At 72.8% G+C, this 54,781-nt stretch carries 56 protein-coding genes (2 of these 56 running past the window's edge); 21 read left to right on the forward strand and 35 right to left on the reverse strand.

All coding sequences use genetic code 11. From position 1 onward, the window contains the following. A protein-coding gene (locus ABZ930_RS04775) for a carbohydrate ABC transporter permease (RefSeq protein WP_361541454.1) crosses the window boundary here: on the reverse strand, nt 1-416 show its 5' end (the start). It extends 472 nt beyond the left edge of the window; only the first 416 of its 888 coding nucleotides appear in the window; it begins with the start codon at nt 414-416; the stop codon falls past the left edge of the window. After that, on the reverse strand, nt 413-1,414 hold the full coding sequence (locus ABZ930_RS04780; RefSeq protein WP_361541457.1) for an ABC transporter permease subunit: 1,002 nt from the start codon (nt 1,412-1,414) through the stop codon (nt 413-415). The genes ABZ930_RS04775 and ABZ930_RS04780 overlap by 4 nt, the downstream gene beginning before the upstream one ends. Nucleotides 1,415-1,581: 167 nt before the next feature. Between ABZ930_RS04780 and ABZ930_RS04785 the strand changes: the two genes are divergently transcribed. Together ABZ930_RS04785 and ABZ930_RS04790 are read left to right on the forward strand one after the other, a co-directional pair. Further along, nucleotides 1,582-2,667, forward strand: coding sequence for a substrate-binding domain-containing protein (locus tag ABZ930_RS04785; protein WP_361541460.1), 1,086 nt, complete (start codon nt 1,582-1,584; stop codon nt 2,665-2,667). 154 nt (nt 2,668-2,821) lie between these two features. Then, nucleotides 2,822-3,874, forward strand: a complete 1,053-nt coding sequence (locus tag ABZ930_RS04790; RefSeq protein ID WP_361541463.1) for a hydroxyacid dehydrogenase — start codon at nt 2,822-2,824, stop codon at nt 3,872-3,874. A gap of 8 nt (nt 3,875-3,882) precedes the next feature. Here ABZ930_RS04790 and ABZ930_RS04795 read toward each other — a convergent pair whose 3' ends face one another. Next, nucleotides 3,883-4,434, reverse strand: coding sequence for a TetR/AcrR family transcriptional regulator (locus ABZ930_RS04795; protein ID WP_361541466.1), 552 nt, complete (start codon nt 4,432-4,434; stop codon nt 3,883-3,885). Between the two features lie 113 nt (nt 4,435-4,547). Here ABZ930_RS04795 and ABZ930_RS04800 point away from each other — a divergent pair, with 113 nt between their 5' ends. Together ABZ930_RS04800 and ABZ930_RS04805 are read left to right on the forward strand one after the other, a co-directional pair. After that, entirely contained in the window at nt 4,548-5,597 is a 1,050-nt protein-coding gene (locus ABZ930_RS04800) for an aldo/keto reductase (protein WP_361541469.1), read from the forward strand. A gap of 22 nt (nt 5,598-5,619) precedes the next feature. Next, complete coding sequence (locus ABZ930_RS04805) at nt 5,620-5,991, forward strand: VOC family protein (protein ID WP_361541472.1); 372 nt, start codon at nt 5,620-5,622, stop codon at nt 5,989-5,991. A gap of 7 nt (nt 5,992-5,998) precedes the next feature. On the opposite strand, the gene ABZ930_RS04810 is transcribed toward ABZ930_RS04805, so the two are convergent. After that, nucleotides 5,999-7,555: a DUF4832 domain-containing protein gene (locus tag ABZ930_RS04810; protein WP_361541475.1), complete on the reverse strand. Its 1,557-nt coding sequence runs from the start codon at nt 7,553-7,555 to the stop codon at nt 5,999-6,001. A gap of 347 nt (nt 7,556-7,902) precedes the next feature. Here ABZ930_RS04810 and ABZ930_RS04815 point away from each other — a divergent pair, with 347 nt between their 5' ends. The 3 genes from ABZ930_RS04815 (at nt 7,903) to ABZ930_RS04825 (ending at nt 11,879) form a co-directional block, all read left to right on the forward strand. Then, nucleotides 7,903-9,402 (forward strand): FUSC family protein, encoded by a 1,500-nt coding sequence (locus tag ABZ930_RS04815; protein WP_361541478.1) that lies wholly within the window; start codon nt 7,903-7,905, stop codon nt 9,400-9,402. 255 nt (nt 9,403-9,657) lie between these two features. Beyond that, entirely contained in the window at nt 9,658-10,785 is a 1,128-nt protein-coding gene (locus tag ABZ930_RS04820) for a nitric oxide synthase oxygenase (RefSeq protein ID WP_361541688.1), read from the forward strand. 56 nt (nt 10,786-10,841) lie between these two features. Continuing rightward, nucleotides 10,842-11,879 (forward strand): lactonase family protein, encoded by a 1,038-nt coding sequence (locus tag ABZ930_RS04825; protein WP_361541482.1) that lies wholly within the window; start codon nt 10,842-10,844, stop codon nt 11,877-11,879. A gap of 77 nt (nt 11,880-11,956) precedes the next feature. Here ABZ930_RS04825 and ABZ930_RS04830 read toward each other — a convergent pair whose 3' ends face one another. The 3 genes from ABZ930_RS04830 to ABZ930_RS04840 all read right to left on the reverse strand — a co-directional run bounded on the left by ABZ930_RS04830 (nt 11,957) and on the right by ABZ930_RS04840 (nt 14,818). Beyond that, entirely contained in the window at nt 11,957-12,619 is a 663-nt protein-coding gene (locus ABZ930_RS04830) for a class I SAM-dependent methyltransferase (protein ID WP_361541485.1), read from the reverse strand. Nucleotides 12,620-12,738: 119 nt separating this feature from the next. Further along, nucleotides 12,739-13,677 carry a hypothetical protein gene (locus tag ABZ930_RS04835; RefSeq protein ID WP_361541488.1) on the reverse strand — a complete coding sequence of 313 codons (939 nt, stop codon included), beginning with the start codon at nt 13,675-13,677 and terminating at the stop codon, nt 12,739-12,741. Between the two features lie 172 nt (nt 13,678-13,849). Next, entirely contained in the window at nt 13,850-14,818 is a 969-nt protein-coding gene (locus ABZ930_RS04840; RefSeq protein WP_361541491.1) for a BadF/BadG/BcrA/BcrD ATPase family protein, read from the reverse strand. Nucleotides 14,819-15,029: 211 nt separating this feature from the next. On the opposite strand from ABZ930_RS04840, the gene ABZ930_RS04845 reads away from it, so the two are divergent. Beyond that, nucleotides 15,030-15,707, forward strand: a complete 678-nt coding sequence (locus ABZ930_RS04845) for a uracil-DNA glycosylase (RefSeq protein ID WP_361541494.1) — start codon at nt 15,030-15,032, stop codon at nt 15,705-15,707. 19 nt (nt 15,708-15,726) lie between these two features. Here ABZ930_RS04845 and ABZ930_RS04850 read toward each other — a convergent pair whose 3' ends face one another. The 3 genes from ABZ930_RS04850 to ABZ930_RS04860 form a co-directional block, all read right to left on the reverse strand. Then, complete coding sequence (locus ABZ930_RS04850; RefSeq protein WP_361541497.1) at nt 15,727-16,830, reverse strand: exo-alpha-sialidase; 1,104 nt, start codon at nt 16,828-16,830, stop codon at nt 15,727-15,729. A 118-nt stretch (nt 16,831-16,948) separates the two neighbouring features. Continuing rightward, nucleotides 16,949-18,163, reverse strand: a complete 1,215-nt coding sequence (locus tag ABZ930_RS04855; protein ID WP_361541500.1) for a globin domain-containing protein — start codon at nt 18,161-18,163, stop codon at nt 16,949-16,951. Nucleotides 18,164-18,238: 75 nt separating this feature from the next. After that, on the reverse strand, nt 18,239-18,682 hold the full coding sequence (locus ABZ930_RS04860; protein ID WP_361541503.1) for an Rrf2 family transcriptional regulator: 444 nt from the start codon (nt 18,680-18,682) through the stop codon (nt 18,239-18,241). Between the two features lie 163 nt (nt 18,683-18,845). On the opposite strand from ABZ930_RS04860, the gene ABZ930_RS04865 reads away from it, so the two are divergent. Both ABZ930_RS04865 and ABZ930_RS04870 read left to right on the forward strand, forming a co-directional pair. Then, nucleotides 18,846-19,799, forward strand: coding sequence for an arabinan endo-1,5-alpha-L-arabinosidase (locus ABZ930_RS04865; RefSeq protein WP_361541691.1), 954 nt, complete (start codon nt 18,846-18,848; stop codon nt 19,797-19,799). Between the two features lie 104 nt (nt 19,800-19,903). Further along, nucleotides 19,904-21,487, forward strand: coding sequence for an SDR family oxidoreductase (locus tag ABZ930_RS04870; RefSeq protein ID WP_361541506.1), 1,584 nt, complete (start codon nt 19,904-19,906; stop codon nt 21,485-21,487). A gap of 22 nt (nt 21,488-21,509) precedes the next feature. Here ABZ930_RS04870 and ABZ930_RS04875 read toward each other — a convergent pair whose 3' ends face one another. Then, nucleotides 21,510-22,124 (reverse strand): sigma-70 family RNA polymerase sigma factor, encoded by a 615-nt coding sequence (locus ABZ930_RS04875; RefSeq protein ID WP_361541509.1) that lies wholly within the window; start codon nt 22,122-22,124, stop codon nt 21,510-21,512. A 210-nt stretch (nt 22,125-22,334) separates the two neighbouring features. On the opposite strand from ABZ930_RS04875, the gene ABZ930_RS04880 reads away from it, so the two are divergent. Continuing rightward, nucleotides 22,335-23,360, forward strand: coding sequence for a MerR family transcriptional regulator (locus ABZ930_RS04880; RefSeq protein WP_361541512.1), 1,026 nt, complete (start codon nt 22,335-22,337; stop codon nt 23,358-23,360). A 667-nt stretch (nt 23,361-24,027) separates the two neighbouring features. Here the strand turns inward: ABZ930_RS04880 and ABZ930_RS04885 are convergent. Next, on the reverse strand, nt 24,028-24,678 hold the full coding sequence (locus ABZ930_RS04885; RefSeq protein ID WP_361541515.1) for an alpha/beta fold hydrolase: 651 nt from the start codon (nt 24,676-24,678) through the stop codon (nt 24,028-24,030). Nucleotides 24,679-24,843: 165 nt separating this feature from the next. Between ABZ930_RS04885 and ABZ930_RS04890 the strand changes: the two genes are divergently transcribed. Both ABZ930_RS04890 and ABZ930_RS04895 read left to right on the forward strand, forming a co-directional pair. Further along, the gene (locus tag ABZ930_RS04890; protein ID WP_361541518.1) at nt 24,844-25,428 is read left to right on the forward strand and encodes a sigma-70 family RNA polymerase sigma factor; all 585 of its coding nucleotides are present in this window, start codon (nt 24,844-24,846) and stop codon (nt 25,426-25,428) included. After that, complete coding sequence (locus tag ABZ930_RS04895) at nt 25,425-26,180, forward strand: anti-sigma factor (protein WP_361541521.1); 756 nt, start codon at nt 25,425-25,427, stop codon at nt 26,178-26,180. The genes ABZ930_RS04890 and ABZ930_RS04895 overlap by 4 nt, the downstream gene beginning before the upstream one ends. A gap of 48 nt (nt 26,181-26,228) precedes the next feature. Here the strand turns inward: ABZ930_RS04895 and ABZ930_RS04900 are convergent, their stop codons facing one another. Genes ABZ930_RS04900 through ABZ930_RS04925 form a run of 6 tightly spaced genes read right to left on the reverse strand, consistent with a single transcriptional unit; the run spans nt 26,229 to nt 33,190 of the window. Continuing rightward, the gene (locus ABZ930_RS04900) at nt 26,229-27,743 is read right to left on the reverse strand and encodes a cryptochrome/photolyase family protein (protein WP_361541524.1); all 1,515 of its coding nucleotides are present in this window, start codon (nt 27,741-27,743) and stop codon (nt 26,229-26,231) included. Between the two features lie 36 nt (nt 27,744-27,779). Beyond that, a complete protein-coding gene (locus ABZ930_RS04905; protein WP_361541527.1) occupies nt 27,780-28,580 on the reverse strand; it encodes a DUF1295 domain-containing protein in 801 nt (266 codons plus the stop codon). Beyond that, complete coding sequence (locus tag ABZ930_RS04910; protein WP_361541530.1) at nt 28,577-29,887, reverse strand: cyclopropane-fatty-acyl-phospholipid synthase family protein; 1,311 nt, start codon at nt 29,885-29,887, stop codon at nt 28,577-28,579. Before ABZ930_RS04910 ends, ABZ930_RS04905 begins: the two co-directional genes overlap by 4 nt. After that, nucleotides 29,884-31,167, reverse strand: a complete 1,284-nt coding sequence (locus ABZ930_RS04915) for a cyclopropane-fatty-acyl-phospholipid synthase family protein (RefSeq protein WP_361541533.1) — start codon at nt 31,165-31,167, stop codon at nt 29,884-29,886. Before ABZ930_RS04915 ends, ABZ930_RS04910 begins: the two co-directional genes overlap by 4 nt. Then, the gene (locus ABZ930_RS04920; protein WP_361541535.1) at nt 31,164-31,898 is read right to left on the reverse strand and encodes a DUF1365 domain-containing protein; all 735 of its coding nucleotides are present in this window, start codon (nt 31,896-31,898) and stop codon (nt 31,164-31,166) included. Before ABZ930_RS04920 ends, ABZ930_RS04915 begins: the two co-directional genes overlap by 4 nt. Next, complete coding sequence (locus ABZ930_RS04925; protein ID WP_361541538.1) at nt 31,895-33,190, reverse strand: FAD-dependent oxidoreductase; 1,296 nt, start codon at nt 33,188-33,190, stop codon at nt 31,895-31,897. The genes ABZ930_RS04920 and ABZ930_RS04925 overlap by 4 nt, the downstream gene beginning before the upstream one ends. 216 nt (nt 33,191-33,406) lie before the next feature. Between ABZ930_RS04925 and ABZ930_RS04930 the strand changes: the two genes are divergently transcribed. The 3 genes from ABZ930_RS04930 to ABZ930_RS04940 all read left to right on the forward strand — a co-directional run bounded on the left by ABZ930_RS04930 (nt 33,407) and on the right by ABZ930_RS04940 (nt 36,697). After that, on the forward strand, nt 33,407-33,844 hold the full coding sequence (locus ABZ930_RS04930) for a MarR family winged helix-turn-helix transcriptional regulator (protein WP_361541694.1): 438 nt from the start codon (nt 33,407-33,409) through the stop codon (nt 33,842-33,844). 149 nt (nt 33,845-33,993) lie between these two features. Next, the gene (locus tag ABZ930_RS04935; RefSeq protein WP_361541541.1) at nt 33,994-36,072 is read left to right on the forward strand and encodes an MMPL family transporter; all 2,079 of its coding nucleotides are present in this window, start codon (nt 33,994-33,996) and stop codon (nt 36,070-36,072) included. A 94-nt stretch (nt 36,073-36,166) separates the two neighbouring features. Continuing rightward, nucleotides 36,167-36,697 carry a DUF4383 domain-containing protein gene (locus ABZ930_RS04940; RefSeq protein ID WP_361541544.1) on the forward strand — a complete coding sequence of 177 codons (531 nt, stop codon included), beginning with the start codon at nt 36,167-36,169 and terminating at the stop codon, nt 36,695-36,697. A gap of 3 nt (nt 36,698-36,700) precedes the next feature. On the opposite strand, the gene ABZ930_RS04945 is transcribed toward ABZ930_RS04940, so the two are convergent. The 6 genes from ABZ930_RS04945 to ABZ930_RS04970 all read right to left on the reverse strand — a co-directional run bounded on the left by ABZ930_RS04945 (nt 36,701) and on the right by ABZ930_RS04970 (nt 44,161). Further along, complete coding sequence (locus ABZ930_RS04945; protein ID WP_361541547.1) at nt 36,701-36,925, reverse strand: hypothetical protein; 225 nt, start codon at nt 36,923-36,925, stop codon at nt 36,701-36,703. A 155-nt stretch (nt 36,926-37,080) separates the two neighbouring features. After that, complete coding sequence (locus tag ABZ930_RS04950; protein ID WP_361541550.1) at nt 37,081-38,514, reverse strand: carboxylesterase family protein; 1,434 nt, start codon at nt 38,512-38,514, stop codon at nt 37,081-37,083. Next, nucleotides 38,511-40,016 (reverse strand): long-chain fatty acid--CoA ligase, encoded by a 1,506-nt coding sequence (locus tag ABZ930_RS04955; RefSeq protein WP_361541553.1) that lies wholly within the window; start codon nt 40,014-40,016, stop codon nt 38,511-38,513. The genes ABZ930_RS04950 and ABZ930_RS04955 overlap by 4 nt, the downstream gene beginning before the upstream one ends. A gap of 135 nt (nt 40,017-40,151) precedes the next feature. Continuing rightward, nucleotides 40,152-41,336, reverse strand: coding sequence for a helix-turn-helix domain-containing protein (locus ABZ930_RS04960; RefSeq protein WP_361541556.1), 1,185 nt, complete (start codon nt 41,334-41,336; stop codon nt 40,152-40,154). Nucleotides 41,337-41,445: 109 nt separating this feature from the next. Next, a complete protein-coding gene (locus ABZ930_RS04965) occupies nt 41,446-42,771 on the reverse strand; it encodes an MFS transporter (protein ID WP_361541559.1) in 1,326 nt (441 codons plus the stop codon). Nucleotides 42,772-43,078: 307 nt separating this feature from the next. After that, nucleotides 43,079-44,161, reverse strand: a complete 1,083-nt coding sequence (locus ABZ930_RS04970; protein WP_361541562.1) for an NADH:flavin oxidoreductase/NADH oxidase — start codon at nt 44,159-44,161, stop codon at nt 43,079-43,081. Nucleotides 44,162-44,296: 135 nt separating this feature from the next. Here ABZ930_RS04970 and ABZ930_RS04975 point away from each other — a divergent pair, with 135 nt between their 5' ends. Then, nucleotides 44,297-44,662 (forward strand): helix-turn-helix transcriptional regulator, encoded by a 366-nt coding sequence (locus ABZ930_RS04975; RefSeq protein WP_361541565.1) that lies wholly within the window; start codon nt 44,297-44,299, stop codon nt 44,660-44,662. Between the two features lie 18 nt (nt 44,663-44,680). Here the strand turns inward: ABZ930_RS04975 and ABZ930_RS04980 are convergent, their stop codons facing one another. Both ABZ930_RS04980 and ABZ930_RS04985 read right to left on the reverse strand, forming a co-directional pair. Then, nucleotides 44,681-46,063 (reverse strand): nucleobase:cation symporter-2 family protein, encoded by a 1,383-nt coding sequence (locus ABZ930_RS04980; protein WP_361541568.1) that lies wholly within the window; start codon nt 46,061-46,063, stop codon nt 44,681-44,683. A 136-nt stretch (nt 46,064-46,199) separates the two neighbouring features. Continuing rightward, a complete protein-coding gene (locus ABZ930_RS04985) occupies nt 46,200-47,543 on the reverse strand; it encodes an NADP oxidoreductase (RefSeq protein WP_361541571.1) in 1,344 nt (447 codons plus the stop codon). A gap of 230 nt (nt 47,544-47,773) precedes the next feature. Between ABZ930_RS04985 and ABZ930_RS04990 the strand changes: the two genes are divergently transcribed. Then, the gene (locus ABZ930_RS04990; protein ID WP_361541697.1) at nt 47,774-48,256 is read left to right on the forward strand and encodes a DUF6214 family protein; all 483 of its coding nucleotides are present in this window, start codon (nt 47,774-47,776) and stop codon (nt 48,254-48,256) included. A gap of 34 nt (nt 48,257-48,290) precedes the next feature. On the opposite strand, the gene ABZ930_RS04995 is transcribed toward ABZ930_RS04990, so the two are convergent. After that, nucleotides 48,291-48,959, reverse strand: coding sequence for a DUF305 domain-containing protein (locus ABZ930_RS04995; RefSeq protein WP_361541574.1), 669 nt, complete (start codon nt 48,957-48,959; stop codon nt 48,291-48,293). Between the two features lie 83 nt (nt 48,960-49,042). Between ABZ930_RS04995 and ABZ930_RS05000 the strand changes: the two genes are divergently transcribed. Further along, complete coding sequence (locus ABZ930_RS05000; protein WP_361541577.1) at nt 49,043-50,548, forward strand: hypothetical protein; 1,506 nt, start codon at nt 49,043-49,045, stop codon at nt 50,546-50,548. On the opposite strand, the gene ABZ930_RS05005 is transcribed toward ABZ930_RS05000, so the two are convergent. From ABZ930_RS05005 to ABZ930_RS05020, 4 genes are all read right to left on the reverse strand, one after another. Next, nucleotides 50,536-51,276, reverse strand: coding sequence for a helix-turn-helix domain-containing protein (locus ABZ930_RS05005; RefSeq protein WP_361541580.1), 741 nt, complete (start codon nt 51,274-51,276; stop codon nt 50,536-50,538). The two genes, ABZ930_RS05000 and ABZ930_RS05005, sit on opposite strands and share 13 nt — an antisense overlap. 326 nt (nt 51,277-51,602) lie before the next feature. Continuing rightward, nucleotides 51,603-51,731: a hypothetical protein gene (locus ABZ930_RS05010; protein ID WP_361541583.1), complete on the reverse strand. Its 129-nt coding sequence runs from the start codon at nt 51,729-51,731 to the stop codon at nt 51,603-51,605. After that, a complete protein-coding gene (locus ABZ930_RS05015; RefSeq protein WP_361541586.1) occupies nt 51,728-52,105 on the reverse strand; it encodes a DUF6221 family protein in 378 nt (125 codons plus the stop codon). Before ABZ930_RS05015 ends, ABZ930_RS05010 begins: the two co-directional genes overlap by 4 nt. Continuing rightward, on the reverse strand, nt 52,098-52,376 hold the full coding sequence (locus ABZ930_RS05020; RefSeq protein WP_361541589.1) for a hypothetical protein: 279 nt from the start codon (nt 52,374-52,376) through the stop codon (nt 52,098-52,100). The genes ABZ930_RS05015 and ABZ930_RS05020 overlap by 8 nt, the downstream gene beginning before the upstream one ends. Before the next feature lie 185 nt (nt 52,377-52,561). Between ABZ930_RS05020 and ABZ930_RS05025 the strand changes: the two genes are divergently transcribed. Next, the gene (locus tag ABZ930_RS05025; protein ID WP_361541592.1) at nt 52,562-52,759 is read left to right on the forward strand and encodes an antitoxin; all 198 of its coding nucleotides are present in this window, start codon (nt 52,562-52,564) and stop codon (nt 52,757-52,759) included. Between the two features lie 60 nt (nt 52,760-52,819). Here ABZ930_RS05025 and ABZ930_RS05030 read toward each other — a convergent pair whose 3' ends face one another. After that, nucleotides 52,820-53,032: a hypothetical protein gene (locus ABZ930_RS05030; RefSeq protein WP_361541595.1), complete on the reverse strand. Its 213-nt coding sequence runs from the start codon at nt 53,030-53,032 to the stop codon at nt 52,820-52,822. 214 nt (nt 53,033-53,246) lie between these two features. On the opposite strand from ABZ930_RS05030, the gene ABZ930_RS05035 reads away from it, so the two are divergent. Further along, on the forward strand, nt 53,247-53,429 hold the full coding sequence (locus ABZ930_RS05035) for a hypothetical protein (protein WP_361541598.1): 183 nt from the start codon (nt 53,247-53,249) through the stop codon (nt 53,427-53,429). A 153-nt stretch (nt 53,430-53,582) separates the two neighbouring features. Here the strand turns inward: ABZ930_RS05035 and ABZ930_RS05040 are convergent, their stop codons facing one another. The 3 genes from ABZ930_RS05040 to ABZ930_RS05050 all read right to left on the reverse strand — a co-directional run. Then, nucleotides 53,583-53,795: a hypothetical protein gene (locus ABZ930_RS05040; RefSeq protein WP_361541601.1), complete on the reverse strand. Its 213-nt coding sequence runs from the start codon at nt 53,793-53,795 to the stop codon at nt 53,583-53,585. Beyond that, nucleotides 53,792-54,373, reverse strand: coding sequence for a helix-turn-helix domain-containing protein (locus ABZ930_RS05045; protein WP_361541604.1), 582 nt, complete (start codon nt 54,371-54,373; stop codon nt 53,792-53,794). Before ABZ930_RS05045 ends, ABZ930_RS05040 begins: the two co-directional genes overlap by 4 nt. A 68-nt stretch (nt 54,374-54,441) precedes the next feature. Then, nucleotides 54,442-54,781 carry the 3' end of an HAD-IA family hydrolase gene (locus tag ABZ930_RS05050; RefSeq protein WP_361541607.1) on the reverse strand. The gene runs 356 nt beyond the window's last position, so only the last 340 of its 696 coding nucleotides appear in the window; its start codon lies beyond the right edge, outside the window; the stop codon is at nt 54,442-54,444.

Raw genomic sequence — 54,781 nt, forward strand, 5'->3', positions numbered from 1 at the left:
TTCACCACCAGATACAGCGGGATCAGGCCGGGGGCGAACAGGAACGTGACGAGGACGAAGGTCAGCAGCGAGCGCTGGAAGAGGGCGCCGCGCCGGCTCAGGGCATGGGCGGCGAGCACGGTCGCGGTCAGGCTGATCGCGGTGCCCACGAGCGTGACCAGCGTGGAGACGACGATGGCGCGGGTGACGACGCCGCCCTCGAAGATCTGGGTGTAGGCGTCGAGGCTGAACGACTTCGGCCACACGAGATAGCCGCCGGCCTCGGTGATGGCGTCGCCGTCGGAGACGCTGGTGGAGAACACGATCAGGAACGGGAAGAGGACCAGACCGAGGGCGAGCACGATCGCGAGCGCCTTGAGGGCGATGGCGACGGGCTTGGGCTTGCCTTGCCAGGCGGGGCGGAGGACGGTGCTCATGAGCGGGAATAGACTCCTTGCTCGCCGAGGCGGTGGGCGGTCTTGTTCGCCGCGAGGATGAGGAGGAATCCGACGGCGCCCTTGATCAGGCCGACGGCGATGCCGATGCTCCAGTTGCCGTCGATGACACCGTGGAAGTAGACGTAGGTGTCGAGGACTTCGGCCGCGTGCGCGCCCACGGCGCTGCGTTGCAGCAGGATCTGCTCGAACCCGACGTTGAGGGCCTCACCGAGCCGCAGGATCAGCAGCATGATGATGATGGGCCGGATGCCGGGCAGGGTGACGTGCCAGAAGCGCTGCCAGGGGCCCGCGCCGTCGATCGCGGACGCCTCGTAGAGCGAGTCGTCGATCGCGGCGAGCGCGGCGAGGAAGATGATCGCTCCCCAGCCCGCGTCCTTCCACACGACCTGCGTGGTGAGCAGGAGTTTGAACGTGCCCGGGTCCGACATCACGTTGACCGTGCCGACGTCGAGCTGACGCAGCGTCTGGTTGAGGATGCCGCCCGAGCCGAGGGTCTGCTGGAAGAAGCCGACCACGATGACCCAGGACAGGAAGTGCGGCAGATAGAGCACCGACTGGACGACGGTACGCAGCCAGGGCCAGGTCAGCGAGTGGATCAGCAGCGCCAGCGCGATGGGGACCGGGAAGTACAGGACCAGCTGCATGAAGGTGATCTCGAGCGTGTTCAGCGTCGCCTGCCAGAACGCCGGATCGGCGAACAGCACCCGGAAGTTGTCCAGGCCCACCCAGCGGCTCTGGCCGATCGGGATGTAGGGCTGGTAGTCCATGAACGCGACGACGTTGCCGACCAGCGGCAGGTACACGAACAGCAGCAGCAGGACGATCGCGGGCGCCACCATGAGCAGCAGCGGCCGGTCCCGGCGCAGCCGCACCCAGAACGAGGCCTTGAGCACGGCCGGTCGGCGCCCGCCCGGCGGTCCGCCGCCGCGGGCCGCCGCCCTCGTGACGGTCATCGGTTTCTCAAGCGTCGTGCCCATGCGGCTCCTTCGCGTCCGACAGACATGCCTCCGCGCACGGACTTCAGCGGCGGAGAAGGAGTGGATCGGACCGGACCGCCCGGACCCGCCCTGATCCTGAGTTGGGCCTACGATGACGGTCAAGTGTGAGCAACCATCCGAACATTAATCAAACATCGGGGGTAGTGATGCACCCGCATCCACGGCACGAACGCATCCTGGCGGAGCTGCGCATCCACGGCTCGCTGTCGGTCACGGACTTCGCGCGGCGCGAGGAGATCTCCGCGATGACGGTCCGCCGCGACCTCGCGGAGCTCTCCGAACTCGGCCTGCTGCGCCGGGTGCACGGCGGCGCGGTCACCGTCGAGACCGATCCCACCGGCGGCATGGCGGGCCGTCACGTGCCGCGTCCGGCGGCGCAGGACGGCAAGGCCCTGTTCACCTTCGGCCTCGTCGTGCCGGACCCCGGCTACTACTACCCGAACATCGTGGCCGGGGCCGTCGAGCGCGCCACCGCGCTCGGCGGACGGGTGGTGCTCCGGGTGTCCCGCTACGACCCGGACCACGAGCGCCGGCACATCGAACGGCTCATCGCCGACGGAGTCGACGGGCTGCTCGTCACCACGACCGTCACGGACGCGTATCCGACCTTCGAGCTGCTGGAGAGCGCCCCCATGCCGGTGGTGATGGTGGAGCGCGCCGTGGCCGAGGCGCCGGTCGGGTACGCGCTGGAGTCGGTGCGCAGCGACCACGCCGCCGGAGCCGCGATCGCCGTGCGCCACCTGGCCGGTCTCGGGCACCGGCGGATCGGCGTCGCGACCTTCGACACGCCCACCTCCGGACACATACTCGCCGGACACGGCCGCACGGTGCGGCAGTTGGGGCTCGCCGGCGACGCGGCGGTCGAGCACATCGACGAGACCGGGGACGTGGCCGGACAGACCGCCGCCTACCTGGAGCTGTGCAAGAAGACCGGCACCACCGCGGTGCTCGTGCACTCCGACCACTACGCGATCGACTTCGTCGCCACCGCGGTCGAACTCGGCGTCTCCATCCCGGGAGATCTCTCCGTCGTCGCCTACGACGACGAGGTGGCGCAGCTCGCCGCCGTGCCGCTGACCGCGGTGGCGCCGCCCAAGCACGACGTCGGCCGGTTCGCCGCCACCGCCTGCTTCGAGCGCATCTCGGCGGCGGGCCAGACGCCCTTCGCCCAGCGGCACATCACCCTCACCCCGACGCTCACCGTCCGCGAGTCCTCGGCGCCGCCGGGCTGACCGTCCCGCCACCGGGACGGGTGCATGTTCGTTTCATGATCGATCGCTCTTGGAATCTTGACATCGAACATGGCGCGGGGCTGGCATGGACGGACCGCACCCGACCGGCACCCGGCCCCGCCGGCGCCGTCAACTCCCCGAAAGGCAGGCCATCATGACGCCGCCCCCGAGGTCCGCGCCGCCCGCCGCCGGTCCCCGTCCGACCGTCCCCGTGGCGTTCGCGATGCCCGAGTCCACGTTCCGCCGCGTCTTCCGGCCCGACGACGTCGCCGCGCTGCACGCGTCCGGCTCGGTCAAGCTTCTCGCCGACCGCCCCCTCGACCCCGCCGACCCGACGGACCGGGGACTGCTCTCCCAGGCGGAGGTGCTGATCACCGGCTGGGGGACGGCGCCGCTCGACGCGGACCGGCTCGACCTGCTGCCGAGCCTGCGCGGCCTCGTGCACTCCGCGGGCACCGTCCGTCCCGTCGTCGACGACGAGGTGTGGGCCCGGGGCATCGCGGTCACCTCCAGCGCCGCGGCGAACGCCGTTCCCGTCGCCGAGTACACCGTGGCGATGATCGTGCTCGCCGCGAAACGCGCCTTCACCGCCGCCGACCGGCTGCGCGAGGGCGCGGGCTCCGTGGACCTGGAGGCGGACTGGCCCGATGTGGGCGCGCACGGCATCACGGTCGGTCTCGTCGGCGCCTCCCGGGTCGGCCGCGCCGTCATCGAGCGGCTGCGCGCCTACGACGTGCGGCTCGTCGTCGCGGATCCGCACCTCGACGACCTGGAGGCGGCCCGGCTCGGCGTGCGCCACGTCGAGCTGCCCGAGCTGTTCGAGACGAGCGGCGTCGTCTCCCTGCACGCCCCGCTGCTGGCCGGCACGCGCCAGATGATCGACCGCACGCTCCTCGAACTGCTGCGGCCCGGGGCCACGTTCATCAACACCGCGCGCGGTGCCCTCGTCGACCAGGAGGCGCTCGCCGACCGCCTCGACCGGGGCGACATCGCCGCCGTACTGGACGTCACCGAACCCGAACACCTGCCTGCCGACGCCCGGTTGCGCCGCACGCCGCACACCTTCATCACCCCGCACATCGCGGGCTCCGTCGGCAACGAACTGGGGCGTCTCGCGCACAACGCGGTCCGCGAGACGGTCGCGTTCACGACGACCGGTGCGTTCCTGGACCCCATCAGCCACCAGGAGTTCACGATCCAGGCCTGATCGTCCGATCAGGGGCGGAACCCGTCGACGGCGAGGTCCAGCAGACGCTGGGCCTGCGCGGTGCCCTCCGGGGTGTCGGGGGTCCGCCACAGACAGCTCAGCAGCATGATGACGTCGACCGGGTCGAGCCCGGGACGCACCTCGCCGGCCTCCACGCAGGCGTCGAGGAGCCGGCCGACGGCCGCGCTGACCGGGGGCCAGGAGGCGCTGATGACCTCTTGCGCCGCCGCCGAGTTCAGCGCCTCGCCGAGGCCGTGCTTGATCCGCACATAGGCCGTGAGCGTGGTGAACCAGCTGCGCAGGGCCTCCAGCGGCGGCTGCGCGGCCAGCGTCTCGTCGACCGCGTCGACGAGCCGGTCGATGCCCTGCCGGTGGACCTCCAGGATGAGCGCCTCACGCGTGGGGAAATGCCGGTAGAGGGTCCCGGGGCCCACGCCCGCGCGCTTGGCGATCGAGTTGAGCGAGGCGGCCGGCGACTCGGCGAGCACGTCGTGGGCGACCCGGAGGATCACCTCACGGTTCTTGAGGGCGTCAGCGCGCTGCCGCGCGGCCTCGGGCATGGGTCCTCCTGGTGAAGCACGTCTCCGGTTGCCAACCGGAGAGCTCTCCGTTACGGTCGAAGAGTCAATCGGAGACATCTCCGTTTACTGTTCGTTCCACACTAGGAGCCCTCGTGCGCTACATCAAGCTGGGCCGCACCGGCCTGGACGTCTCCCCGGTCGCCATCGGCGCCATGACCTACGGAGAGCCCGACCGCGGCCACCCCGTCTGGTCCCTCGACGAGGAGAGCAGCCGCCCCCTCATCAAGCACGCCCTGGAAGCGGGCATCAACTTCTTCGACACCGCCAACATGTACTCGTACGGCTCCAGCGAGGAGATCCTGGGCCGCGCCCTGAAGGACTACGCGAACCGCGACGACGTCGTCATCACCACCAAGGTCCGCCACAGCATGCGCCCCGGCAGCCCGAACGGCGGCGGTCTGTCCCGCAAGGCGATCATGGCCGAGATCGACGCCAGCCTGCGCCGCCTGGGCACCGACCACGTCGACGTCTACATGATCCACCGCTTCGACAACGCGACGCCGCTGGAGGAGACCCTGGAGGCCCTGAACGACGTGGTGAAGGCGGGCAAGGCCCGCTACCTCGGCGCCTCCTCCATGTACGCCTGGCAGTTCGCCAAGGCCCTCCACCTCCAGGAGCGGAACGGCTGGGCCCGCTTCGTCACCATGCAGGACCACTACAACCTGCTCGCCCGCGAGGAGGAGCGCGAGATGCTGCCGCTCTGCGCCGACGAGGGCGTCGCCACGATGGTGTGGAGCCCGCTGGCCCGCGGCCGTCTCGCCCGCCCCTTCGACCAGGCCAGGGCGGGGGAGCGCGCCGCCACCGACGGAGCCTTCGCCGACCTGCTCTACCGGGCCACCGCCGACAGCGACCGCCTCATCGTCGACGAGGTCGGCGCGATCGCCGACGCGCACGGCGTCAGCCGCGCCCAGGTCGCCCTGGCCTGGCTGCGCCGCAACCCGGTCGTCGCCGCGCCCCTGGTCGGTGCCCGCACCATCCAGCAGATCGACGACGCCGTGGCCTCCCTCGACCTCACCCTCACCGACGACGAGGCCCGCCGCCTGGAGGCCCCGTACACGCCCCGGTACGACTTCCAGGGCGTGTCCGACGACCGGGAGATGGACCGCATCAAGGCGAGCATCGCCGGCTACGCCAACGTCTGACCCCGCCTTCCGAGGAGTTCTCATGACCCGATCCGTGGGCCGACTGGGATCCGTGTCCCTGGACTGCGCCGACCCCCGCGCGCTCGCCGCGTTCTGGACGACGATGCTCGGCGGCCAGATCACCGTCGACACCGACGCCTTCTGCGCGGTCGCGCTCGACGGCCTTCTCCTGGTGACCGTCCGCGTCCCCGACCACCGTCCGCCGCAGTGGCCGGACGGGCTGCCGAAGCAGTTCCATCTCGACGTGGCCGTCACCGATCTGGACGAGGCCGAGCGGCGCGCGCTCGCCGCCGGGGCGACGAAGGCGGCCGATCAGCCGGGGCCCGACCGCTGGCGGGTGCTTCTGGACCCCGCGGGCCACCCGTTCTGCGTGACCACGCTCATCCCGGTCTAGAGCGGGGTCACGTCACGGTCACCCGGCCGACGACCAGCCAGCCGCCCACCGTCTCCTCCTCGGTGGCCAGGCGGATGCCCGGGGTGTCGCCCCGCGCGGTGTCGACGAGCGCGACGCCCCACCGGTAGGCGCCCTTGGCCACGGAGGCCAGAGACGCCTGGAAGGTGTGCTTGCCGGGAGCGTCCTTCAGCCAGGTGCCCGGATCCGCCGCGGTGTCGACGAAGACGTGCGCGGCCCGGCCGTCGGCGGTCAGCAGGGCGACGGCGGGCCGGTACTTCCGCTTCCACTGCGGTACGTCGTTGGGGAGGTTCGCCCAGCCCAGGTTGGCCCACGTGTGGTCGATCCGGGCGGTGCCGCCCGCCGCCACCGTCGCCGGCGCCGCCACGGACGTGGGCAGCAGCCGGTACCCGGCCTCGGCGACGGTCCGCTCGACCAGACCGAACGCCTCGGTGAACCACGACACGGTCTCGCCGACCCGGAAGTCCAGCGCGGCGACGTGCGCCTCGGCCGAGTCGTCGAACTCGCCCTGCCGGACGTCGCCCACGTTCTGGTAGCCGCGCGGGTCGTCCTGATAGCTGTGCTGGGTCGTGACCCAGCCGCCCTCCATCAGGATCGGCCGCCGGTAGCGCCACTTCGCCGCGTACGCGCGCTCCCAGTCCCCGTAGTAGGTCGTCATCCCGAACGCGTCGTGACGCAGCGAGAACCCCTTGTCCACGGCGATGTCGAGCAGCCGCTCACTGTCCGGGTCGGCGGCGCCCCAGTCCGAGGGCGTGCCGATCAGGCGGTGGTAGTTGATGGCGAGCGGCACCTTCCGGAAGGCGTCCGCGTACAGGTCCACCACCCAGCGCAGCACCGGTTCCCGGCTCGCCGCGTCGAGATACTTCAGGGAGTGCCCCTCGCCCCACTTGCCGAGCCCGTAGCCGTCGACGAAATCGACCCGCTCCGGATCGTCGAACTCGGCGCCGAAGGCCCGCACGAACGCGCCGAACTTCTCCTGGAAGACCGGGTCGTCCGGGTACGGCGACCACAGCGTCCTGCTGCCCGACTGCGACTCGTAACCGGCGGCTCCGGCCTCCCGGACGAAGGCGGGCGTGAAGTCGTACGCCTTGTCACGGCTGTCGACGACCACCCGGAAGGCCAGCTTCAGACCCCGCTCGCGCGCCGTGGCCAGCGCCGCCTTGAGTCTGTCGTCGGTCTCCCAGCCGTAGACCCCCTCCTCGGGCTCCAGGAGCGACCAGGCGATCCGCAGATAGAACGTCGACGCGTAGTCGGAGGCGCGGACGTCGCCCACGCCGGGCACGCTGATGGCGTCGCGGACCGACCAGAAGTCGTCCGGGAACGTCGTGTCGCCGTAGAGCGCGAAGCCGTTCAGCGGGTTGCGCAGCACCGTCGTGGTGTCGGCGGTGAACGACTTCGCCGCGAGCGTCGCCCCGTGGGGCCAGTGCCCCGGGGTGGCCCGCGCGCTCGCGGCCGCGTTCGTCGCGGGCAGGGCGAGGGCCGAGGCCCCCGCCGCCAGCCCCAGCCCCAGTGCGCTCCGTCGGCTGAACCGTCCCGAAGAGGACATGCGTCTGCTCCCTTGATGAAGGTGCGTACGTGCGCTGTCGCACCGAAGACTCGGCCCGCCGCGATGTGCGGGACAAGAGCGGATAGTCGACCGCACATAAGTCGCACACGAAGCCGCACTCGCGCTGACGCTCGCGGGGCGCTGGACCGTTGGCCCGATCGCGGCCGACGGTCCCTTTTCCGTGGTGTGCCATTGGCCCAGGACTTTCGCCCTCTGTTGAACCAAGAGCCCTTGAACTGCTGAGATGTACGTATCGATGGCGCTGCGGACCGGTGAGAGGTCTCCGCGGCGCCTTTCTCATGTGCGTACGGAACCGGCAACGGGACATGGAAGAGGGGCGGGGCAACGTGCTGAAGAGGGCGTTCGCGGCACCGGACCCGGGCCGCATGCGGCTGCGGTTCGCGAGCCGGGCCGTACTGGGCATCGGGCTCGCCGTGGCTCTGTGCGGGGCGGCCGGGCAGTCGCTGGCGGCGGCCGTCACCGGTGGGCTCGCCGCGCTGCTCGCCCTGTTCACGGTGACCGACCCGACCGTGCGCGGACAGGCGGTCACCACCGCGCTGCTGCCGGTCGTCGGACTGCCGGTGCTCGCCCTCGCCGCGCTCCTGCACGACCTGCCCCTCGCCCGGGACCTGGCGTTCCTCGGCGTCGTGGGCGCGGGCGTGTACGCCCGGCGCTGGGGGCCCCGGGGCCACTCGCTCGGCGTGTTCGGCTTCATGACCTTCTTCGCGGCCCAGTTCCTGCACATCGCGCCCGGCCGGCTCCCCGAGCTGTACGCGGCCGTCCTCCTGTCGCTCGGGGCCGCGGCCGCCGTCCGGTTCGGGGTCTGGTGCTACGAGCGACGGCTGCCGGCCCCGGCGGCCGTCGCCGCGCCGACCGGCGGGACCGGTCTGCGCCGGATCACCACCCGGCAGGCCGTGCAGGCCACGGTGGGCGCGGGCTTCGCGCTCGCCGCCGGACAGCTCCTCTCGGACCAGCGCTGGTACTGGGCCGTCGGCGCCACCTGGTGGGTGTTCGTCGCCACGGCCTCGCGCGGCGAGACCGTGGTGCGCAGCTTCCGCCGCTTCCTCGGCACGGTGCTCGGCATCGTGCTGGGCTTCGCCGTCGCCGTGCCGCTGCACCACGACCCGGTCGTCGCGGCCGCGGTGATCGCCGTCAGCGTCTTCGGGATCTTCTACACCGCGCACGTCTCCTACACGTGGATGATGCTCGCCGTGACCGTGATGGCGAGCATGCTCTACGGGCTGCTCGGCGTCCTCGACCCCGCCCTGCTCGCGCTGCGCGTCGGCGAGACGGCCGTCGGTGCCCTGGGCGCCGCCCTCGCCGTCGTCCTGGTGCTGCCCGTCACCACGCACTCCGTCACCGAGGCCTGGGTCGAGCGGGCGCTGCGCTGTGTGCACGCCTGCACCGCCGACGCGGCCGCCCGGCTGGCGGGCCACGACGCCGACCCGGCGCCCCGGGTCGCCGAACTGGAGGCCGTCCTCGGCCGCGTCCGCCTCTCCCTGGCCCCGCTCGTGCACCCGCTCAGCCCCCTGCGCCACCGCAAGGGCCGGGCCCGGCAGGTGCTCGCCCTGCTCGACGCGTGCGCCCACGAGGTACGCGGCCTCGCCGCGGTCGCCGCCGACCCCGAGGCCTCCCACGACGCCCGGCTCGCCGCCGCCTGCCGGCGCGTGGAGAGCGCCGTCGAAGCGCTCACCGTCCCCGCCGGCCGGCCCCACGCCGTCGTGGCCGCGCCGCACACCGCCGACGCCGAACCGCCGGTCCTCGCCCACCTGCACGCCCTGGAGCGGGCCCTCGCCGAACTCGCGGTGCCGCTGCGCGGAGCCGGGCGCGCGACCCTGGGCGCGTAATCGCGGCCGCGCGCTGCCGAACAGTTCCGCACGCTCCCCGTAGGTGCGTGACCCGCCGCCCGCCGGGTCCGCGGTGTGGTTGTCTCGCATCGGCCGAACCGCTGGGGGTGCGCCGTGCCGAGCAACCTGCGCAGGACCGAACCGTCGCAGGACGTCGAGGGCTGGCTCGCCGCGGCCCAGGGCGCCCACGGCCGGGCGGAGCACACCGTCCGCCGGGCCCCGGCGGCCGACACCAGGGAGGCCGCGGCCGCCTTCATCCGGCAGCACCACGCCGAGGAAGGGCTCGGCGACCCGGCCCGCCGCATCGCCGAGGCCGAGGCGGAACTCGCGGCCACGGGCACGTACACGCACACCCCGCAGGAACTCGAACACGGCGCCCGGCTCGCCTGGCGCAACGCCAACCGCTGCATAGGCCGCCTCTACTGGCGCTCCCTGACCGTCCGCGACCTGCGCCACGTCGACTCCGCCGCGGAGATCGCCGCCGCCTGCGCCGACCATCTGCGGCAGGCGGCACCCGGCGGCCGGATCCGCCCGCTCGTCACCGTCTTCGCCCCCGACCGGCCGGGCCGCCCCGGCCCCCGCATCTGGAACGAGCAACTGATCCGCTACGCCGGATACGTCCAGCGCGACGGACACGTCATCGGCGACCCGCGCGCCGCCGGCCTCACCGCGTACGCCCAGCACCTCGGCTGGCGCGGCCCGAGTACCGCATCCGCCTCCGCCTCCGCCTTTGATGTGCTGCCCCTCGTCGTCCAGGAGGCCCCGCACCGCAGGCCCCGCCTCTTCGCCCTCCCACCGGACGCGATCCTCGAAGTCCCCCTGGAGCACCCGGATCTGCCCTGGTGGGCCGAGCTGGGCCTGCGCTGGTACGCGGTCCCCGCGATCGCCAACATGTGCCTGGAGATCGGCGGCATCTGCTACGGCGCGGCCCCCTTCAACGGCTGGTACATGGGCACGGAGATCGGCGCCCGCAACCTCGCCGACACCGACCGCTACAACCTGCTGCCCCACCTCGCCCGCAGGCTCGGCCTCGACACCCGGACCGACCGCTCCCTGTGGAAGGACCGCGCGCTCGTCGAACTCAACCGCTCGGTCCTGCACTCCTTCGACCGCGCGGGCGTCACCATCACCGACCACCACACCGAGTCCGTCCGCTTCCTCACCCACCTCGCACGCGAGGAGTCCCGCGGCCGCACCGTCGGCGCCGACTGGTCGTGGATCGTCCCGCCGCTCTCCGGCTCGGCGACCCCCGTCTTCCACCGGACCTACGACGACGTGCAGCACACCCCGACGTTCGTCCATCACCCCGAGGCCCACGCACGGGCCCGCGGCGAGGACGCGGTCCCCGCGCGGCACCGCCCTCCGTGGCGCGACCTGGTCTAGACCGACTGCTACCGTCGGCCGCACGGGCACCGGGCCCGCGGCCGAAAGGGGAAGCAGTGAGCGGCAGTCAGGCAGCACGGGCGTACATCGGGTCGTTCACGGCGGCCGGCGGCCCCGGCATCGTGACGGCGGAACTGAACGCCAGGGACGGCTCCCTGACCGTCCTCGACGCCACGGACACCCTGCCCGACCCCTCCTACCTCGCCCTCGCGGGCGGGCTCCTGTACGCGGTGAGCGAGACCCGCGAAGGGGCCGTCGCCGCGTTCCGCACGGACACCACCCCGGTGCGGCTCGCCGCCCCGCCCGCCCCGGTCGACGGCGCGGGCCCCACCCACCTCGCCGTGTGGGGCGACCGGGTCCTGACCGCCAACTACAACTCGGGCAGCGTCACCTCACTGCCGCTGCGCGCCGACGGCACCCCCGACGCGGCCGGGCGCGACGTGCTGCGCCACACCGGCTCCGGCCCGCACCCGCAGCGCCAGCAGGCTCCGCACGCCCACCAGGTCGTGCCCGACCCGAGCGGCCGCTGGGCCGTCAGCGTCGACCTCGGCACGGACTCGGTCCGCGTCTGCGCCCTCACCGACGGCCGGCTCACCCTCCACCACGAGACGGCCCTGCGCCCCGGCTCGGGCCCCCGCCACCTCGCCTTCCACCCCTCCGGCGCGTACGTGTACGTGCTCAACGAACTCACCCCCACCCTCACCGTCTGCCGCTGGGACGCCGCCGACGGCTCCCTCAAGCCGCTCACCGAACTCCTCGTCCTGCCCGGCGACAGCACGAACGGGGACGCCTACCCGTCCGAGCTCGTCGTGGCCCCCGACGGCCGCTTCCTGTGGACGGCGACCCGCGGCGAGGACGTCATCTCCGTGTTCTCGCTGGACCCGACGGGCGAGACCGGCACACTCCTCGCCACGGTTCCCTGCGGCGGCCACTGGCCCCGCGACCTCGCCATGGACCCCTCGGGCCGCTTCCTCTACGCGGCCAACGAACGCTCGGGTGACGTCACCTGGTTCACCGTGGCCCCGGAGACGGGCGTGCCGGTGCGGGGCGGCTCGGTGCGGGTGCCCGCGGCGTCGTGCGTGGTGTTCGGTTAGGGCCTGTCCGGCGGATCAGGTCGCAGCCGGGCGGCGTGCCAGACCCCGCGCCCGCGACAAGATCCGCCGGACAGGCCCTAACCCTGCCCGTCCGAAGGGACGGCGACGCCGGTGAGGAAGCTCCCGGCGGCCTGCCGTACCTCGACGGACCAACCGAGCGCGGCCAGTCGGTCCGTGAGCTCCTCGGCGCCGCGGAACACCTTCACGATGCGGTACGCGCTGCCGTCGCCCAGCCGTCGCAGTGCCGTGTGCCCGGACTCGTCGGCCACGAACTCCTCGTGGATCGCCTCGGACGGCCCGTCGTCGACGAAGACGACCCGGCCGCCGGGCGCGAGCGAGGCCCCGACCGACCGCCAGAACTCCGCGAACCGGTCCGGAAGCACGTGCGACAGCCAGAACCCGAAGAACACCGTGTCGTAGCGCCGCGGCGGCTCCCACGTGAACAGATCGGCCTGGACGAACCGCACGGTGGGCCCGCCGGCCCGCTCCCGGGCGATGGCCAGCGTCTCGGCCGACGCGTCGACGGCGGTGACGGACGCGGCCCGCTCCGCGAGCAGCGCGGTCCACTGCCCGGTCCCGCAGGCCAGCTCCAGCACATCCCCACGGACGGGCAACTCGTCGATCCCGGCCAGCAGTTCCCGCAGGTCGGCCCGGTCCTTGTACGGCCTGTCGTACTCCGGCGCACGCGCACGGTAGTAGGCCATCTGCTCCGCCATGAGTGCCGCGTCGTCGCTGCTCATGACACGACGCTACAGAAAGCACTCCAAGCCCGTCCGGCGTTCGGGGACGAACCCGCGGGGCGAGCCGAAAAAGGGAACGGGGCCCGGGCACAGCCCGGGCCCCGTACAGAAAGCTCCGGTCAGCCGCCGGAGGCGACCGGCTGCGGCGTGATCCCCAGCGCGGCGGTGTACTTGGCCAGCGCCAGCTTCCCCATCGCCGGATACGCCCCCAACGGCTCCGCGGCGGCACACCCGGCGTCCTTGGCGGCGGCCTCCAGCACCGACGGATCCAGCTCGGGCCCGATCAGGTACGGCGACAGCGCCAGCTGCTGCGACCCGGACCCGCGCAGCTGCTCGGCGATCGCGGTGACCGCGCCTTCGGCGTCGAGCGCGGCGGCCATCACCGGCACGGCGAGACGCGCGGCGAGCAGCATGCCGGTGATCCCGGCGGCCTGCACGGCCTCCTCGCCGCCGACCGTCACGAGAATGATGCCGTCGGCGGCCGTGGCCACGGTGAACAGCCGGGCGCGGTCGGCGCGGGCGAGCCCCGCCTCCGACAGCCGCACGTGCAGTCCCTCGGCGAGCAGCGGGTGCGGGCCGAGCACATCGGTCAGCTCGGCGGCGACGCGGCTGTCGGCGATGCCCTGGTGGATCTGCCGGACCTGCGCGTTGTCCGGACCCGCGAGCAGCGGCACGACGACGGCGACGGGGCCCTCGGGCTCCTTGACGCCCTCGACACCGGCGGCGAGCGCCTGCTCGTAACGGCTGCCGCGCTCCTTCGCCGCGTGCGCGAGCACGGACGCGAGCGAGGGGAACTCGGCGGAGACCGGGAAGTCGGTGACTTCCCCCTCCACGAAAGCGACCCGCGCGTCCAGGCCGGGCAGCTCGGAGCGCGCGATGCTCACGACCTCGTCGGCGAGCATGCGCGTCGCGGCGCTGGGCGTGCCCGGCACCGCGAGGACGAGGGACGGTGCGCCCTCGGGGGCGGCCACCGGTTCCGGACGGCGGTGCCGTCCGGGCTGTCGGGGTCGCGGCATTCGTACAGGCAGGCCGGAAGCAGGCCCTTGGGGGGAGCTCATGGCGCCGCATGCTACTGGCTCGACCGGTCCCGATGTTCGGTCAGGGCCCAGCTGAGCGGTATCCGTCCTTGATTGTCCGTTCGGTTACGGATGGGCGGTTGCGGATGGTTCAAGTGCCCTGGTCCGCGGGGGTTCCCGTCAACCCCGTGGGCCGTCGGCACCCCGGCGCCCCCTACGCCACCGCCAGCAGCCGGCCGTCGCACGGCAGTCGCAGCCCGTCCGTGGCGAGGGCCGCGGCGATCACCAGGGAGCCGTGCAGCGGATCGCCGGTGGCGGATGTCACGGTGGCCCCGGGCAACTGCTCGGCGAGTTCGGCGCGCAGCGGGGCGAGCAGCGGCTCGCCCATCCGGAACAGGCCGCCGGTGAGCGCGACCTCCCCGCCGTCCGCCGGGCACACCGCGGCCGCCGCCTCGGCGATGTGCGCGGCGGCGCGGCGCAGCACCTCGCGGGCGACCGGATCACCGTCCGTCGCGCACCGGGCCACGTCGGGCGCGAAGGACGCGAGCGCCGCGGGACGGTCCGTGCGCGGATAGATCCGGCCGGGCAGCTCACCGGCGGACCCGAACCGCTCCTCGGCGAGCGCGAGCAGCGCTGCGCTGCCCCCGCGGCGGCCGTCGAAGGCCCGCAGTGCCGCGTCGAGCCCTTCCCGGCCGATCCACGCGCCGCCGCCGCTGTCGCCGAGCAGATGCCCCCAGCCGTCGGCCCGCCGCCAGCCGGTGAGATCGCTGCCGAGGGCGATCATGCCGGTGCCCGCGGCGACGACCGCCCCGGGCCGTTGCCCGAGCGCCCCGGCGTACGCGGTCACGGCGTCGCCGGCCAACGCGATCCGGCCGACGCCCAGTTCGCGCCGCATCGCGTCCGGCAGCGCGGCCCGCAGGTCGTCGCCGAGCGTCGCCATCCCGGCGGCGCCCACGGCCACCGCCGCCGGCGCGTCCGTCGGGGCGCCCGCGTCGGCGAGCAACGACCGCACCATGGGCAGGAGTTGATCCATCATGTCGGCGGCGTCGATCCCGGCCGCGGAGGTGCGCACCGGCGTGCGGGACACGGCCGTGGTGGCCTCGGCGGGACCGTCGGCGGGGGCGAGCGCGACCCGCAGCCCCGAACCTCCCGAGTCGACCCCGAGCACCCGGGCGGCGCTCACGGCAGTCTCCGGCCGGGGTGGCGGAGTGGCTCGATCGCCGTACGCAACGGGCTCCCCGCCTTCGTGAGGGCCGGCCCGCTGGGATGCTGGACCGGCTCGATGACCTCGGACACGAGGAAGGGTAGCGGTGAGGCCGTTCGCTTCCGTGCGGGGGTCGGGCAGCCGCCCCGCGGGCCCGGGGTGTCCGTGTGGACCAGTAGGGTGACGGACTGTGGCACCACGACCGTTGCACGAACTTGTCGAAGCCGGCTGGGCGCAGGCCCTCGAGCCGGTGGCCGAACGCATCACCGCGATGGGGGAGTTCCTCCGGGCCGAGATCGCGGCGGGTCGGACCTATCTCCCGTCGGGGGCGAACGTCCTGCGCGCCTTCCAGCAACCCCTGGACGACGTCCGGGTCCTGATCGTCGGTCAGGATCCCTACCCCACGCCGGGGATGGCCGTCGGCCTGAGCTTCGCCGTGGCTCCCGAGGTGCGCAGGCTGCCGGGCAGCCTGGAGAACATCTTCCGCGAGATGCACTCCGACCTGGGCCTGCCCCGCCCCTCGAACGGCGACCTGACGCCGTGGACGCGACAGGGCGTGCTGCTTCTCAACCGTGCGCTCACCACGGCCCCGGGCAAGCCCGCCGCCCACCGCGGCAAGGGCTGGGAGGAGGTCACCGAGCAGGCGATCCGCGCCCTGGTGGCCCGCGACAGGCCGATGGTGTCGATCCTGTGGGGCCGCGACGCCCGCAACCTGCGGCCGCTGCTCGGCGACCTTCCGGCGATCGAGTCCGCCCACCCCTCGCCGATGTCGGCGGACCGCGGCTTCTTCGGCTCGCGCCCCTTCAGTCGGGCCAACGAACTGCTGCAGCGCCAGGGCATGGAGCCGGTGGACTGGCGCCTGCCCTGAGCCTGTCCTCGCCCCGCCCTCAGCCCACCACCGCCGCCCGTACGCACAGCACGTCCGGCAGGTGGGAGGCCAACTGCCGCCAGCTGTCACCGTCGTCGGCCGAGGCGTAGACCTCCCCGTTGCGGTTGCCGAAGTACACGCCCGCCGGGTCGGCGTCGTCCGTGCACAGGGCGTCGCGCAGCACCACGCCGTAGTGGTCGCCCGTCGGCAGGCCCCGGGTCAGCGGCTCCCAGCTCTTGCCCGCGTCCTGGGTGCGGAAGACGCGGCAGCGGCGGTCGGCGGGGACCCGGTCCGCGTCGGCGGTGATCGGGAAGGTGTAGGCGGTGTCCGCGCGGTGCGGGTGCGCGGCCATGGCGAACCCGAACGTCGACGGCAGGCCGCCCCCGATGTCCGTCCAGTGACCGCCCGCGTCGTCGCTGCGGTACACGCCCCAGTGGTTCTGCAGATAGAGCCGGTCCGGGTCGGCGGCGTCCCGCGCCACCTTGTGCACGCACTGCCCGAACTCCGGGTTCGGGTCGGGCAGGAACATGGCGGACACCCCCGAGTTCGCCGGGTCCCAGCTCGCGCCGCCGTCCGCCGAGCGGAACACCCCGGCCGTGGACACCGCCACCGTCAGCGCCCGCGGATCCCGGGCGTCGGTCAGCACGGTGTGCAGCCCCTCGCCGCCTCCGCCCGGCACCCACCGGGACCGTGTCGGGTGCTCCCACAGCGGGCGGCACAGCTCGAACGTCGTGCCTCGGTCCTCGGACCGGTACAGGGCGGCCGGCTCGGTGCCCGCGTACACCACGTCCGGCTCGGCCGCCGCCGGGTGCAGCTGCCACACCCGCTCCAGTGAGGTCCCGGTGTCCTGCGGGAACCTGACGGCCGGTGCGGACGGCTCGGTCCAGGTCCTGCCGAGGTCGTCGGAGTGGAACACGGACGGCCCCCAGTGCGCGCTGTCACCGCCCACGAGGAGCCTCGGTGTGGGGCCGCGGGTGTCGATGGCGACGGAGTACACCGCCTGCGCGTTGAAACAGGGGCTCTCGTCGAACGTCCAGGTCTCGCGGCACGCTCCCGCCGACCCGCCCGTCCGCCCGAGGAAAAGCCCTTTGCGCGTACCCACAGCGAGCAGCACGTCAGTCATGCCGAACACCTCCGAAACGCCGTTGTCTCCAGGTATCCGCCAGTCTGCACCCGGCCACTGACAATGGCCGTAGCACACGTAATCACCGCAGGTCAGCCGGTCTGTCCCGGAGCGTCGGCTACGCGGCGGCCAGCCACAGATCCGGGCCGAAGACCTCGTAGTGGATGTCGGCGGCGGCCACGCCCCGGCCGAGCAGCTGCTCGCGCACCGCCCGCATGAAGGGCAGCGGGCCGCACAGATAGGCGCGGGTGCCGGGGGCGATCGGTACGTCGGTGAGATCGACCCGGCCCGCGTGGTGCACGGCGCCGTCGCCCGTGTCCGGGACCGCGGGCTCCTCGTACCAGAAGTGCGCGCCGGCGGAGGAGAGTTTGCCGGTCAGGGCCGCGTGATCGGCGCGCAACGCGTGGGCGGCGGGGGAGCGGTCGGCGTGCACCACCGTCACGGGGCCCGCGTGCCCGGTCGCCACCAGTTCCTCCAGCATGGCGAGCATGGGCGTGCAGCCGATCCCCGCCGAGGCCAGCAGGAGCGGGGCCGTGCCGGCGGCGAGCACCAGATCCCCGTACGGGGCCGAGAGGCGCACCCGGTCGCCCCTTCCGACGCGTGCGTGCAGATGGCACGAGACCTCGCCGTCGGGGCTGCCGGCGGCGGTGCCCCGCACCCGCTTCACCGCGATCGACCGGGTCGTCGGCGACGGTGCGCCGGTGAGGCTGTACTGGCGTATCTGCCGTGCCCCGTCCGGCAGTTCGACCTGGACGGAGACGTACTGGCCGGGCCGGAAGCCGGGCGCGGGCAGGCCGTCGGCGGGACGCAGGACGAAGGCGGCGACGTCGTCGGTCTCGTCGGTGCGGTCGACGATCTCCCAGTCCCGCCAGACGTTCGCGTCGACGACGCCCTGTTCCGCGTACAGCCGCTCCTCGATCGCGATGAGCGCGTTCGCCATCAGCCAGTACACCTCGTCCCAGGCGCGCGCCACCTCCGGGGTGACCGCGTCGCCGAGCACCTCGGCGATCGCGGCGAAGAGGTGCTCGTGCACGACCGGGTACTGGTCCGCCCGTACGCCGAGCGACGCGTGCTTGTGCGCGATGCGCTGGAGCATCACGTCGGGCCGGTCGTCGGGGTGGTCCACCAGGTACGTGGCGAAGGCCGCGACGGAACCGGCGAGCGCCTGCCGCTGGGTGCCGGCGGCCTGGTTGCCGCGGTTGAACAGATCGCGCAGCAGCTCCGGGTGGGCGGCGAACAGCCGCTCGTAGAAACGCCCGGTGATCTCGTCGATGGCGGCGCCGACGACGGGAAGCGTGGCGCGGACGACGGCGCTCGACTGGTCGGTCAGCATCAGCGGGGCTCCTTAATATGCATCTTAGAGTCGTATTTAAGGGTGTGGAGAGTGAAGGCGTGGCGAGTCGGGGGATCAGCCGGTGCCGGGCGTGGGGGAGAGGGTGAGGAGCAGCGGGCCGGTGGGTGGGGCGACGAGGTCGCTCACGCTCAGCGGGTCGAGGGAGGCGAAGAACGCCTCCTGGGCCTGGCGCAGTGCGCCGCGCAGTCGGCAGGCCGCACGCAGTGGGCAGGGTGTGGTGCCGTCGCAGTCCACCACGTCGCCCGGGCCCTCCAGCTCCCTCACCAGGGAGCCGATCGACGCCCTGCGTCCGGTGGCGGTGAGTGCGAGGCCGCCGCCCCGGCCGCGCCGTGCCTCGATGAGGCCCAGGTGCTGCAGCTTCGCCACGGCCTTCGCGGTGTGCGTGTAGGGGACGGCCATCGCGCCGGCGACCTCGCGCGTGGTGGGCAGTTCGCCCTCCTCGACCGCGAGGCGCATCAGTACGCGCAGGGCCAGATCCGTGAATCGCGTCAGCCGCATGACCGCAGGCTATAAATCTTGCATCTGGAAAGCAAGTTATGGCGTGACGGTCGAAAGACGGAGGGCAACTTCCGGCCCCCGCACGGCAACCATCTCCCGAAGCCGCCCCACCGTCATGCCCCCCTGACTCAAGGAGACCCGCGTGAGCCGCACGCACCGACGCCTGAGAAGGACCCTCCTCGCGCTGCCGGCCGCAGCCGTCCTCGCCCTGCTCCCGTCGACCGCGTCCGCCTATCCGAACCCCGGCAGGGTCACCGGCGACACCGTCGTGCACGACCCCACCATGATCCGCACCTCCGGTGGCCGCTATCTGCTCTACGCGACCGGCGGCGGCCTCGGCCACCGCACCTCCGCCGACCGGATCGCCTTCACCGCCGGCGGCGACGCCTTCACCACGAAACCGTCGTGGTGGTCGGCGTACGCGACCGAGGCGTGGGCCCCCGACATCTCGTACCACGGCGGCAAATACCTGATGTACTACGCCGTCTCGACCTTCGGCTCCAACAAGTCCGCGATCGGTCTGGCCGGCTCGACGACCGGACTGCCCGGCTCCTGGACGGACTACGGCGTCGTCTACACCTCCACGACCTCCAGCGACTACAACGCCATCGACCCGAACCTCTTCGTCGACGACAACGGCACGTGGTGGCTGTCGTTCGGCAGCTGGTGGACCGGCATCAAGATGATCCGGATCGACCCGTCGACCGGCAAGCAGCTCGCCTCCGACACCACTCGCCGCAGCCTGGCCGCCCGGCCGACCGGCACCAGGGCCGTCGAGGCCCCGTACATCGTCGAACGGAACGGCTACTACTACCTCTTCGCCTCCTACGACACCTGCTGCGCGGGCACCGGCTCCACGTACAAGGTCAAGGTCGGGCGGGCCACGAGCGTCACCGGGCCCTACTACGACAAGAGCGGCGTCGCCCTCACGAACAACGGCGGCACCCCGGTCCTGGAGTCCCACGGCAGCGTCATCGGCCCCGGTGGTCAGTCGATCATGAACGACGCGGACGGCGACCTGATCGTCTACCACTACTACGACGGCAACGACAACGGCACCCCGAAACTGGGCATCAACCTCCTGAACTGGAGCAGCGGGTGGCCCGTCGCGTACTGACGCCGTTCGGCCCCGGGCGTGGGCACGAGTCCCCGCCGGGTGCGCGGACACCCGTACCCGGATAGCGGCGCACGCCCGGCGCTGTGCGGGGTACGTGTCCGATCATGAGTTCTTCCCCCGATGAACGGTCAGCGCCCGAGGAGTCCGCGGCGGGCGACGGGCGGCTCTGCCTCGTGACCGGTGCGAGCGGCTATGTGGGCGGCCGACTCGTTCCGGAACTCCTTGCGAAGGGCTTCCGCGTCCGATGTCTGGCGCGGACGCCGGAGAAGCTGCGCGACTTCGACTGGGCCGGACAGGTCGAGATCGTCCGCGGTGACGTCCTGGACCCGCCGTCCGTGACCGCCGCTCTCGAGGGCGTCGACATCGCCTACTACCTGGTGCACGGCATGGGCAGCGGCGACGACTTCGAGGAGACCGACCGGCGGGCCGCAGGGATCTTCGCCGACGCCGCCGCGCAGACCGGCGTGGGCCGGATCGTCTACCTGGGCGGCCTGACCCCGAGCGACGTCCCCGAGCCGGAGCTCTCGCCCCACCTGCGCTCCCGCAGCGAGGTCGGCCGCATCCTGCTGCGGTCCGGTGTCCCCACCGCCGTGCTGCGCGCGGCCGTCATCATCGGCTCGGGCTCCGCGTCGTTCGAGATGCTGCGCTATCTCACCGAGCGCCTGCCCGTCATGGTCACCCCCCGCTGGGTGCGCACCCGCATCCAGCCGATCGCGGTCGCCGACGTGCTGCGCTACCTCGTGGGCTGCGCGGATCTGCCCCCCACCGTGTCCCGCGTGTTCGACGTCGGCGGGCCCGAGGTCATGAACTACCGCGACATGATGCAGCGTTACGCGCGCGTCGCCGAGCTCCCGCACCGGATGATCCTCTCCGTGCCGATGCTCACCCCCGGCCTGTCGAGCCACTGGATCGGGCTGATCACCCCGGTCCCCAGGGGCATCGCGCGGCCGCTCGCCGAGTCCCTGCGCCACGAGGTCGTCTGCGGGGAGCACGACATCGCGCGGTACGTGCCCGATCCGGCCGGCACCCCGATCCCCTTCGACGACGCGCTGCGGCTCGCGCTGCGGCAGGTGAAACAGGCCCAGGTCAGCACGCACTGGTCCGCCGCGGCCGTCCCCGGGGTGCCGAGCGACCCGCTGCCCACGGACCCCGACTGGGCCGGCGGCAGCCTCTACACCGACCGCCGGGCCCGGCGCACCGACGCGACCCCCGAGGCGCTGTGGGCGGTGATCGAGGGCATCGGCGGCGAGCACGGCTGGTACTCCTTCGGCCTCGGCTGGTCCGTGCGCGGCTGGATCGACCGGCTGGTGGGCGGCGTGGGACTGCGCCGGGGCCGCCGCGACGCCACCCGGCTGCGCCTGGGCGATGTCGTCGACTTCTGGCGGGTGGAGGAGATCCAGCGCGGTACGAGCCTGAGGCTGCGCGCCGAGATGCTGCTGCCGGGACTGGCCTGGCTGGAGTTCCGCGTCGCACACGACCGGGAGGGGCGGACGGTGCTGCTCCAGCGCGCGCTGTTCCATCCGCACGGACTGGGCGGGCACGCCTACTGGTGGAGCGTGGCTCCCTTCCATGCCCTCGTCTTCGGGGGCATGACGTACAACATCACCAAGGCGGCGGAGCACCTCACAACAGAGGCCGAGGCCGAGGCCGGGGAACAGGGCGGGGGCGGGGCGTCGCGGTCCGGCTGAGTGCGGTCCGGCCGGTCGCGCCTCAGGTGAGGTCGGTGCCGACGAGCCGCAGCCGCAGGCGGTGCAGGCCCCGCTTCGAGTGGCTCTTCACGGTGCCCAGCGGCCAGCCCGTCACGTGCGCGATCTGGGTGTGCGTGAGGTCGGCGAAGAAGGCCAGTTCCAGCACGCGGCGCTGGGTCGCGGGCAACTGCGCCAGCTCATGGCTCACCACCACCCGGTCGAGCGTGCGCTGCGGCGCGTCGTCGGCGGCCGGGACCGCGAGGCTGAGCGCCGCCTCGGCGGCGGACGCCAGATCGGAGCGCCGGGTCCGGGCGCGCAGCGCGTCGGCGATCTTGCGGCGGGTGATGCCGACGATCCAGCCGGCCAGGGCGCCGCGCGCCGGGTCGTAGCCGTCCCGGCCGCGCCAGACGGCCAGGAACACCTGCTGGGTGACGTCCTCGGCCTCCCGCGCGTCGCCCAGCGAGCGATGGGCGAGGGTGTGGACCAGCGTGCCCCAGCGGTGGTAGGCCGCCTCCAGGCAGGCCTCCTGGCCGCTGCGCAGCCCTGCCGCGAGTTCTTCGTCGGCGAGGGACTCCTCGACGGGGGCCCACAAGTCCTCGCTCGGTGTCGCCGTCCGGGAAATCGTTTGAGCGCGCATGGACCCGAGCCCTTCTATGGCCGACTGAGTGGGTCCACCCTGTCCAGCGGACCGCGCGCGTTTCGACTCGCAACGAATACGCATCGCTTTGCCGGGAGGTGATCGTGTCCGGTGTCAAGTAGGTGCCCATGGCAGCGAAAAGCGTGAGGTGAGGGCCGTCGTCGAGGGTCGACCAGGCGTGCAGCGGTTACGCATCGATATAGTTGATGCATGGACACCCGCGATGCTCCGGCGCGATCGTCCCGGCGCCCCTCGACCGCCGACGGCGCCGGGATCACGTCGGGCTCGCTGGCGCGGCGGCTCGGCATCTCGCCCACGACGCTGCGCTCGTGGGACCGGCGCTACAGCCTCGGCCCGGCTCTCCGGGACGAGGGCAGGCACCGCCGCTGGTCTCCCGGGGACGTGGCCATGATCGAGGAGATGTGCCGGCTGACCGCCTCCGGTGTGCCGCCCGCCGAAGCCGCGCGTGTCGTCAAGGAACACGCCGCCGCCACGCAGCTGAGCAAGCCGGACGACGCCACCGCAGGTCCCGCGGAACCCGCCGACGCCCCGGAGCACGCGGCGAGGGCCGACGCCGCGTCGGTGCCGCCCGGCACGGTCCGGGCCGAGTGCCGCGGGCTCATCCGGGCCGCGCTGCGCCTCGACTCCGCCGCCGTCCAGGAGCGGCTGAACGCCTTCGTGCGGACCTACGGGGTGATCGCCGCCTGGGAGGAACTCATGATGCCGACCCTGCACGCGGTCGGCCGGAAGTGGGAGACGTCGGGCGACCGGTACGTCGAGGTCGAGCACCTGCTCTCCTGGCACGTGTCGACGGCGCTGCGCAACGCGCCGTTCCTGCTGGGCCTGCCCGTCGCGAGCCGGGAGGACAGCTCCGTGCTGCTGGCGTGCGTGCCCGGCGAGCAGCACACCCTGCCGCTGGAGGCGGTGCACGCGGCGCTGCTCCAGGCGGGCCGACCGGCCCGGATGCTCGGCGCGGCCGTGCCCGCCGACGCGCTCGTCTCCACGGTGCGCCGCACCGGCCCCGCCGCGGTCGTGCTCTGGTCGCAGGCCCGCTCACTGGCGAACACACCGCTGGCCCAGCATCTCCTCCAGTCGACCTGGGGCCCCCAGGGCGCCCGCCAGCAGCCCCGGCTGCATCTGGCAGGACCCGGCTGGCGCGGCGCCACCGTCGACCGCGCCACCCAACCCGCCGGACTGCGCGAGGCGGTCGCCCTCCTGACGGCCAACTCCCGCTGAGACGGGCTCCTGCGCGAAGGCAAGTCGATCGCCCCGCCCCACCACTCAGCAGACCCGCCACCTACCGGCCCACCACTCGGCCGGCTCATCTTCTGTCCGGCCATCCGCACCTGTCCGGCCCGCCACTCAGCCGTCTCACCACTACGTTCGGCTATCCGTACCTGTCCGGCCCGCCACCTGTCGGCCTCCACTCGGCTGGCTCATCATCGGTCCGGCCACCCGCCACTCAGCCGGCCCGCCCCTCCGCCCGGCAACCCGCACGCGTCCGCCCGCTACCCGCCGGTCCGCTCTATTCGGGCGGCCCATCTTCTGTCCGGCCACCCGCCACTCAGCCGGTCACCACCCCGCCCGGCCACCCGCACGCGTCCGGCCCGCCACCCGTCGGTCACCACTCAGCCGGCCCATCATTCGTCCGGCCATCCGCTACTCAGCCCAGCTCCCCCTACTCGGCCGGCCCCCGCCCGGCCATCCGCACGCGTCCAGCCCGCGACTCACCGGCCCATCACTCGGCCGGCTCATCATCCGTCCGGCCCCCCCCGCCACTCAGCCAGCTCACCACCCCGCCCGGCCGGCCCGCCCCCCCCGCCCGGCCACCCGCACCCCTCAGGCCCGCCACCCGACCCACCCGCCCATCGACCCAGCGCCCTCTCCCTCGACGGTCCCGCCGTCAGCGCGGCAACCACCCCGCGACCACCGCTCCGGTCGTGCGATGCCACACCCCCGCGTGACGCAGCATCGCGTGATCACCGCCCGGCACCGGCCGGAACTCGGCGCGTGCGCCGGCCTCGGTCGCCCGGTCCACGAAGGAGCGTGAGGCGCCCGGGTCCGTCACCCGGTCATGGTCCCCGTGCAGCACCACGAGATCCCTGCCGCGCAACTGTGCCGCCGGTTCACCGTCCGGGCACCACGGCGCCAGCGCCAGAACGCCCCGCACCGAGGGGGCGCCCGCGGCCCGCAGCGCCGCCCGGCCGCCCATCGAATGGCCCACCAGGATCACCGGCACCTCACCCACCAGCTCCCCGAGTTCCGCGAGGGCGCGCTCGGCGTCGTGCAGCGGATCCGCGTCCGCGCCGTTCCAGCCGCGCACCCGATAGCGCACCCGCGCGAGCAGCACGCCGTCGTCCGGCAGCGCGGCGGCCACCGCCCCGGCGAACGGCCGCATCCGCAGGGCCGCCGGATGCCAGGGCCGCGACGGGGCGCGGCTGTCGGCCCGGCCACCGTGCAGGAACAGCACCGCGGCCCGTACCCGGGAAGGAACCCTCCCCGGCACCAGAGCTCCCGTCCGCACCGCCCGTGACCCTCGCTCGTCCACCGTCATCCGTGCTCGCTCCCTCCGCGCCGGGCGCCGTACCGCGCGCCCTGTCCCCGTCGATCCCTCATCATCGATCCGTAGCCGATCCGCGTACGGATCGGTCCACGGACCAATCCGCGGACGATCGCTCTCCGAATTACCCGTGGACATGTTGCGACCACGGAGGGCTCAGTGAAAGAAGCCGTGCACATCGGCGGTCGTCCGGCCGACGATCCGGACCTCGAGGAACTGGTGGGGCGGGTCGCCCTGGGCGACGAGAAGGCCTTCACATCGGTGTACGACGCCGTGGCGGGGCCGGTCTTCGGCACCGTCTGCGCCGTACTGCGCGACCGGGCGCAGTCCGAGGAGGTCGCCCAGGAGATCCTGGTGGAGGTCTGGCGCACGGCGCCCCGCTACCGCTCCGACCGCGGGACCGCGATCAACTGGATCCTCACCCTGGCCCACCGGCGCGCCATCGACCGCGTACGGTCTGTCGACGCGGCCGCGGCCCGGGACCGCAGAGCCGCGCTCCTGGACCACACACCCGAGTACGACGAGGTCAGCGAGCAGGTCGAAGCCCGTCTGGAGCGGGAGCAGGTACGGCGCTGTCTGCGCACCCTGACCGAGATCCAGCGGCAGGCCGTCACCCTCGCGTACTACCGTGGACTGACCTACCGTCAGGTCGCCGAGGCGCTCGCCGTGCCGCTGGGCACGGTCAAGACCCGGCTGCGGGACGGACTGATCCGGCTGCGCGACTGCCTGGGGGTGACCGCATGACCGCCGCGGACCTGCACACGCTGACCGGCGCCTACGCCGTGCACGCACTGACGGACGAGGAGCGGGAGGCGTTCGAACGCCATCTCGCGGACTGCGAGGCCTGCGCACAGGAGACCGCCGAACTGACCGCGACCGCCGCCCGGCTCGGCCTGGCCGCATCGGCCGCGCCGCGCCCGGAGCTGCGCGAGCAGGTGCTGCGGCGGATCACCACGGTGCGCCAGGAGACGCCGGGACAGCCGGACCCCGCCCAGACCGTCCGCACGGGCGGCGCACGGCGTCGCATGCTGTCGCGGTGGGCACTGGCCGCGTGCCTGGCCGCGGCGGCCTCCCTCGGCGGGGTCGCGGTCTGGCAGCACCAGCGCGCCGAGGACGCGGTCCAGCAGGCGCGGCAGGCCGAGGCGAGCAGCGACCGGATCGCCGCCGTCCTCGCGGCACCCGACGCCAGGACCGGCTCGGCGAAACTGGCGGGCGGCGCCACCGGCACCGTCGTCGTCTCCGCCGCGCAGGACAAGGCCGTCCTCGTCGTCTCCGGGATGGCCCAGCCGCCCCGGGGCAAGGTCTACCAGCTGTGGTTCGACGACGGCGGCACCATGCGGGCGGCCGGCCTCATGGACGCCGCGCGCAGCGACCAGACGGTGCTGCTGAACGGATCCGTCGACGGCGCGTCCGGCATGGGGATCACCGTCGAACCGGCCGGCGGATCCGACCGGCCCACCTCCGACCCGGTGGCGCTGATGCAACTGCCCGCCTGACCGGAGCGGTTTCCCGGCGGCGCGCCACGGCCCGCCGCCGGGAAACCGTCACTCGGTCCGGTCCCGTTCCTGTTCGAGCAGGGCGTCCAGATCGCTCAGGCGGCCCAGGCCCCGGACCGCCTGGGCCATCCGCGGATTGTGCTCGAACCGTGCGCGGTGCCGGTGCAGGAACGCCCAGTACCCGGCGGTGAACGGACACGCGTCGTCGCCGACCCGCACCGACGGCTTGAAGCGGCAGTCACCGCAGAAGTCCGTCATGCGGTTCAGATAGGCGCCGCCCGACGTGTACGGCTTCGTCGTCATCCGCCCGCCGTCCGCGAACTGGGACATGCCCATCACGTTCGGCACCATCACCCAGTCGTAGCCGTCGACGAACGCCCGGTGGAACCAGTCCGTCACCTCGGCGGGGTCCCAGCCGCGCTGCAGGGCGTAGCTCCCCAGGATCATCAGCCGGGGAATGTGGTGCGTCCAGCCCGTCGTGCGCAGGTCGTCCAGTACGTGCGACAGGCAATTGGCCTCGACCGCGCCGGAGTCCAGCTCCTCCCACCAGGACGGCACCTCGCCGTGCGCCTTCAGGACGTTCGCCTCTTTGTGCTCCGGGCCGAAGTGCCAGTAGAGCTGCCACACGTACTCCCGCCAGCCGGCGATCTGCCGCACGAAGCCCTCGACGCTGTTGAGCGGCGCCCGCCCCGCGCGGTACTCGGCCTCGGCGCCCTCGACGCACTCCGCCGGATCCAGCAGGCCGAGATTGAGCGACGACGACAGCAGACTGTGGCTCATGACGGGGTCAGCGGCGAGCACGGCGTCCTCGTACGCGCCGAACGTCGGCAGCCGGACCTCCAGGAAGCGCCGCAGCGCGGACAGCGCCTCACGCCGGGTCGCCGGGAAGCGGCGCGGCCCGTCCTCGCCCAGGAACTCCACCGTGCCCTCGCGCTGCCAGCGGTCGAGATCGGCGCGGACCTCCGCGTCGATGTCGTCCTCGCGCGGCCGGTAGGGGGCCGGCACCCCCAGGTCGGCCGCGCCGCGCGGCGCCGGTTCCCGGTTGTCGTGGTCGAGGTTCCAGCGCCCGCCGACCGGCTCCGCACCGTCCATCAGCAGATCGTGGTTGCCGCGCACCCACCGGTAGAAGGACTCCTGGCGCAGCTGTCCGGAGCCGCTCCGCGCCGCCCAGTCCCGGAAGTCGTCGTGGGCGACGAGGAAGCCGCGGGCCGGCAGCACCCGCGTCGAGGAGCGGGCGCGGACCAGTTTCAGGGCCGCGCGGGACGTCGGGTGATGGACCGTCAGCGGGGCGTCGCCGACGGCCTCGCGCACCCCCTGCACATAGCTGTCGGCCTTCACGTAGGTGACGCGGTCGCCGAGTTCCGCCGCCCGGTGCCGCATCGCCGAGAGCACCAGATGGGCCTTGGCGCGATGGAACCTGCGGCGCCGGAACACGCCACGGGACTCCACCATCAGCACCGGGGTGTCCCGGTGCGGTCCGTCGGGTCCCGCCGTGAGGAAGTGCGGCCCCAACTGGTCGCCGAAGAGCCAGTGGGCCGCCACGTCCGTGTCCTTCTCAGCCACCGTGCGCCGTTCCTTCCGTTCCTGGACCTGCCGTGGTCAGCGGCGCGGCGGCCAGGGAAAGAAGCCACTGGTCCGCGCCACGTACTCGGTATAGCCCGGACGACCGGCCATGTGCTGTTCCAACAGGCGCTTGCCGCTGCCCTTCGTCAGCAGCAGGGTCATCACCACGGGCGAGACCACGCTGACGGCCGCGGCCCCGAGCGCGTCGCAGGTCAGCAGGAACAGGCCCCACCACACACAGAAGTCCCCGAAGTAGTTGGGGTGCCGGGTGTAGCGCCACAGACCCCGGTCCATGATCCGGCCCCTGGCCGCCGGGTCCGCCTTGAACCTAGCGAGCTGCGCGTCGCCCACCGCCTCGAAGACCATCCCGACGGCCCACAGCGCGCCACCCGCCCAGGCGAACCCGCTCATCGGCCCGGTCACGTACCCGGCGGCCTGGACCGGCAGCGACACCAGCCAGACGAGGGCGCCCTGGAGCAGGTAGACCATGCGCAGCGCGTACAGGTTCCGGCTGCCGGGCGCCTTCGCCAGCATCCGCTCGTAGCGCGGGTCCTCGCCGTGTCCGGCGCCGCGTCTGCCGATGTGGACGGCCAGCCGGACGCCCCACACCGCGGTCAGCACGGTCACCAGGACGCGGCGCCCCGGATCGCCGCTGTCCGCCGACACCGCGTAACTCACCAGGGCCACCGCCGTGAAGCCGAGGCCCCACGCGACGTCGACGATCCGGTGCAGGCCCTTGCGCAGCGCCACGGCGAAGGTGCCCAGCAGGACGGTCAGCGCGGCGGCGGCCGACCAGCCGAGGCCCGCCGCGAACTCCGCCCACGCGAAGCCGTTCACAGCTCCGCCAGACCCGCGTACCAGTCCTGCTGCGTCGCGGGCATCCCGACGTGGCCGTCGGCGGTCGGCCGGACGGCGAGGATCTGGTCGACCCCCATGCGCCGCTCGTCGAACGCGAGACCGCCGCCGACCAGATACAGCCGCCACACCCGGGCCGTCTCCTCGCCGACCAGCCGCACGACGTCGTTCCAGCGCTCCTCCAGCGTGCGGTGCCAGGCGGCGACCGTGCGCACGTAGTGCTCGCGCAGCGACTCCGCCGACCGCACCTCGAGACCGGCCGACTCCAGCAGGGACACGGTGTCGCCCAGCGGCCGCATGTGCATGTCCGGGGCGATGTACGCCTCGATGAAGGCGCCGCCGCCCGGCGCCACGCTCCCGCGCGACATCTGCTGCACCAGGACCCGCCCCGCGGGCCGCACCAGCCGGTACAGGGAATCGGCGAACGCGGGGTACTCGTCGTCGCCGACGTGCTCGCCCATCTCCACGGTGGCGACCGCGTCGTAGCCGCCGCCCGTGATGTCGCGGTAGTCCTGGCACACCACGTCGACCCGGTCGCCGAGACCGCGCTCCCGCACCTGCTCCCGTACGTACGCTGCCTGTTCGGCGGCGAGCGTCACGGCCGTCACCCGTGCTCCGTGGCGCTCGGCCGCGTACAGCGTGAGCGAACCCCAGCCGCAGCCGATGTCGAGCAGCCGCGCGCCCTCCTCGAGACCCAGCTTGCGGCAGATCAGCTCCAGCTTGGCGCGCTGCGCGTCCGCGGCGCCGAACTCCGGTGCGTCGGACGCCCAGTAGCCGCACGAGTAGGCCATCGTCTCGTCGAGGAGCAGCCGGTAGAACGCGTTCGACAGGTCGTAGTGGTGGCTGATGGCGGCCCGGTCGCGGGACCTGCTGTGCAGCACCCCGCGCAGCCGCGCCTGGGAGGCGGGCGGCGCCGGCGGCGGGCCCGCCGCGCCCAGCAGAGCCGCCTCGCGGACCGCGCGGGCGCGGTCGGCGAGGGTGAGACGGGCCGGGTGCAGCCGGCGTTCCCTGGCCGCCGCCCACATGGTGCGCAGGCCGGTGGCCAGATCGCCCTCGACGTCGATCTCACCGGTCACGTAGGCCTGCGCGAGGCCCAGTTCGCCCGGCTGCCACAGCAGTCGGCGCAGCGCCCGGCGGGACCGCACGACGACCACGGGGGCGTCGGCGGGACCCGCCTCGGCGCCGTCCCAGGTGCGCAGCCGGACCGGGAGCGGCCCGCCGAGCGCGGTCGAGGCGAGGGCGGCGAGCCGGTGGGCGGCACCGGTCCTGACGGGACGTGCGGTGGTCATCGGGCGGACTCCTCCTTGGTGAACAGGTACTGCTGGACGTCGAGGTACCCGGAGCGGAACCCGGCCTCTGAGTAGGCGAGATAGAACGTCCACATACGGCGGAACGTCTCGTCGAAGCCCAGCGCGTCGACCTCGGCCGCGCGCTCGGTGAACCGCTCGCGCCACAGGCGCAGCGTCTCGGCGTAGTGCGCGCCGTAGCCGTCCCGGCGCGCGACGGTCAGCCCGGTGTGCTCGCCCACGACCGCCGCCACCGCCTCCACCGACGGCAGCAGCCCGCCGGGGAAGATGTACTTCTGGATCCAGGTGTACGTGGATCCGCTGGCCAGCATCCGGTCGTGCGGCATCGTGATGGCCTGGAGGGCGACCCGGCCGCCCGGGGCGAGGCGGGCGTCGAGCGTGCGGAAGTACACGGGCCAGAACTCGGCGCCGACGGCCTCGATCATCTCGACGCTCACGACGGCGTCGTAGGTGCCGCGTGCCTCGCGGTAGTCGCGCAGTTCGACCGTGACCCGGTCGGCGAGCCCGGCCGCCGCGATCCGCTCGCGCGCCAGGTCCCGCTGCTCGCGGGAGAGGGTGAGCGAGGTGACGTGCGCGCCGCGGGCGGCGGCGCGCAGCGCGAGTTCGCCCCATCCGGTGCCGATCTCGAGGACCCGGGTGCCCTCGCCCACCTCCGCGAGGTCGAGCAGCCGGTCGATCTTGCGGCGCTGGGCGTCGGCGAGCAGGTTCCACTCGGCGGGCAGGGCGCGGAAGACGCCCGACGAGTAGCTGAGGGTCTCGTCGAGGAACAGCGCGAACAGGTCGTTGGACAGGTCGTAGTGGTGGCTGATGTTCTCCCGGGAGCCGTCCGGGCTGTTGCGCTGGGCGGCCGGTCTGCGCCGTGCCCACACGCCGCGCAGCCGTTGCAGGGGCGCGGGCACCAGGTCGGCGGCGTGCGCCGCCAGCACGGTCAGCACCGCCACCAGGTCCGGGGCGTCCCACTCCTGTGCCAGGTAGGACTCGCCGAACCCGATCAGGCCGTCCCGGCCGATCCGGGCGTGGAAGGCCCGCGGCTGACGGACCTCCAGGAGCGGGCCGCCCCGGCCGAGCTCGGTCCCGTCGGCGAACCGGACGCGCAGCGGCAGCCGCTCGAGGGCCCGGCGCACCACGGCCGCGGCGACGGCGGTCCGGGCCCGCGAGGCCGGCGGCGGTACCGCGACGTCCGGCCAGCGGACCGGATCCACGCCGGGGGACCGCGCCGGGCCGCGGAGCCCTGTGGTCGAGGGGGTGTCGTCTGTTCTCATCGGTGGTTCTCCGGGCATCGTGGTGAAGCGGGTCGGGGCTGGACCGGAAGTCCGCGCAGGTACAGGCGCACGCCGTGCAGCCGGATCGCGGCGGACACGGCGAGCGTCGACAGGGGTCGGCGCGCCGCCAGCCGCAGCAGGGTCCGCGCGCGTGCGTCCCGCCGCGTGCCGCGGACGGTCGCGGTGAAGGGCCGGCCGCCCTCGCGCTCCAGCTGCACGGTGAGGTCGACCCGGCCGCCTGGGGCGGGCAGGCGCATGCGGTAGCGGCCGTCGACGGGGAAGAACGGCGAGACGTAGAACTCCTTGCCGGTCGTCGCCCGTCCCGTGCCGTCGGGATACAGCAGATAGCCGTGGCGTCCGCCGTACGTGTTGTGGACCTCGGCGACGACACAGCGCAGCGCGCCGTCGGGTCCGTGGCACCAGTAGAGGGTCAGCGGGTTGAACACGTACCCGAGTACCCGCGCGTGGGCGAACATCCGCACCTCGCCGCCCTCCAGATCCACGCCGTGTTCCGCGAGGAACCCGTCGAGACCGGCGCGCAGGGTCGGCGCCCGGCCCGTGAAGTGGTCCCGGGGGTCGAACCGCGCCAGCGGCCGCAGAAGGAAGGGCAGTTCGGGCGGACGGTCGGGGTCGATGAGCCACATGTAGGTGCGGTGCCGCAGGGTGTAGCGCTGCGGCGCGGTGCGTACGTGGACGACCGCGACGTCGTACAGGGCGGGCGCGGCCGTCACCAGCGCACCCCCAGCGCCGCGGCGGCCGCCGCACCCGAGCGACAGCCGTCCTCGTGGAATCCCCAGCCGTGATAGGCGCCCGCGAAGGCCGTGACACCGGTGTCCAGTCCGGGCAGCCGCTGCTGCGCGGCGACCGACTCCGGTGTGTAGACGGGGTGTTCGTACACCATGCGGGCCAGCACCCGGTCCGGGGCGACCCGGTCCTCGCCGCCGAGGGTGACGACGTAGGTCTCGGGCGCGGTCAGGCGCTGGAGCCGGTTCATGTCGTAGCTGACGCGGACCCGGTCGGCGCCCGCCGCGCAGGACGGCATCAGGTAGTTCCACGCGGCGCGGGCCCGGCGGGCGCGGGGCAGCAGGGCGGTGTCGGTGTGCAGCAGCGTGGTGTTGCGGGAGTAGCGGAAGGCGCCGAGGACCGTCTTCTCGTCCGGTGTGGCGTCGGCCAGCAGGTTCAGCGCCTGGTCCGGGTGCGTGGCGACCACCACGGAGTCGTACGAGGCGGTGGTGCCGTCCGCCGCGGTGACGTCGGCCCCGTCCGGGTGCCGCCGCACGGCCCGGACCGGCGTCGCGAGGCGCACCGCGTGCACGCCGTCGGCCACCCGGTCGACGTAGCTGCGGGAGCCGCCGGTGACCGTGCGCCACGTCGGCGACCCGCTCACCGAGAGCATCCCGTGGTGCCGGAGGAACCGGAACAGGTACACCGCCGGGTAGACCTGGGCGGTGGCGGCGTCGCAGGACCAGACCGCCGAGACGAGCGGGGTCATGAAGTGCGTACGGAAATACGGGGAGAAGCCCTCGCGGTCCAGGAAGGCGCCCAGCGTGAGCGCGCAGCCGGGGTCCTCGTCGAGGGTGCGCCGGGCCGCCCGGTGGAAGGCGGGCACCTCGGTGAGCAGCCGTAGATAGGGGCCGCGCAGGGCGTTGCGGGGACGGGCGAACAGTCCGGCGGGGCCCCGCGCGCCCGCGTACTCGAGGCCGCACCCCTCGCACCGCACCGACATGGTCATCTCCGACTCCTGGGTGGCGACGCCGAGTTCGGCGAAGAGCCGCAGCAGGTTCGGGTAGGTGGCGCGGTTGTGCACGATGAAGCCCGAGTCGACGCGGTGCCGCGCGCCGTCGGGCGAGGTCACGTCGTGGGTGTGGGCGTGACCGCCCAGCCGGTCGTCGGCCTCGTACAGGGTGACGTGGTGCGCGCGGCCCAGGACGTGTGCGGCGGTGAGTCCGGCCACGCCGCTGCCGATCACGGCGGTGCGCCGCCGCCCGGCCTCCCCGGGGCCCTGCCCCGATATCGACGTCATCGCCTCTCCTCCCCGGCGACCGCGGGCGCGGTCTCACCCATGATCCGGAGCGGTCGGGACCGCGGATTGGTCAAGGCCGCGAGCGGGCGTGCCGGGCGTCGCGGGGCAGGTGATCGCAGGTGGCGTCGATAGGGTGAGCGGGTGGACAACCGTGAACCCCGAAGCGCGCCCGGCACGGGCGATGCGGACCAGACGTCCGCGACCCCGCACCCGGACCTGCGCGCCCTCGCAGTGGAGCTGCGCCGGCTCAACGGCGAACTGAACCGGATCGTTCACGCCTTCTCGGCCGGACAGGAACTCCATCCCACGGACGTCCAGGCCCTCGCCGCGATCCTGGACTCCGACACACCGCTGACCCCGAGCCTGCTGCGGCAGCGGCTGGGCCTCACCTCCGGCGCGGTCAGCGCCTGCGTCGACCGGCTGGAGCGCGCGGGGCACGTCAAGCGGGTCCGCGAGAGCGCGGACCGGCGGGTCGTCCACCTGCACTACGTGCCGAGCGCGCAGGCGCAGGCCCGCAAGCACTTCGCTCCGCTCGCCGATGCCACGGAGCGGGCCCGGCGCCGCTTCGACGAGCCCGAACTGGCCGTCGTCCTGCGCTTTCTGAACGTCCTCAACGAAGAACTCACCGAGACCCGGAGCGGTCCGCGGGGCTGATCGACGGCAGCCGCATCCGATCGACGGGTACGGGGAGAAGGAGAGGCAGGGAACCCCCGCCGGGCATCTTTAGCTCAATCATTAAGATACTTTGGCATTGAGATTCTTGATTTTTCCGAGATCCCCGCTGTCGCTGCACTGGGAGAACCATGTCCCGCACCCCCCGAGGTACTCGGTGGCTCGTGCCTCTTGTCCTGCTCTTCGTCTGGCTCGCCGTCGGCGGCACCCTGGGCCCCTATGCGGGGCGGCTGGGTGAGGTCTCCACCAACGACCAGGCCGCGTTCCTGCCGCGCAGCGCCGAGTCGACCCGCGTGATCGAGGCGCAGCGCGCCTTCAAGGAGGACGAGACGCTGCCCGTCATCGTCGTCTGGACCGCCGACGACGAGGGCTCCCTCGACAGCGCGCAGCGCGGCGCCGCCACCAAGGCGCTGGCGGCGCTCAAGGGCACGTCAGGAGTGGTGGGCCAGGTCTCGCCCGCGATCCCGTCGAGCGACCGCAAGGCGCTGGAAGGAGTGGTGCAGCTCCGGCCCGACCTCGGCGACGAGCTGACGCCCACCCTCGACCGGATCTCCGCCCGCGCGGACGCCGTCCCCGGAGCCACCGCCGTCCTCGCCGGCCCGGCCGCCAGCCAGGCCGACCTCTCCGACGCCTTCGCCGGGATCGACGGGCTGCTCCTCGGCGTCGCCCTGATCACGGTCCTGGTGATCCTGCTGCTGGTCTACCGCAGCGTCCTGCTCCCGTTCGTGATCATTCTGGGCGCGGTCTTCGCCCTGGGGGCCGCCTGCGCCGTCGTCTACGTCCTCGCCGACCACGACGTCGTCCGGGTCGACGGCCAGGTCCAGGGCATTCTGTCCATCCTGGTGATCGGCGCGGCCACCGACTACGCCCTGCTGCTCACCGCCCGCTACCGGGAGGAGCTGGCGGCGGGCAGCGACCGGTTCACCGCGATGCGCGCCGCCCTGCGCCGCTCCACCGGGGCCGTCGTCGCCAGCGCCGCCACGGTCGCGCTCGGCCTGCTCGCCCTCCTGCTCAGCGACCTCACCAACAACCGGGCCCTCGGCCCGGTGGGCGCCATCGGCATCGTGTGCGCGGTCCTGACCACCCTCACCTTCCTGCCGGCGGCCCTGGTGCTGCTGGGCAACGCCGCCTACTGGCCCGCGCGGCCCAAACCGGCGGAGGCCGCGGGCGGCGGTCACGGTGTGTGGCGGCGCATCGCCGGCCACGTCGGCCGGTCCCCGCGCAAGATCTGGGCCGTCGCGCTGATCGGCCTCCTGGCCTGTGCCGCCTTCGCCCCCACCCTGAACTCCAAGGGCGTGCCCCTCGACGAGATCTTCGTCAACGACGCGCCGTCGGTCGCCGCGCAGGCCACCCTCGCCGAACACTTCCCGGGCGGCTCCGGCAACCCGGCCGTCGTCATCGCCGACGCCGACCAGGAGGCGCGGGTCGTGGAGCGGGCGAAGGGCGTCGCCGGGGTCGCCGACGTGACGCCGGTGACCGGGCAGGGCCGCCCCGGCTCCGGGGAGACCCGGGTCGTCGACGGCAGGATCCGCGTGGACGTCACCCTCAAGGACGCGGCGGACAGCGACGCCGCCAAGGACACCGTCGCCCGGCTGCGCACCGCCCTGCACGGGATCGACGGCGCCGACGCCCTGGTCGGCGGCTACACCGCCCAGCAGTACGACACCCAGCGCACCGCCGAACACGACCGCGCGCTGATCGTCCCGGTCGTCCTCGCCATCATCCTGGTCATCCTCATCGGCCTGCTGCGCTCCGTCCTCATGCCGCTGATCCTGGTCGCGACGGTGGCGCTCAACTTCGCCGCCACGCTCGGCATCTCCTCGCTCGTGTTCAAGCACGTCTTCGGCTTCTCCGGCACCGACGCCTCCGTGCCCCTGTACGGGTTCGTGTTCCTGGTCGCGCTGGGTGTGGACTACAACATCTTCCTGATGTCCCGGGCCCGGGAGGAGTCCCTGGAACACGGCGTGCGCGAGGGCATCCTCAAGGCGCTCGTCGCCACGGGCGGGGTGATCACCTCGGCCGGTGTCGTGCTGGCCGCGACCTTCGCCGCCCTCGGCGTCATCCCGCTGGCCTTCCTCGTCCAGATCGCCTTCATCGTCGCCTTCGGCGTACTCCTCGACACCCTGGTCGTCCGCTCGCTGCTGGTTCCCGCGCTGGTCAGGGACATCGGACCGCGGTCCTGGTGGCCGAGCCGGCTGAGCAAGGAGTGATGTTCCGGATCACGTGCAACTAACGGGACAAATCGGTGCGAAGTGATTCGGGGAGGGATCACTGGACGGGGCGGACCAGAAAGGTGCCCGCATCATGGAACTCAAGGACGAACTTCCCCTCGATCACAAACTGTCCCAGGTGTACCGGTGGGGCGCCGCGTTCTGCGGCGTCGTGCTGCTCGTCTTCGGCTGCCTCGGCTTCGCCGACCGGCTGAGCCCGTTCGACACGGACGGCAGCCACCTGGCGGGCATGTCCACGAACGGCGTCCTCAGCCTCATCTCGGTCGTCGTCGGGATCGCGCTGATCGCCGGAGCCGTCGTCGGGGGCAACTTCGCCTCCTCGCTCAACATGGTCGTGGGCACCCTGTTCCTGATCAGCGGTTTCGTCCACGTGTTCATCCTGGACAAGGGCGCGAACGTGCTCGGCTTCGGCATGACCAACGTGATCTTCAGCTTCGTCATGGGCCTGGTCATCCTCACGTTCGGGATGTACGGGCGGGTGTCCAGCCGGCTGCCCCACGACAACCCGTACTGGCGCCGCCGGCACCCGCGGGAGGCGGCGCGGGAGTCGATCGCGCGCCGTGGCCTGCCCGCCGGCGGTACCCCGACGGGCTCCCGCACCTGAGGGCTACAGCTGGTCGCGGATCATCTTCCACAGTTCCGCCGGAGGCCGCACCGGATCCGAGTCACCGGACCGGGCGGCCTCCGTCACGCGCAGGAACTGCGCGAGCGTCGAGCGGCACGACGCGCAGTCCCGCACATGGTCGGCCGCCTCCTCCGGCAGGCCACCGTCTAGGGCGAACAGCGCGAGATCCCCGGGCGACGGGTGATGGATCTGAGAACCGGCTGACATCGGTCACCTCTGACGGCGGAAGCTGACGAAGCACGGCGGATCCGTGGATCGGACAAGTCGTGTCAACGAGCGTTCAGCTCACCGGGCCGTCTCGGATGCAGTTCCCGCGTCGGGAGGTGCCGGGCTCAGCCGCCTGCGGGGAGTGCGGGGCGCGCTCAGCGCCACAGACGGCGCTCCTCCTCCCGGGGAGCGTGCACCACCTGTGCGCCGTCGGCGGCGAAGGTCATGACGGGCCGGCCGCCGTCCCACCCCGGCCAGCCCGGGTCGCCCGTGGTGGCGAATGCGATCCAGGCGCCGTGCATCGCGTCGGCCAGTTCCTGCGGAGCACCGTCCCCGGTGAGCAGGCGGCTGTCCGCGGTGCCGAGCGTGTCGAAGACGAAGCCGATCTCCAGGGCGTGGCAGGCCCCGAGGCGCTGCACGGGCGTCGGCCAGGCGAACTCGTAGAGGAAGGTGCGTCCCGGACGGCCCGCGCGGGCGTCGGCGAGCCGGTTGAAGGGCACGCGCAGCAGGGTGTCGGTCGCGATGGCGCCGAGGATCTCGCCGGGGGACGCGCCGGGCCGGGCGGCACGGTAGACGCGCGGCGCCCGCCACGGGGCCCGCTGCTTGAGCAGCGCGGCCCGCAGCGTGATCCGGCCGATCCGGTCGACGAGACCACTGGGCACGAACCACAGCCGGTACTCGTCGGTGGTGCTGCCGAGGAGCACGTCGACACCGTCGGACGCGCCCCGCGCCAGCGCCGTGGCGGGATCCTCGGGGACGAGGTCGCCGTCGACGACGACCTCGAAGCCGAGACCGCCGGTCAGCGGATTGCCGCGCCGGGTGACCTCCCGCTGAGCGGCGAGCAGCCGGGCGGGGTCGGCCGCGGCGAAGGCCGCCGCGGTCGGCTCGACGCCGAGCTGCTCGGCGATGGCGGCGGTGGTGCGCGCCGCCTTCTCGGGGGACACCGCCGAGGGGGCGCCGCTCTGCAGCACGGCCCGGTGGAAGAGACCCTTCGCGTGCGGACTCGCCAGCAGGGCCGCGATGCTGATGGCGCCCGCGGACTCGCCGAACACGGTCACGTTGTCCGGATCGCCGCCGAAGGCACGGATGTTGTCCCGCACCCAGGCGAGCGCGGCCAGCTGATCGCGCAGCCCGAGATTGGCCGGGGCGTCGGGGAAGACGCCGAACCCCTCGATCCCGAGACGGTAGTTGAGGGAGACGAGCACCACGCCGTCGCGGGCGAAGGCGCGGCCGTCGTAGACCGGCACGGCCGAGGAGCCGTTGCGCAGGGAGCCGCCGTGGATCCACACCATCACCGGGCGCGCGCCGCCGTCCGGCGCGGGCGTCCACACATTGAGGTTCAGCCAGCCGTCGCCGGGCACGTCCGGGTCGGGCAGCAGCGCGTCCAGGGGCGCGGCGTAGGGGTTCTTGGGGGCGGTGGGGCCGAACTCGGTGGCCTCCAGGACCCCGTCCCAGGGCTCGGGCGGCTCCGGGGCCCGCAGCCGCAGCGGGCCCACCGGCGGTGCCGCGTACGGGATGCCCCGGAAGACGCCCACCCCGTCCTCGACGCGGCCGCGCACCGCTCCGTACGTGGTCTCGACGACGCTCATCCGCACTCCTTCTGCAGTTCCCGCTTGAGGATCTTGCCGCTCGGGCCGAGCGGCAACTCGCTCAGCAGGCGCACGACACGCGGATACTTGTGCCGGCCGAGCCGTTCCCGGGCCCAGGCGACGATGTCCTCGCCGCTGTCGGCGGCGTCCGGCCGCAGCACGACGGCGGCGCACACCTCCTCGCCGCGTTCCTCGTCGGGCAGGCCGATGACGCTGACCTGGGCGATGGCCGGATGCCGGGCGAGCACCTCCTCGACCTCGCGCGGATAGACGTTGAAGCCGCCGCGGATGATGAGGTCCTTCTTGCGGTCGATGATGCTGAGGCGCCCGTCGGCGTCCCGCACCCCGAGGTCGCCGGTGCGGAACCAGCCGTCGACGACGGCGGCCGCGGTCGCCGCCGGGTCGTCGAGGTAGCCCGCGAAGATGTTGTGGCCGCGCAGCACGACCTCCCCGACCTCGCCGTCCGGGAGCAGCACCGTGCGGTCGTCGGTCTCCGCGTCGGCGATGCCCGCCTCGACACCCCAGATCGGATGGCCGACGGTGCCGGGCCTGCGGCCGAACGCCGGCTGGTTGAAGGTGGCCGCCGGAGACGTCTCGGTCAGCCCGTACCCCTCGAGCAGCATGGTGGCGAAGGTCGTCTCGAAGCGTTCGAAGAGCGCGACGGGCAGGGCCGCGCCGCCCGAGACGGCCATCCGCAGCGCGGGCCGCCGCCCGTCGTGCGCGGCCGCCTCGACGAGCGCGTGGTACATCGTCGGTACGCCCATGAAGACCGTCACGCCCTCGCGCACCATCAGCTCCAGCGCGCCGGGGCCCGTGAAACGGGGGCACAGCACGAGGGTGGAACCGGCGCGCAGGGCGGCGTTCATGGCGCAGGACTGGCCGAAGCTGTGGAACAGCGGCAGACAGCCGAGGACCACGTCGTCCGGGGTCAGCGCGAACAGGTCCTGCGCGCAGACCGACGCGTTCATCACCAGGTTGGCGTGGGTGAGCAGGGCGCCCTTGGGCCGGCCCGTGGTGCCGCTGGTGTACAGGATCACGGCGGTGTCGTCGGCGTCGCGCGGTTCGGCGGCGGTCGGGTGTCCGTCGACGCCGTCGCCATCGGAGGAGTCGCCGACGGCGATCTCCAGCACCTCGATCCCGGCCGTCTCGGCGGCGGCCCGCGCCACCGTCCCGTACGGCTCGGCGGTGACGATGGCCCGGCAGCCGCTGTGCTCGAGCACATGGACGACCTCGTCCGCGACGAGCAGGGCGTGCACCGGCACCACGGTCCCGCCGGCGGCCAGCACCGCGTAGTAGGCGCGCGGGAAGTCGACGGTGTTGGGCAGCATCAGCGCGACGCGGTCGCCGGGCCCGATGCCGTGGGCCCGCAGCCGGGCGGCGAAGCGGAGCGCTTCGTGCCACAGCGTGCGGTAGCTGACGCGGACGTCGCCGTCGACGACCGCGATGCGGTCGGGATGGCGGGCGGCGGATTCCTGCAGGACGGTGGCGACGCTCAGCTGCACAGCGGCTCCCTTGCATGTGTGCACGTTCGAGTGGCCGCCTCAGCTTCCGGCATCGCCCCACCGGGCACCATGTGCAACTGCCCACCATCACCTGCGGCGCGCTGGGCAGCGGCCACCCGGTGGCTCCGCCGCGCGTCAGGGAGCCAGTTCCAGCGCGCGCAGGGCCAGAGCCCAGCCGAGCCGGGCCTCGCCGGACTCGGCGGGCCAGCCGGTGAGTTCGGCGACCCGGCTGATCCGGTTGAGGACCGTGTTGCGGTGGCAGAACAGCCGCGTGGCGGTGCGCGACGCCGAGCAGCCCGAGTCGAGCCACACCCGCAAGGTCGTGAGCAGCGCGGGGCCCTCGACGCCGCTGCTCAGCACCTTGTCCAGATAGCGCGCCACCAGCCGCTCCGCGATCTCCGGCTCCGTGCCGAGGGCGGCGTGCACGAGCCGTTCGTCGAGTTCGGCGACCTCCCCGTGGCCCGGGGCGAGGGTGTCGAGGGCCCGCCGGGCGAGCCGCAGCCCCTGGTCGGCGAGGGCGAGTTCGCCGAAGACGGGGGAGACCCCGGCCCGGTAGCCGAGGTGGGCGCGCAGCGTGTCGACGAGGTCCGCCGGTTCGTGCGCCCCGAGCCGGACGAGCCCCGCCACGGTCTCGCCGCGCGAGCGCCAGAACGACCACATGCCGACCGTCTCCAGGGCGGGCCCGGGCTCGGGCGGCGAGGCGGGGTCCCGGGCGTCCTGGGCGATGAGGACGACCACGAACCGGTCGTGCCGGGGCACGCCGAGTGCGGAGGCGGCCGCGGCGGCCACCGCCGGGTCGCCGGCCCGGCCGTCGAGCAGCGCCTCGAACAGGGCGCCGCGCCGGGACGCGTCGCGGTGCTCCAGCTCCAGTGTGCGCAGCCGGTAGGCGTCGGCCATCTCGGACGAGAACCGGTCGATGGTCTCCCAGACCGCGCCGGCCATGTCGCCGACCAGCCGCTGCTGCGACGGGGGCCGGTCCCGCATCCAGTCGGCCATGGCCTGCCACAGCACACGCCCGCCGCGCCGGTAGGCCTGGAGGACCGTGGCCAGGGGCATGCCCTGCTCGGCACGCAGCCGCCCGTTCTCCGCGGCGACGGCCTCGAAGCGGCGCTGGTCGCCGGGCAGCCGGCCGAACTCGCCGAGCGCCAGCTCCATGTTGCCGCGCAGCGTCAGTTCGAGGTCCTCGGGCGAGACGGGCCGGCCGCTGGCGTAGCGCGTGCTGTGGGCGCGGATGTCGGCCGCCAGCTCGGCGATCAGGGGGTCGAGATCGGTGAGCAGCGTCAGGGCCAGCTCGCGGCGCAGCGCCGACTCGTCGTTCATGGCCGGAGAATAGGCATCCGCCCTGCCGCCTGGGAAGAGGAACGGGCGGTTGCCCAGGTGACGGGGGCGTCACCTGGGCAACCGCCCAAGAGAGGGGGGCGGGGGTCGCTCAGTCGGCGGCCGCCGCCACGGCGGGCACGCCGGTCCGCTCCTCGCGGCTCACCGTCCACTTCAGCGCCGCGGCCAGCACGCTGCCCACCAGACCCGCGACGACGACGAAGACGAACGGGGCGTCCGCGTCACCGCTGCGGTCCTCGATGAGACCGAACACCAGCGGTCCGACGAAGCCGCCGAGCAGCCCGATCGTGTTGATGAACGCCAGGCCCACGGCGGCCATCAGACCCGACATCCGGGACATCGCCACGGACCAGAACAGCGGCAGCGTGCCGGTGAGGAAGAAGTTGGCGGCGAAGAGGAGCGCGAACCGCGCCCCTGCCGCGTCGACGGCCAGATAGGCCGCCATGATCCCCGTCCCGGCCAGCGCGCACAGCACGATCAGCTCGGTGTCCCGGCCCACCCTGCCCTGGAGCCAGGGGAAGAAGAGCACTCCGGCGAGGATCGCCAGACCTATCGTGCCGGTGACGAGCCCGATGTTCATCGGACTCGAGACGCCGAGCCCCTGCACGATCGACGGCAGGTTGAACCCGACGGCGGACCCGACGAGTTGGTTCACGAAGTACGTGCCCGACAGCAGCAGCACGATGGGGCGCGCGAAGGCGAGGCCGAAGTTGCCGCGCAGCCGGTGCGGCGACGGTTCGGCGCCGGCGGCCGCGTGCCGGGTCAGTGAGGCCGCCTGTTCGGCCGACAGCCACCTGGCGTCCTCCGGGCGGCTCGGCAGCACGAACCAGACGAGCACGCCGATCGCCACGGTGACCAGGCCCTCGACGAGGAACATCCACTGCCAGCCCTCGAGCCCGGCGACCCCGTCCAGGCTCATGAGCCCGCCGCCGGCCGGCGCCCCGAGCAAGGTGGCGAGCGCGGGCGCGGTGTACACGAGCCCGACGACCGGGACCCGGTGCCGCTGGGCGAACCAGAGCGTCACCGTGTACATCAGCGCCGGATAGAGCCCGGCCTCGGCGGCGCCGAGCACGAACCGCAGGACGTAGAAGGAGACCTCTCCCTGCACGAACATCATGGCGGCGGAGACCAGCCCCCAGGTCACCGCGATCCGCGCGATCCACACGCGGGCGCCCACCCGGTAGAGCACCATGTTGCTGGGCACTTCGAGCAGCGCGTAGCTGAGGAAGAAGATGCCGGCGCCCAGTCCGTACGCGGCCGCGCTCACTCCGATGTCGGCCTCGAGCCGGGTCTTGGCCAGCGCGATGTTCGTCCGGTCCACGTAGGACATGAAATAGGCCAGGCCGAGCACCGGCAGCAGCCGCCGCATGGCGGTGCGGGTGGCTGCCGCGTGCACCGCGTCAGGTAGAGAGAGCATCACAGTCCTTCCCGCGTGCGCGCGTCGGCGCAGCAGGGGTTGCCGGAGATTGCCGTGGAGTTGCCGTGGGGGAGGCGGCGGCCTCGCGCGGACACCGTTCTTTCCGGTGGTCAGGCGCGTGGCCGGTGGTTGTTCAGCATCGAGTACGGCCCCTCGGCCGGGCCATGTGCATGCGCCCACCGTGCCCGTGCGGGCGATGGGCACCGGCCCAGACCCGCACACACGTCAGGGCGGAGGCTCCGGCGCCTCCGCCCTGATGGCTCTCTCCGTCCCGGCTCTTTCCGGGCCCGGACCGTCCGCGTCCGGCTCAGACCGACCGGTGGTACTGGTCCGGCACGTGCACGTCGGCGCCGAGCTCGCGGGCCGCGTGCCGGGCGAACGACGGGTCGCGCAGCAGCTCACGGCCGACCAGCACGGCGTCCGCCTCGCCGTCCACGATGATCTTCTCGGCCTGCTGGATCTCGGTGATCAGGCCGACCGCGGCGGCCGGCACACCGGCCTCGTGACGCACGCGCGCGGCGAAGGGCACCTGATAGCCGGGGCCGACCGGGATGCGCACCCCGGAGGCGTTGCCGCCGGTCGACACGTCGATCAGGTCCACCCCGTGCTCCTTGAGCTCGGCGGTGAAGCGGACGGTGTCGTCGGCGGTCCAGCCCTCCTGCCCGTCCAGCCAGTCGGTGGCGGAGATGCGGAAGAACAGCGGCAGCTCCTCGGGCCACACGGCGCGCACGGCGTCGGTGACCTCCAGGGCGAACCGGGTGCGGTTCTCGTAGGAACCGCCGTACTCGTCGGTGCGCTTGTTGGAGTGCGGGGAGAGGAACTGGCCGATCAGGTAGCCGTGCGCACCGTGGATCTCGATGACCTCGAACCCGGCGTCGAGCGAGCGCCGTGCCGCGTCCGCGAACTGCTGGACGATCTCCTTGATGGCGTCGACGGTCAGCTCGGTGGGCACCGGGTGCTTCTCGTCGAAGGCGACGGCGCTCGGCGCGACGGCCTGCCAGCCGTGGTCCTCCGGACCGAGGGGGGCGCCGCCCAGCCAGGGACGGTCGGTGGACGCCTTGCGGCCCGCGTGACCCAGCTGGATCCCCGGCACCGTGTTCTGCGACTTCAGGAACGCGGTGATCCGACGGAAGGCCTCGACCTGCGCGTCGTTCCAGATGCCGAGGTCGTACGGGGAGATGCGGCCCTCGGGGCTGACGCCCGTCGCCTCGACGATGATCAGGCCCGTGCCGCCGGCCGCCCGGGCGCCGTAGTGCTGGAAGTGCCAGTCATCGGGGGCGCCGGTCAGCGGGCCCTCCGCAGCGGCGCTGTACTGGCACATCGGCGGCATCCAGACGCGGTTCGGTACGGTCAGGGACCGGAGGGTGTAGGGCTCGAACAGCGCGCTCACGGCGGACTCCATTCGTATGGGCTCGACTGGTTCCTCGTACGATAGCCATCGTAGTACGGCGAATGTCAAACTACGAGGGTTCTCGTACAATGAGCGTCGAGCCGCTCGACAGAGAGACGTGAAGGGGAGGTCGTCATGGCGACCGCAGCACCGCAGGCCACCGGAAGCCGCACGCTCGTGCACCCGGCCCGCGAGGAGATCCGCCTTGAAGGGGTGCTGCACGCGCTGTCCGACCCGATGCGGCTCGCGGTCGTCCGCGAGATGGCGAGTGCGCGGAGTGCGGCCGAGCTGTCCTGCTCGCACTTCGATCTGCCCGTCACCAAGTCGACGACCACCCACCACTTCCGGGTGCTGCGCGAGAGCGGAGTGATCGAGCAGGTCTACCGCGGCACCACGAAGCTGAACGGACTGCGCAGGGCCGATCTCGACGCGCTGTTCCCCGGTCTGCTGGACAGCGTCCTGGCCGCGGCCGACCGGCAGGAGGAGCGGCTCGGCGCCTGAGCCGCCCCTCCGGTCCGGCTACTTCACCGGCGCGTCCGCGCTCGCCGCCGCCTGGGCGGGAACGGCCGGCACCTCACTCGCCTCCGCCGGGCCGTCCGCGGAACCGCCCCTCGCCGGAAGGTGGTTGAAGAGCAGGTTCAGCACGATCGCGGTGACGCAGCCCGCGCTGATCCCGCTGTCCATCACCGTCTGGAACCAGTGCGGGAACTTCTCGTACAGCGTCGGCACGCCCACCGGCAGCACACCGAGCGCGACGGACACGGCGACCACCGTCAGATTGCCGTTGCCCTCGAACTCGACCTTCGACAGGGTCTTCAGGCCGCTCGCGGCGACCGTCCCGAACATCACCAGACCCGCGCCGCCGAGGACCGGCGACGGTATCGCGGCGATCACCGCGCCCAGCTTCGGCAGCAGTCCGAGCACCACGAGGATGCCGCCCGCGACGGCGACCACCCAGCGGCTGCGCACCTTCGTCATGCCGACCAGACCGACGTTCTGCGCGAACGCCGTGTACGGGAAGGTGTTGAAGACCCCGCCGAGGACGGTCGAGAAGCCGTCGGCGCGCAGGCCGTCGGCGAGCGCGCGCCGGTCCACCGGGCGCTCCGTCATCTCGCCGACCGCGATGAAGTCACCGGTCGTCTCGGTCATCGTCACCAGCGCCACGATCAGCATCGACACGATCGCCGCGCCGTGGAACTCGGGTGCCCCGAAGTGGAACGGCGTGCTGATCCCCACCCAGTTCGCGTCCCCGACCGCCCCGAAGTCCGTGAACCCGAGCGGTATCGCCACCGCCGTACCGGCCAGAATGCCGACGAGCACCGCGATCCGGCTCAGCGCGGGCGGCGCGAACCGCTGCACCCCGAGCACGAGCACCAGCACGAACGCGGCGAGCGCGAGGTTCTTCGGCTCCCCGAAGTCCTCCGCCCCGGCCCCGCCCGCCGCCCAGGTCCCCGCGGTCGGCAGCAGCGACAGCCCGATGATCAGGATCACCGTGCCGGTCACCAGGGGCGGGAAGAAGCGCAGCAGCCGCCCGAAGACCGGCGCGAGCAGCATCATCGCGAGCCCCGCGACGATCACCGCGCCGTAGATGGCGGGCAGCCCGCCGCCCGTCGTCCCGATCAGCACCATCGGCGAGACGGCCGCGAACGTGCACCCCTGCACGATGGGCAGCCGGATGCCGAAGCGCCACACGCCGACGCACTGGATCAGCGTCGCGATCCCGCACACCAGCAGGTCGGCGGTGATGAGATACGCGAGATCGGCCGGCGGCAGCTTCATCGCGCCGCCCACGATCAGCGGGACGGCGACCGCGCCCGCGTACATGGCGAGAACGTGCTGCAGCCCGAACGCCGCCAACTGGCGTACGGGCGGCACCTGATCGACAGGGTGTGTCTGTGGCATACGTGCTCCAAGGCCAGGGGAGTCCCGGGGGACAGCGGGAGGGGCGGCAGCACGAGACCGTATTCGGGTTAAACGTTTTGTTGATTGCGCGGATGTTGCCGGGATGTGTCGGACCCCCGGGCCCGCCGGGGATCGCCTACGAACCGGTGCCCGCGGCGCCCAACAGCCCTTCCCAGTCGGGGATCTTCACCGGTCCGCGGCCCAGCGTGCGCCCCAACTCCGCCTCGGCGCGCTCGATCCCGAGCCAGCCCGCCCAGTCGACCGGCCGCAGCCCGGCGCCGACGAGTCCCGCCAGCGGATCCCCGGCGAGGGTTCGCGCCGTGAGCACCGGGGCGTCGTCGAGCAGGGAGGTCACGGTCTCCTTCGCGCACGGCCGGTTGGTGCCGATGACGCCGGTCGGCCCGCGCTTGATCCACCCCGCCACGTACTCGCCCGGCGACACCCGCCCCTCGCGCAGCACCCGCCCCGCGAGCTGCGGCACGGTCCCGCGCCCGGCGTCGAACGGCAGCCCGTCCAGCGGCACCCCGCGATACCCCACCGACCGCAGCACCAGCTGCGCGCCGATCTCCTCGTACGTCCCCGTGCCGACGACCCCGCCGTCGCCGTCCGGCAGCGTCCGCTCGAACCGCACCCCGGCCACCTGGCCGTCCCGCCCGACGATCTCGACGGGCCGCAGGAAGAACCGCAGATGGATCCGGCGGCGCCGCTCCTCGTGCGGCAGGGCGGCCCAGCCGCGCAGCACCTCCACGTTCCGCCGGTTCGCGGCGGGCAGCGCCGACGGGTCCGCGTACGCCGGGTCGAGCGCCAACTCCGCCTCGTCAACGACGAGTTGCGTGTCCGGTAGTGAGGCCAGCTCGCGCAGCTCCTTGGTGGTGAAGCGGGCCTGCGACGGTCCGCGCCGCCCCACCATGTACACGTCCCGCACCTCGCTGGCGCCCAGCGTGGACAGCGCCGCCTGCGGGATGTCGGTGGGCGCCAGCTCGGCGGCGCCGCGGGCCAGCATCCGGGTGACGTCCACGGCGACATTTCCCACGCCGATCGCGACGGCGGCGCGCACACCCCGGACGAACCCGTCGTCCCTCGCGTCCGGATGCGCGCTGTACCAGGCCACGAAGTCGGTCGCCGACCAGCTGCCGGGCAGGTCCTCGCCGGGCACCCCGAGCCGGCGGTCGGCCGCGGCGCCCACGCAGTACACCACCGCGTGGTACAGCTCCAGCAGCTTCGCGGGCGGCAGCGCCGGGCCGACCTCGACACCGCCGAGGAACCGCACCCGGTCGTCCTCCAGCACCTTGCGCAGATTTCCCTGGAGCGACTTGATCTTCTCGTGGTCGGGCGCCACGCCGTAGCGCACCAGGCCGTACGGACAGGGGAGCCGGTCGAGCACGTCGACCCGGATGTCCGGGACGCGTAGCTGCTGGACGAGGCACTGGGCGGCGTAGACCCCGCTCGGCCCCGAACCCACGACGGCGATGTGCGGCACGTGCGGCTCCTTCCGCCAATGCTGCGCTGATGTGCCTCAGCATGGCACCGCGCGCCGCGACGGGGGAGAGGCGCGGCGTGGGGTCTCTGCGCGCCTTTGATGATCAAGTGTGATCGAAGGGTTACGGTGCGTGGGTGCTGGAAAGTTCATTCTTCGACGTCGCTGATCATTATCGACTGAACGATGCTGTTTCCGCAGAACCGCGGTGGGAGATCCAGGGCCACGGCTCGGTGGCGGGCGACCTCCGGGACGACGTCGTGGGCGCCTGCCCCTCGCCGTGGTTCCACGTCCGGCTCGCCTTCGGCCACGGCGCCCATGCCGATGTCCTCGCCGTCGTGGCCGACGGCCGTGTCTCCATCGAGGACGTAAGGGCCCAACCGCCGCTCTCCCTCGCGGAGTTCGCGTCGCTCGGGGCCTGGATCGAGGGCTCGCTCCAGGACGCCTGCCGGACCGTCGCCGACCAGCCCGACCATGCTGTGCCCGCCCCCGGCGGCCCCGGGGAGACGTCGGCCCGCCGTGCCCGCTCCGCCCTGCCGCGCGGCGTCGAGGGCCGCCGCGCCGTCGCCGAGGCCTACCGCGCGGCTCAGAGCGAGGGCTCCGATCCGGTCCTCGCGGTCATGTGCGCGACCGGCCGCAGCCGCCGCAAGTCCCTGCGGCTGATCGCGGGCGCACGGGACGCCGGCCTGCTGGCGCCCCGCCACAACCGACGCTGAGGCGGGAACGCCGCCGGCGCGGGCGGGCCCGGGGTCAGGACATCTCGCGCATGCGGGAGATCTCCGTGGTCTGCTGCGCGATCACATCGTCGGCCATCTCCTCGACGACCACGTCGTTCCCGTCGCTCTTGACCTCCGTGGCCATCGTCACCGCGCCCTGGTGATGCGTGATCATCAGCTTCAGGAACAGCGCGTCGAACGCGGCCCCGCGCGCGGCCCGCAGCTTCTTCAACTGTCCTTCGGTCGCCATCCCGGGCATCGCGTCGTGCGCCGCGTGCCCGGAGGCGGACTGCGGCTTCCCGTACTTCTTCAGCCACGCGCGCATCGTCTCGATCTCCGGCCCCTGCGCCGCCGTGATCCGCTCGGCGAGCCGCTTCACCTTGTCCGACTCGGCTCGCTTCGGCGCGAGTTGAGTCATCGTCAGCGCCTGCTCATGGTGGTGGATCATCATCTGCGCATAGCCGACGTCCGCCGAGTTGGGCCGGTCGTCCGCCTTGCGCTCCTGTGCGTCCTGCGCCGACAGGGTCTCCGCCGCCTCGCCCGGCTTGCCCGGCGCGATCACCGAACTCCCCGCGGACGCACGGGAGTCGGCCGTGGCGTCGCCCCCCGAGTCGCATCCGCTCACCCCGAGGGCAAGCGCCGCGAGCAGCGCGGGCACAGCAACTTTCATGACGAGTGCGTTGCCATCTGTTGATCTGTGCATGATGAAGACGATACTCGGGGGATGCGTGAACCGTTCACGAACGAACGACGTCACCATCGATCAGGGAGACGAGGGAGACAACAGTGACCCTGTTGCACAGCTTCGCCCGAACACGCGGAAGACGCCTGGGAGTCGCCACGGCCGCGGCCGGACTCCTGGCAGCCCTGCTCGCCGCGGGGCCCGTGTCGGCGACCCCCGACCCGGGGGACCGCTCCGCCGCGCCGCGCGACGTCTCGAAGAGCGCGCAGGCGCAGGCCGAGGCGGCGATAGCCGCAGGCGACATACCCGCCCAGGACGAGGTCGTCCACTCCGCCAACATCGAGCACCTCACCAACATCCCCAAGGACGCGCTGCCCGGCACCAATTCGGACCTCGCCTTCCAGGGCAGGTACGCCTTCGCCGGCAACTACGACGGCTTCCGCATCTTCGACATCAGCAACCCGAAGGCGCCGAGGACCGTCGCCCAGGTCCTGTGTCCCGGCTCGCAGAACGACATCTCCGTCTCCGGGAACCTGCTCTTCCTGTCCACGGACAGCTCGCGCAGCGACAACTCCTGTGCCTCCACGACCCAGCCCGCGACCGAGAAGTCGTCGTGGGAGGGCATGAAGGTCTTCGACATCAGCGACAAGCGGAACCCCAAGTACGTCGCCGCCGTGGAGACGGCGTGCGGCTCGCACACGCACACGCTGGTGCCGGAGAAGAAGAACGTCTACGTGTACGTCTCCTCGTACTCGCCGAGCGCCTCGTTCCCCGACTGCCAGCCCCCGCACGACGGCATCTCCGTCATCAAGGTGCCGCGCAAGGCCCCGCAGAAGGCAGCCCTGGTCGGCTTCCCCGTCCTCTTCCCCGGTGAGGGCCCCGACGGCGGCGGCAACCCGGGCGCGCCCACCAACCCCGGCGTCTCCAAGACCACGGGCTGCCACGACATCACGGTCCTGCCCTCCAAGGACCTGGCGGCCGGCGCCTGCATGGGTGACGGGATCCTGTTCTCCATCAAGGACCCGGAGCGCCCGAAGGTCATCGACCAGGTCCAGGACAACGTCAACTTCGCGTTCTGGCACTCGGCGACCTTCAACCAGACCGCGAAGAAGGTCGTGTTCACCGACGAGCTCGGCGGCGGCGGAGCGGCCACCTGCAACGCCGCGATCGGCCCGGACCGCGGCGCCGACGGCATCTACGACATCGTCGGCAAGGGCGACAAGAGCAAGCTCGTCTTCCGCAGCTACTACAAGATCCCGCGCCACCAGGCCGACACCGAGAACTGCGTCGCGCACAACGGCTCGCTGATCCCGGTCAAGGGCAAGGACCTCATGGTGCAGGCCTGGTACCAGGGCGGCGTCTCGGTCTGGGACTTCACCGACTCCGCCAAGCCGAAGGAGATCGCCTACTTCGAGCGGGGCCCGCTGACCACCGACACCCTCACCGTCGGCGGCTCCTGGTCCGCGTACTACTACAACGGCTACATCTACTCCAACGACATCGCGAAGGGCTTCGACGTCCTGAAGCTCAGCGACCGGCGCACGGACCCGGCCAAGCGGATCCACCTGGACGAGCTCAACACCCAGACGCAGCCAGATTACTTCGACTGATCCGACTGATCCGACTGATCCGACTGATCCCGCTCCATCGCGGCCGGCAACAGCGGCTCGAAGTAGCGGGAGAAGTCGGCCGCGCGGGCGTGCGCGGGATTCTCGTCGGACGGCAGGTCGTCAGGACCGCCGTCCGGCGGGAAGCCCGACTCCCACGCCAGCCCGTAGCGCTCGAACAACTCGGCCCGCAGCCGCACCACCGGCATCGGCGCACCCGGCACGAGCGCGGCGAAGACGGCCCCCATCAGCAGGGCCCGCAGCAGCGGATAGTCCCGGTCGACGTCGAGCGTCCCGTGCCGCAGGACGGTGTCGCGCAGCAGCGCCGCGAGCCGCTGCTGCTCCGGGCACTGCACGAACCCCTCGGCCTGCAGGATTCCGGCCATGTGCGTCCGCATCAGCACTGGCTGATCGCGGGCGAGTCCGAGAATCGCGTCGACGGCCCGCGCCAGCCGCTCGTCCCCGTCGTCGTCGGCGGGGCGCGGCTCCCGCTCCAGGGCCTCCTGAAGCGTCCGGTTCATCAGCCGGTGCACGGCGGACTGCAGCAACTGCCGCTTGCCGGGAAAGTAGTACGAGACCAGCCCCCGGGCGGATCCGGCCCGGTCCGCGATGTCGCCGAGCGTCGTCGCGTCGTACCCCCGCTCCCCGACCAGTTCCAACGTCGCCTGGAGAAGCCGCTCGCGGGAACGTCGGCGCAACTCCTCATTGACCGATGCGCTGCGGGGGGACATTCTTATCTCCTGCGTTGACTGGCTCTCAGCCAACTATACTCAACGCATCTCGGCCCCCGGCCTCAAGGCCGCGGCGCGCGGAGGTGGGCCGGCCGTATTCGGGCGACGCGGGGGATCGTCCGAATACGGCCGGTTCTGTATACGGGGTCCGGGACCGTCGGGGCCGATCCAGGACGGTTCGGGCGAGGCCTGCTGACGGAGCGGTTCCATGATGGGCCGGACCGGTTCCTGGCCGCCGACCTGACAGTCCGCGTCCGAATCCCGGCCTCAGCGGACGAGTCAGCCGAGGAACCGTCCGAACTGGCCGGTTGATACCGGGTGGCCCGTCACTTCCGTCGGCGGAAAAACAACCACAAGCGCGCCGCGACCAGCCCGAGGGCCACGACCGCGATCGTGATCTTCAGCCACTGCGGGGCCCCGTGCGAGAGAGGCAGGAAGATCGCCTGGGGGATCACGGGCGCCACTCCTCGCGGTATCCGGGCCGGTCCGCGTACACGGTGGCCAGTTCCTTGGCGATCGGCTCCACCGCCAGCAGCGTCACGCGCGCCGGGCGGCTCACGAGATGGTCGGGGGACTCGGCCTCCGTGAGGGCGTCGCGCACGCGGGCGACGATGCGCCGCTTGGTGTCGGTCTCGCGCAGCACCCGTGCCGGGATCCCGCAGTCGCAGACCGCGCCCGGCGCCTCGTGGAACATCGCCATGGCCGCCTTCACGGCGTCCAGATCACCTTGAAGGTAGGCGTGGATGTCGCACTCGAGGGCGTGCACGCTGCTCGCCTGGCGGGTGTCCGCGTCGAGTTGGGCGCCGAGCCACCGCACGAGGTCATGCATCGGCCGGCTCCTGGGCCTTCCTGAGCCGCTCGGCGCGCTCGCGGTACCGCTCGTCGGGCTCGATCCCCGCCTCGCGGGCCATCTTCCGCACATGCGCACCGGTCCACCCGGAGGCCTCCGCGACCCTGGTGGGCTTGAGACGCCCCTCGCGCAGCGCCGACAGGACGAGCTCCCTCAGCTCGGCGCTGGACTTCTTGAGCCGGTCGGCGTCGCGGCGGCGGCGATGGCCTGCCGCGGCGATCTGCTCGACGGTGGGCGAGGATGACTCCATGGCGTCAATGTATCGCAAGTGGATTGCGGTACTCGTGTGCCAGGACCGCCGTACGGTGAGGCCGTCGCGCCCGAGCCGTCCCCGGCCCGGCCGGGGGCTGGACTCACCCGCCGGACGCGGCCAGGATGCGACAGGGGCGGCCCGACCGCATCCTGGACACAGGGCTCGAACCTAGGAGGCCGACCATGTCCGTGATGGACAAGCTCAAGCAGATGCTCAAGGGGCACGAGGACCAAGCCGGCAAGGGAATCGACAAGGCCGGTGACTTCGTCGACGGAAAGACTCAGGGCAAGTACAGCGGCCAGGTCGACACGGCCCAGGACAAGCTCAAGCAGCAGCTGGGCGGCGACAAGGGCCAGGACGGGCAGCCGCCGCAGTCGTGACCTCCGTCGCGGACCGATCGTCCGGGGCCCCGCCGTGCCGACGGCGGGGCCCCGGCGCGTTCAGGCCGCTTCGTAGTGGTGCGCGCGCCCGCCGCGCCACTTCACCCAGGCGGGATCGTCGAGCAGCGCCTCCGCGTGGTCGAGGCCCGCGCGGCGCAAGAATTCCAGGACATCGTTGTCGCTGTGGGCGAGGCCGAGAATCTGCCCGCGCGCGGTGACGCGCCGACCGCCGGTGCCGAGCGGCGGATGGACGATTATCGGGGCGGTGGGCATAAGTCCAGGGTGGATGGTCAGTGGTCCTTCCGCGACTTCGCGCACCGGGCCGCCGCGCTGCCGACGAGACCCAGGACGACCGGAACCTTCATGACTCCCTCCTGCCCCGCCCTGGGATCCGCACTCCTGTGCGCCCTGCCGCAGCCACCTCGCGAAAGGCGACCGGCCGGGTGAACGGTGCATCCGGCGCACCCCACGACGGCGTAAGACAGGCATGAGCACGTCGATGCAACCCCAGAACAAGGAGGGCTGGTCCCTCATCCCGGTCCTCTGCTTCATCCGCAAGCCGGGGGACACCCTGCGCTGCACCCTCGGCGCCGGTCACGACAGTGATCACCTGCACGCGTACACCCACACCTCCTGGCCGCACCGCTCCGGCGAGAAGCAGGCCGACTAGGGCCTGTCCGGCGGACCTTGTCGCGGGCGTGCCAGACCCCGCTCACCAGCACAGAAATGCGCGGGCCGCCCGGCTGCGACCTGATCCGCCGGACGGGCCCCAGACGCCCGCCCGTCACCGACGGCGGATCCACTCCGGTGGCGGGCGGGTCCCTCAGTGCCCTGCGGGACGGGGTACGGCCGGCGGGCGCAGGAGCCGCAGCCCCGTCTCGATCAGCAGCCAGGCGACCCGATGGCGCACGGGTGCGACGCCGCTGCCCGAACGGTCCGCGGCGGCCGCCCGGCGCAGCCGGTGGGCGCGGGCCGCGGCCCGCAGTTCGGCGGTGCGGGCGGCATGGACGTAGGCGTGGATGTCCGGGTGGTTCATGAGGTCGTCCCCTCTCGGCGGTTGCGGAACGCGACGCGCAGCACCGTCACCGGCTCCGCCCCCTCCGGGCGCTTCGCCGGGTCGTCGAGCCGGTCGTTGTAGGACTCCACGAGCTCTCTGAACCGCCGTGTCAGGTCGGCGAGTTCGGCCGCCGTCACGTACACGACGTCGTCGCCGAACTCCTCCGCCGCACGCCAGTCGGCGGGCAGCTCCCTGCGGGTCAGCAGCGCCTGCGTCATCGACTCGAAGTAGCGCTGCGCCATGGTGGTGCTGAGCGCGTCGGCCGCCTCGCTGTCGACGCCCCGCCAGTCCGTGTAGTGGGCCGTGGCCCGCCACGGCTTGTCCCGTCCCGCGCCGCTCTCCGCCTCCTCCACCAGGCCGTACTTGGCGAGCATGCGCAAGTGGTACGAGCAACTGGCGACGGACTCGCCCGTGAGCTCCGCGGCCCGGGTGGCGGTGAACGGACCCTCCACACGCAGCAGCCCGACCAGCTTCATCCGGGTCGGATGGGCGTAGGCGCGCAGGGCGCGGGGGTCTTCGAGATGGACGGTGCGCTGGGGCGTGCAGGGTTCCTCCATGCGTCTAAAGGTATCTTTCTAAAGAAACCTTTACAAGGGTGAGAGGGGGACCGGTGCGCAGGTGGCCGTCACAGCAGGTCGAGCAACGGGCGCAGCCCGTCCGGCCGTTGGGCCACCGGCAGATGGTCCACGAAGCGCACCGCGCAGCCGATGTCCGCCGCGCCCGCGTCCGAGCGCCGGTCGTCGCCGACCATCAGCGTGTCCGCCGGGGCCACGCCGAGGTCCGCGCACGCGGCCGCGAACAGCCGGGCGTCCGGCTTCTGGACACCGTGCCGGTACGACATGACGTAGGTGCCGATGTACGGGTCGAGGCCGTGCTCGACGAAGACGGGGCGCAGGTCCCAGCCGATGTTGCTGACCACGCCCACCGGAACGCCGCGCCCGCGCAACGCGGTGAGGACGTCGAGC

Origin of the sequence: Streptomyces sp. NPDC046716, assembly GCF_040645755.1 — a bacterium.
In the GTDB taxonomy this organism is placed as follows: Bacteria; Actinomycetota; Actinomycetes; order Streptomycetales; family Streptomycetaceae; genus Streptomyces.

What these genes read in the sequence shown, in the direction of transcription:
- ABZ930_RS04995 (WP_361541574.1), bottom strand. Translation starts at nt 48,959, where the DNA reads ATGCACAGATCAACAGATGGCAACGCACTCGTCATGAAAGTTGCTGTG.
- ABZ930_RS04915 (WP_361541533.1), bottom strand. Translation starts at nt 31,167, where the DNA reads ATGAGAACAGACGACACCCCCTCGACCACAGGGCTCCGCGGCCCGGCG.
- ABZ930_RS05015 (WP_361541586.1), bottom strand. Translation starts at nt 52,105, where the DNA reads ATGCATGACCTCGTGCGGTGGCTCGGCGCCCAACTCGACGCGGACACC.
- ABZ930_RS05005 (WP_361541580.1), bottom strand. Translation starts at nt 51,276, where the DNA reads ATGTCCCCCCGCAGCGCATCGGTCAATGAGGAGTTGCGCCGACGTTCC.
- ABZ930_RS04860 (WP_361541503.1), bottom strand. Translation starts at nt 18,682, where the DNA reads ATGCGGCTGACGCGATTCACGGATCTGGCCCTGCGCGTACTGATGCGC.
- ABZ930_RS04885 (WP_361541515.1), bottom strand. Translation starts at nt 24,678, where the DNA reads ATGACGGTGGACGAGCGAGGGTCACGGGCGGTGCGGACGGGAGCTCTG.
- ABZ930_RS04780 (WP_361541457.1), bottom strand. Translation starts at nt 1,414, where the DNA reads ATGGGCACGACGCTTGAGAAACCGATGACCGTCACGAGGGCGGCGGCC.
- ABZ930_RS05040 (WP_361541601.1), bottom strand. Translation starts at nt 53,795, where the DNA reads ATGAACCACCCGGACATCCACGCCTACGTCCATGCCGCCCGCACCGCC.
- ABZ930_RS04855 (WP_361541500.1), bottom strand. Translation starts at nt 18,163, where the DNA reads ATGCTGACCGACCAGTCGAGCGCCGTCGTCCGCGCCACGCTTCCCGTC.
- ABZ930_RS04790 (WP_361541463.1), top strand. Translation starts at nt 2,822, where the DNA reads ATGACGCCGCCCCCGAGGTCCGCGCCGCCCGCCGCCGGTCCCCGTCCG.
- ABZ930_RS04880 (WP_361541512.1), top strand. Translation starts at nt 22,335, where the DNA reads ATGGACACCCGCGATGCTCCGGCGCGATCGTCCCGGCGCCCCTCGACC.
- ABZ930_RS04795 (WP_361541466.1), bottom strand. Translation starts at nt 4,434, where the DNA reads ATGCCCGAGGCCGCGCGGCAGCGCGCTGACGCCCTCAAGAACCGTGAG.
- ABZ930_RS04785 (WP_361541460.1), top strand. Translation starts at nt 1,582, where the DNA reads ATGCACCCGCATCCACGGCACGAACGCATCCTGGCGGAGCTGCGCATC.
- ABZ930_RS04870 (WP_361541506.1), top strand. Translation starts at nt 19,904, where the DNA reads ATGAGTTCTTCCCCCGATGAACGGTCAGCGCCCGAGGAGTCCGCGGCG.
- ABZ930_RS04980 (WP_361541568.1), bottom strand. Translation starts at nt 46,063, where the DNA reads ATGCCACAGACACACCCTGTCGATCAGGTGCCGCCCGTACGCCAGTTG.
- ABZ930_RS04810 (WP_361541475.1), bottom strand. Translation starts at nt 7,555, where the DNA reads ATGTCCTCTTCGGGACGGTTCAGCCGACGGAGCGCACTGGGGCTGGGG.
- ABZ930_RS05035 (WP_361541598.1), top strand. Translation starts at nt 53,247, where the DNA reads ATGAGCACGTCGATGCAACCCCAGAACAAGGAGGGCTGGTCCCTCATC.
- ABZ930_RS05045 (WP_361541604.1), bottom strand. Translation starts at nt 54,373, where the DNA reads ATGGAGGAACCCTGCACGCCCCAGCGCACCGTCCATCTCGAAGACCCC.
- ABZ930_RS04925 (WP_361541538.1), bottom strand. Translation starts at nt 33,190, where the DNA reads ATGACGTCGATATCGGGGCAGGGCCCCGGGGAGGCCGGGCGGCGGCGC.
- ABZ930_RS04950 (WP_361541550.1), bottom strand. Translation starts at nt 38,514, where the DNA reads ATGAGCGTCGTCGAGACCACGTACGGAGCGGTGCGCGGCCGCGTCGAG.
- ABZ930_RS04875 (WP_361541509.1), bottom strand. Translation starts at nt 22,124, where the DNA reads ATGCGCGCTCAAACGATTTCCCGGACGGCGACACCGAGCGAGGACTTG.
- ABZ930_RS04830 (WP_361541485.1), bottom strand. Translation starts at nt 12,619, where the DNA reads ATGAGCAGCGACGACGCGGCACTCATGGCGGAGCAGATGGCCTACTAC.
- ABZ930_RS04945 (WP_361541547.1), bottom strand. Translation starts at nt 36,925, where the DNA reads ATGTCAGCCGGTTCTCAGATCCATCACCCGTCGCCCGGGGATCTCGCG.
- ABZ930_RS04805 (WP_361541472.1), top strand. Translation starts at nt 5,620, where the DNA reads ATGACCCGATCCGTGGGCCGACTGGGATCCGTGTCCCTGGACTGCGCC.
- ABZ930_RS04975 (WP_361541565.1), top strand. Translation starts at nt 44,297, where the DNA reads ATGGCGACCGCAGCACCGCAGGCCACCGGAAGCCGCACGCTCGTGCAC.
- ABZ930_RS04895 (WP_361541521.1), top strand. Translation starts at nt 25,425, where the DNA reads ATGACCGCCGCGGACCTGCACACGCTGACCGGCGCCTACGCCGTGCAC.
- ABZ930_RS05020 (WP_361541589.1), bottom strand. Translation starts at nt 52,376, where the DNA reads ATGGAGTCATCCTCGCCCACCGTCGAGCAGATCGCCGCGGCAGGCCAT.
- ABZ930_RS04935 (WP_361541541.1), top strand. Translation starts at nt 33,994, where the DNA reads ATGTCCCGCACCCCCCGAGGTACTCGGTGGCTCGTGCCTCTTGTCCTG.
- ABZ930_RS04965 (WP_361541559.1), bottom strand. Translation starts at nt 42,771, where the DNA reads ATGCTCTCTCTACCTGACGCGGTGCACGCGGCAGCCACCCGCACCGCC.
- ABZ930_RS04960 (WP_361541556.1), bottom strand. Translation starts at nt 41,336, where the DNA reads ATGAACGACGAGTCGGCGCTGCGCCGCGAGCTGGCCCTGACGCTGCTC.
- ABZ930_RS04940 (WP_361541544.1), top strand. Translation starts at nt 36,167, where the DNA reads ATGGAACTCAAGGACGAACTTCCCCTCGATCACAAACTGTCCCAGGTG.
- ABZ930_RS05025 (WP_361541592.1), top strand. Translation starts at nt 52,562, where the DNA reads ATGTCCGTGATGGACAAGCTCAAGCAGATGCTCAAGGGGCACGAGGAC.
- ABZ930_RS04910 (WP_361541530.1), bottom strand. Translation starts at nt 29,887, where the DNA reads ATGACCACCGCACGTCCCGTCAGGACCGGTGCCGCCCACCGGCTCGCC.
- ABZ930_RS04850 (WP_361541497.1), bottom strand. Translation starts at nt 16,830, where the DNA reads ATGACTGACGTGCTGCTCGCTGTGGGTACGCGCAAAGGGCTTTTCCTC.
- ABZ930_RS05030 (WP_361541595.1), bottom strand. Translation starts at nt 53,032, where the DNA reads ATGCCCACCGCCCCGATAATCGTCCATCCGCCGCTCGGCACCGGCGGT.
- ABZ930_RS04835 (WP_361541488.1), bottom strand. Translation starts at nt 13,677, where the DNA reads ATGAGCTCCCCCCAAGGGCCTGCTTCCGGCCTGCCTGTACGAATGCCG.